At 67.5% G+C, this 56,565-nt stretch carries 53 protein-coding genes, 1 tRNA gene and 1 pseudogene (1 of these 55 only partly in view); 19 read left to right on the forward strand and 36 right to left on the reverse strand.

The features are described 5' to 3' along the window. Positions 1-88: 88 nt before the first annotated feature. The 3 genes from ABD793_RS42645 to ABD793_RS07730 all read right to left on the reverse strand — a co-directional run bounded on the left by ABD793_RS42645 (position 89) and on the right by ABD793_RS07730 (position 3,014). Positions 89-250 carry a transposase gene (locus ABD793_RS42645; RefSeq protein ID WP_425548668.1) on the reverse strand — a complete coding sequence of 54 codons (162 nt, stop codon included), beginning with the start codon at positions 248-250 and terminating at the stop codon, positions 89-91. Between the two features lie 164 nt (positions 251-414). Beyond that, positions 415-2,496 carry an MFS transporter gene (locus ABD793_RS07725; RefSeq protein WP_344856937.1) on the reverse strand — a complete coding sequence of 694 codons (2,082 nt, stop codon included), beginning with the start codon at positions 2,494-2,496 and terminating at the stop codon, positions 415-417. Positions 2,497-2,534: 38 nt separating this feature from the next. After that, the gene (locus ABD793_RS07730; RefSeq protein ID WP_344856941.1) at positions 2,535-3,014 is read right to left on the reverse strand and encodes a MarR family winged helix-turn-helix transcriptional regulator; all 480 of its coding nucleotides are present in this window, start codon (positions 3,012-3,014) and stop codon (positions 2,535-2,537) included. Positions 3,015-3,351: 337 nt separating this feature from the next. On the opposite strand from ABD793_RS07730, the gene ABD793_RS07735 reads away from it, so the two are divergent. Then, positions 3,352-4,524, forward strand: a complete 1,173-nt coding sequence (locus ABD793_RS07735) for a globin domain-containing protein (protein ID WP_344856945.1) — start codon at positions 3,352-3,354, stop codon at positions 4,522-4,524. Between the two features lie 107 nt (positions 4,525-4,631). Here the strand turns inward: ABD793_RS07735 and ABD793_RS07740 are convergent, their stop codons facing one another. From ABD793_RS07740 to ABD793_RS07765, 6 genes are all read right to left on the reverse strand, one after another. After that, positions 4,632-5,066 (reverse strand): heat shock protein transcriptional repressor HspR, encoded by a 435-nt coding sequence (locus ABD793_RS07740; protein ID WP_344856949.1) that lies wholly within the window; start codon positions 5,064-5,066, stop codon positions 4,632-4,634. 6 nt (positions 5,067-5,072) lie between these two features. Next, positions 5,073-6,257 (reverse strand): molecular chaperone DnaJ, encoded by a 1,185-nt coding sequence (gene dnaJ / locus ABD793_RS07745; RefSeq protein WP_344856953.1) that lies wholly within the window; start codon positions 6,255-6,257, stop codon positions 5,073-5,075. A gap of 33 nt (positions 6,258-6,290) precedes the next feature. Beyond that, the gene (grpE, locus tag ABD793_RS07750; protein ID WP_344856956.1) at positions 6,291-7,010 is read right to left on the reverse strand and encodes a nucleotide exchange factor GrpE; all 720 of its coding nucleotides are present in this window, start codon (positions 7,008-7,010) and stop codon (positions 6,291-6,293) included. Next, positions 7,007-8,866, reverse strand: a complete 1,860-nt coding sequence (gene dnaK, locus ABD793_RS07755) for a molecular chaperone DnaK (protein WP_344856959.1) — start codon at positions 8,864-8,866, stop codon at positions 7,007-7,009. The genes grpE and dnaK overlap by 4 nt, the downstream gene beginning before the upstream one ends. 238 nt (positions 8,867-9,104) lie before the next feature. Then, positions 9,105-9,335 carry a hypothetical protein gene (locus tag ABD793_RS07760; RefSeq protein WP_344856962.1) on the reverse strand — a complete coding sequence of 77 codons (231 nt, stop codon included), beginning with the start codon at positions 9,333-9,335 and terminating at the stop codon, positions 9,105-9,107. A 24-nt stretch (positions 9,336-9,359) separates the two neighbouring features. Beyond that, positions 9,360-10,133 carry a DUF4097 family beta strand repeat-containing protein gene (locus ABD793_RS07765; protein ID WP_344856965.1) on the reverse strand — a complete coding sequence of 258 codons (774 nt, stop codon included), beginning with the start codon at positions 10,131-10,133 and terminating at the stop codon, positions 9,360-9,362. 160 nt (positions 10,134-10,293) lie between these two features. Between ABD793_RS07765 and ABD793_RS07770 the strand changes: the two genes are divergently transcribed. Then, complete coding sequence (locus ABD793_RS07770) at positions 10,294-10,833, forward strand: YbhB/YbcL family Raf kinase inhibitor-like protein (RefSeq protein ID WP_344856967.1); 540 nt, start codon at positions 10,294-10,296, stop codon at positions 10,831-10,833. 44 nt (positions 10,834-10,877) lie between these two features. Here ABD793_RS07770 and ABD793_RS07775 read toward each other — a convergent pair whose 3' ends face one another. From ABD793_RS07775 to ABD793_RS07785, 3 genes are read right to left on the reverse strand one after another with little or no spacing between them, the layout of a single operon-like run. Further along, a complete protein-coding gene (locus ABD793_RS07775) occupies positions 10,878-11,318 on the reverse strand; it encodes a GNAT family N-acetyltransferase (RefSeq protein WP_344856970.1) in 441 nt (146 codons plus the stop codon). A gap of 46 nt (positions 11,319-11,364) precedes the next feature. Further along, the gene (locus ABD793_RS07780; RefSeq protein ID WP_344856973.1) at positions 11,365-11,925 is read right to left on the reverse strand and encodes a TetR/AcrR family transcriptional regulator; all 561 of its coding nucleotides are present in this window, start codon (positions 11,923-11,925) and stop codon (positions 11,365-11,367) included. Then, on the reverse strand, positions 11,922-12,248 hold the full coding sequence (locus ABD793_RS07785; RefSeq protein ID WP_344856975.1) for a DMT family transporter: 327 nt from the start codon (positions 12,246-12,248) through the stop codon (positions 11,922-11,924). Before ABD793_RS07785 ends, ABD793_RS07780 begins: the two co-directional genes overlap by 4 nt. 167 nt (positions 12,249-12,415) lie before the next feature. On the opposite strand from ABD793_RS07785, the gene ABD793_RS07790 reads away from it, so the two are divergent. The 4 genes from ABD793_RS07790 to ABD793_RS07805 all read left to right on the forward strand — a co-directional run bounded on the left by ABD793_RS07790 (position 12,416) and on the right by ABD793_RS07805 (position 17,720). Then, positions 12,416-14,761 carry a (Fe-S)-binding protein gene (locus tag ABD793_RS07790; protein WP_344856977.1) on the forward strand — a complete coding sequence of 782 codons (2,346 nt, stop codon included), beginning with the start codon at positions 12,416-12,418 and terminating at the stop codon, positions 14,759-14,761. Between the two features lie 133 nt (positions 14,762-14,894). After that, on the forward strand, positions 14,895-15,845 hold the full coding sequence (locus tag ABD793_RS07795; RefSeq protein ID WP_344856979.1) for a hypothetical protein: 951 nt from the start codon (positions 14,895-14,897) through the stop codon (positions 15,843-15,845). A 524-nt stretch (positions 15,846-16,369) separates the two neighbouring features. Then, entirely contained in the window at positions 16,370-16,684 is a 315-nt protein-coding gene (locus ABD793_RS42650) for a DUF742 domain-containing protein (RefSeq protein ID WP_425548669.1), read from the forward strand. Positions 16,685-16,712: 28 nt separating this feature from the next. Then, on the forward strand, positions 16,713-17,720 hold the full coding sequence (locus ABD793_RS07805) for a cation diffusion facilitator family transporter (protein ID WP_344856983.1): 1,008 nt from the start codon (positions 16,713-16,715) through the stop codon (positions 17,718-17,720). Between the two features lie 7 nt (positions 17,721-17,727). Here ABD793_RS07805 and ABD793_RS07810 read toward each other — a convergent pair whose 3' ends face one another. The 3 genes and pseudogenes from ABD793_RS07810 to ABD793_RS07830 all read right to left on the reverse strand — a co-directional run. Next, positions 17,728-19,152 (reverse strand): sugar porter family MFS transporter, encoded by a 1,425-nt coding sequence (locus ABD793_RS07810; protein ID WP_344856985.1) that lies wholly within the window; start codon positions 19,150-19,152, stop codon positions 17,728-17,730. Positions 19,153-19,901: 749 nt separating this feature from the next. Next, on the reverse strand, positions 19,902-20,123 hold the full coding sequence (locus ABD793_RS07815; protein ID WP_344858132.1) for a hypothetical protein: 222 nt from the start codon (positions 20,121-20,123) through the stop codon (positions 19,902-19,904). 655 nt (positions 20,124-20,778) lie between these two features. Then, positions 20,779-24,816 (reverse strand): annotated as a pseudogene (locus ABD793_RS07830) (DUF7507 domain-containing protein); the annotation flags it as partial. 138 nt (positions 24,817-24,954) lie between these two features. Between ABD793_RS07830 and ABD793_RS07835 the strand changes: the two are divergent. After that, on the forward strand, positions 24,955-25,578 hold the full coding sequence (locus ABD793_RS07835; protein WP_344858136.1) for a hypothetical protein: 624 nt from the start codon (positions 24,955-24,957) through the stop codon (positions 25,576-25,578). A gap of 955 nt (positions 25,579-26,533) precedes the next feature. Here ABD793_RS07835 and dcd read toward each other — a convergent pair. Then, a complete protein-coding gene (gene dcd, locus ABD793_RS07840; RefSeq protein ID WP_344856986.1) occupies positions 26,534-27,115 on the reverse strand; it encodes a dCTP deaminase in 582 nt (193 codons plus the stop codon). Between the two features lie 172 nt (positions 27,116-27,287). Further along, positions 27,288-28,469 (reverse strand): oxygenase MpaB family protein, encoded by a 1,182-nt coding sequence (locus tag ABD793_RS07845; RefSeq protein WP_344856987.1) that lies wholly within the window; start codon positions 28,467-28,469, stop codon positions 27,288-27,290. Between the two features lie 110 nt (positions 28,470-28,579). On the opposite strand from ABD793_RS07845, the gene ABD793_RS07850 reads away from it, so the two are divergent. After that, positions 28,580-28,650: transfer RNA gene (locus ABD793_RS07850), tRNA-Gly, on the forward strand. Positions 28,651-28,744: 94 nt separating this feature from the next. On the opposite strand, the gene ABD793_RS07855 is transcribed toward ABD793_RS07850, so the two are convergent. From ABD793_RS07855 to ABD793_RS07890, 8 genes are all read right to left on the reverse strand, one after another. Next, entirely contained in the window at positions 28,745-29,923 is a 1,179-nt protein-coding gene (locus ABD793_RS07855; protein WP_344856988.1) for a tyrosine-type recombinase/integrase, read from the reverse strand. 1 nt (position 29,924) lies between these two features. After that, a complete protein-coding gene (locus ABD793_RS07860; RefSeq protein ID WP_344856989.1) occupies positions 29,925-30,143 on the reverse strand; it encodes an excisionase family DNA-binding protein in 219 nt (72 codons plus the stop codon). An 18-nt stretch (positions 30,144-30,161) separates the two neighbouring features. Continuing rightward, complete coding sequence (locus tag ABD793_RS07865) at positions 30,162-31,754, reverse strand: replication initiator (protein WP_344856990.1); 1,593 nt, start codon at positions 31,752-31,754, stop codon at positions 30,162-30,164. Next, positions 31,754-32,140 (reverse strand): hypothetical protein, encoded by a 387-nt coding sequence (locus ABD793_RS07870; protein WP_344856991.1) that lies wholly within the window; start codon positions 32,138-32,140, stop codon positions 31,754-31,756. The genes ABD793_RS07865 and ABD793_RS07870 overlap by 1 nt, the downstream gene beginning before the upstream one ends. Beyond that, entirely contained in the window at positions 32,137-33,681 is a 1,545-nt protein-coding gene (locus ABD793_RS07875) for an FtsK/SpoIIIE domain-containing protein (RefSeq protein WP_344856992.1), read from the reverse strand. The genes ABD793_RS07870 and ABD793_RS07875 overlap by 4 nt, the downstream gene beginning before the upstream one ends. A gap of 330 nt (positions 33,682-34,011) precedes the next feature. Then, positions 34,012-34,260, reverse strand: coding sequence for an AMED_5909 family protein (locus tag ABD793_RS07880; RefSeq protein ID WP_344856993.1), 249 nt, complete (start codon positions 34,258-34,260; stop codon positions 34,012-34,014). Further along, positions 34,244-34,492, reverse strand: a complete 249-nt coding sequence (locus ABD793_RS07885; protein ID WP_344856996.1) for a hypothetical protein — start codon at positions 34,490-34,492, stop codon at positions 34,244-34,246. Before ABD793_RS07885 ends, ABD793_RS07880 begins: the two co-directional genes overlap by 17 nt. Positions 34,493-34,768: 276 nt before the next feature. Next, positions 34,769-35,221: a hypothetical protein gene (locus ABD793_RS07890; RefSeq protein ID WP_344856998.1), complete on the reverse strand. Its 453-nt coding sequence runs from the start codon at positions 35,219-35,221 to the stop codon at positions 34,769-34,771. Between the two features lie 183 nt (positions 35,222-35,404). Here ABD793_RS07890 and ABD793_RS07895 point away from each other — a divergent pair, with 183 nt between their 5' ends. Both ABD793_RS07895 and ABD793_RS07900 read left to right on the forward strand, forming a co-directional pair. Beyond that, positions 35,405-36,172, forward strand: coding sequence for a GntR family transcriptional regulator (locus ABD793_RS07895; protein WP_344857001.1), 768 nt, complete (start codon positions 35,405-35,407; stop codon positions 36,170-36,172). A 14-nt stretch (positions 36,173-36,186) separates the two neighbouring features. After that, entirely contained in the window at positions 36,187-36,849 is a 663-nt protein-coding gene (locus ABD793_RS07900) for a YdcF family protein (RefSeq protein ID WP_344857004.1), read from the forward strand. A 32-nt stretch (positions 36,850-36,881) separates the two neighbouring features. Here ABD793_RS07900 and ABD793_RS07905 read toward each other — a convergent pair whose 3' ends face one another. Together ABD793_RS07905 and ABD793_RS07910 are read right to left on the reverse strand one after the other, a co-directional pair. Further along, positions 36,882-38,363, reverse strand: coding sequence for a hypothetical protein (locus tag ABD793_RS07905; RefSeq protein ID WP_344857008.1), 1,482 nt, complete (start codon positions 38,361-38,363; stop codon positions 36,882-36,884). Between the two features lie 824 nt (positions 38,364-39,187). Further along, a complete protein-coding gene (locus ABD793_RS07910; protein ID WP_344857010.1) occupies positions 39,188-39,316 on the reverse strand; it encodes a hypothetical protein in 129 nt (42 codons plus the stop codon). Between the two features lie 889 nt (positions 39,317-40,205). Here ABD793_RS07910 and ABD793_RS07915 point away from each other — a divergent pair. Beyond that, a complete protein-coding gene (locus ABD793_RS07915; RefSeq protein WP_344857014.1) occupies positions 40,206-40,793 on the forward strand; it encodes a hypothetical protein in 588 nt (195 codons plus the stop codon). Between the two features lie 33 nt (positions 40,794-40,826). Here the strand turns inward: ABD793_RS07915 and ABD793_RS07920 are convergent, their stop codons facing one another. Further along, positions 40,827-41,477, reverse strand: a complete 651-nt coding sequence (locus ABD793_RS07920; protein ID WP_344857017.1) for a hypothetical protein — start codon at positions 41,475-41,477, stop codon at positions 40,827-40,829. Between the two features lie 111 nt (positions 41,478-41,588). Between ABD793_RS07920 and ABD793_RS07925 the strand changes: the two genes are divergently transcribed. Both ABD793_RS07925 and ABD793_RS07930 read left to right on the forward strand, forming a co-directional pair. Next, positions 41,589-41,966: a nitroreductase family deazaflavin-dependent oxidoreductase gene (locus ABD793_RS07925; protein WP_344857019.1), complete on the forward strand. Its 378-nt coding sequence runs from the start codon at positions 41,589-41,591 to the stop codon at positions 41,964-41,966. A 10-nt stretch (positions 41,967-41,976) separates the two neighbouring features. After that, positions 41,977-42,507, forward strand: a complete 531-nt coding sequence (locus ABD793_RS07930; RefSeq protein ID WP_344857023.1) for a GNAT family N-acetyltransferase — start codon at positions 41,977-41,979, stop codon at positions 42,505-42,507. Between the two features lie 48 nt (positions 42,508-42,555). On the opposite strand, the gene ABD793_RS07935 is transcribed toward ABD793_RS07930, so the two are convergent. After that, positions 42,556-42,834 (reverse strand): GlsB/YeaQ/YmgE family stress response membrane protein, encoded by a 279-nt coding sequence (locus ABD793_RS07935; RefSeq protein ID WP_344857025.1) that lies wholly within the window; start codon positions 42,832-42,834, stop codon positions 42,556-42,558. A 900-nt stretch (positions 42,835-43,734) separates the two neighbouring features. Between ABD793_RS07935 and ABD793_RS07940 the strand changes: the two genes are divergently transcribed. The 4 genes from ABD793_RS07940 (at position 43,735) to ABD793_RS07955 (ending at position 48,553) form a co-directional block, all read left to right on the forward strand. Continuing rightward, positions 43,735-45,177: an amidohydrolase family protein gene (locus tag ABD793_RS07940; RefSeq protein ID WP_344857027.1), complete on the forward strand. Its 1,443-nt coding sequence runs from the start codon at positions 43,735-43,737 to the stop codon at positions 45,175-45,177. 70 nt (positions 45,178-45,247) lie between these two features. Then, a complete protein-coding gene (locus ABD793_RS07945; protein ID WP_344857029.1) occupies positions 45,248-46,615 on the forward strand; it encodes an MFS transporter in 1,368 nt (455 codons plus the stop codon). 34 nt (positions 46,616-46,649) lie between these two features. Continuing rightward, on the forward strand, positions 46,650-47,582 hold the full coding sequence (locus ABD793_RS07950; protein ID WP_344857031.1) for a fumarylacetoacetate hydrolase family protein: 933 nt from the start codon (positions 46,650-46,652) through the stop codon (positions 47,580-47,582). A 38-nt stretch (positions 47,583-47,620) separates the two neighbouring features. Then, positions 47,621-48,553 (forward strand): MBL fold metallo-hydrolase, encoded by a 933-nt coding sequence (locus ABD793_RS07955; RefSeq protein WP_344857033.1) that lies wholly within the window; start codon positions 47,621-47,623, stop codon positions 48,551-48,553. Here the strand turns inward: ABD793_RS07955 and ABD793_RS07960 are convergent. From ABD793_RS07960 to ABD793_RS07970, 3 genes are read right to left on the reverse strand one after another with little or no spacing between them, the layout of a single operon-like run. Further along, positions 48,472-49,488, reverse strand: coding sequence for a LysR family transcriptional regulator (locus ABD793_RS07960; protein ID WP_344857035.1), 1,017 nt, complete (start codon positions 49,486-49,488; stop codon positions 48,472-48,474). The two genes, ABD793_RS07955 and ABD793_RS07960, sit on opposite strands and share 82 nt — an antisense overlap. Before the next feature lie 60 nt (positions 49,489-49,548). Further along, positions 49,549-50,523: an MBL fold metallo-hydrolase gene (locus tag ABD793_RS07965; protein WP_344857037.1), complete on the reverse strand. Its 975-nt coding sequence runs from the start codon at positions 50,521-50,523 to the stop codon at positions 49,549-49,551. Continuing rightward, complete coding sequence (locus ABD793_RS07970) at positions 50,520-51,722, reverse strand: cytochrome P450 (protein WP_344857039.1); 1,203 nt, start codon at positions 51,720-51,722, stop codon at positions 50,520-50,522. The genes ABD793_RS07965 and ABD793_RS07970 overlap by 4 nt, the downstream gene beginning before the upstream one ends. Before the next feature lie 110 nt (positions 51,723-51,832). Here ABD793_RS07970 and ABD793_RS07975 point away from each other — a divergent pair, with 110 nt between their 5' ends. Continuing rightward, a complete protein-coding gene (locus ABD793_RS07975; RefSeq protein WP_344858061.1) occupies positions 51,833-52,447 on the forward strand; it encodes a TetR/AcrR family transcriptional regulator in 615 nt (204 codons plus the stop codon). Positions 52,448-52,513: 66 nt separating this feature from the next. On the opposite strand, the gene ABD793_RS07980 is transcribed toward ABD793_RS07975, so the two are convergent. The 3 genes from ABD793_RS07980 to mug form a co-directional block, all read right to left on the reverse strand. After that, entirely contained in the window at positions 52,514-54,358 is a 1,845-nt protein-coding gene (locus ABD793_RS07980; protein WP_344857041.1) for an acyl-CoA dehydrogenase, read from the reverse strand. A 159-nt stretch (positions 54,359-54,517) separates the two neighbouring features. Next, positions 54,518-55,306 carry a response regulator transcription factor gene (locus ABD793_RS07985; protein ID WP_344857043.1) on the reverse strand — a complete coding sequence of 263 codons (789 nt, stop codon included), beginning with the start codon at positions 55,304-55,306 and terminating at the stop codon, positions 54,518-54,520. Between the two features lie 281 nt (positions 55,307-55,587). Then, a complete protein-coding gene (mug, locus tag ABD793_RS07990) occupies positions 55,588-56,148 on the reverse strand; it encodes a G/U mismatch-specific DNA glycosylase (protein WP_344857045.1) in 561 nt (186 codons plus the stop codon). 114 nt (positions 56,149-56,262) lie between these two features. Between mug and ABD793_RS07995 the strand changes: the two genes are divergently transcribed. Beyond that, on the forward strand, positions 56,263-56,439 hold the full coding sequence (locus ABD793_RS07995; protein ID WP_344857049.1) for a hypothetical protein: 177 nt from the start codon (positions 56,263-56,265) through the stop codon (positions 56,437-56,439). On the opposite strand, the gene ABD793_RS08000 is transcribed toward ABD793_RS07995, so the two are convergent. Then, on the reverse strand, positions 56,380-56,565 hold the 3' portion of the coding sequence (locus ABD793_RS08000; protein WP_344857053.1) for a VanZ family protein. The gene runs 456 nt beyond the window's last position; only the last 186 of its 642 coding nucleotides appear in the window; its start codon lies beyond the right edge, outside the window; its stop codon occupies positions 56,380-56,382. The genes ABD793_RS07995 and ABD793_RS08000 overlap by 60 nt on opposite strands.

A 56,565-nucleotide genomic window follows, 5' to 3' on the forward strand; every position in this document is an offset into this window, starting at 1 on the left:
GCACGGTGTCCCCGGTTCCGTCGCCGGCCATCCGCCGGTGCCAGGTCCAGATCGTCTGCCACGGACCGAATACCGCCGGCACGTCCCGTCAGGCGATCCCGCATCGATACCGGTAGATGATCCCTTCGACCATCGATCGGGCATCGGAGAACGGTCGGCCTTGTTTACCGGTGCGGACCGGCAGCAGGTCTTCGATCAAGGCCCACCGATCGTCTGACAGCAACTGAAACCGAGACACACCCGGCAGCATCTCAACCGCCAGCAGAAACCTTTGCCAGCCACGCCTTAGAGGAGGCCGGCGAGCATCGGCTTCGGCCCGCCGGCCTCCTCAACCATGATCAATACAACAACCGACGACCACGCAGGACACGGTCTGAGTCCTTCCGGCAATCACCGGATGGCGCGGAGTTCCGGTCAGTCCAGCGTTCCGTGGTGGGCGGCGTACTCCTCTTCAAGAACTACATCGTGCCGCAAGGAAGCTTCAACGCCGACGGCAAGCGGTTCCGCGTGCGGCGTGTGGCCGTACGCAGTCACGGTGAGCGTGTACGCGCCGGGCGGGATGCTGTTGAAGCTGTACGCGCCGTCGCCACCTGCGATGTGTGAAGCGGTGACCGCACCGGCGCTGTCGGTCAACGTCAGCACCGCACCTCCGACGGCGGCGTGCCGACCGGCAGTGCGCACCCGGCCCGCGACAGAGCTGTGGCTGTCGAGCAGGAGGTCGTGCCACAGCGGCGTGCCGCCGAGCCGCACCGTGGACACGGCCGGCCGAGAAGAACCGGCTGTCGCCAGAAGGACGTGCTCGCCCTCCGCATTCGCTGCCAGTTCGTACTCGCCGGTGCGGCCCGTACGGCCGACGTCGACCTGACGGCCGGCCATGTCGGTGAGCGTGAGCACGACACCGGAAACTGCGCGACCGCTTGCGTCGAGGATTCGCCCACGCAGCACCGTCGTCATCTCCGCAGGTGCTTCCGCGACGGTGGTGGCCGCGGCGGCCGGGGCGTCCGCGTCGAGCGTCCGGCGCAGCGGCACCTCCTTCATGAACAGCACCGCGAAGAACGTGACCACCGCGATCACCGCAGCGAACAGGAAAACCGTGCCGGTCGAGTCACCGAAGGCGGCCCGCACCACCGGCTGCAATGCCGGCGGCAGCGAAGCGATGTCGAGCGTGCCGCCTCCGCCTTGTACTGCGCCCCCGGCCGGAACTCCCAGGTGCGTCAACGACTTCGTGATGTTCGTGGCGACCTGCGCGGACAGCACCGCGCCCAGTGCGGACACCCCCGCCGCACCACCGAGCGACCGGAAGAAAGTGACGACCGACGACGCGGAACCCATGTCCTTCATCGCCACGGTGTTCTGCACCACCAGCACGAGGTTCTGCATCAGGAAGCCAAGCCCGAGGCCGACCAGTGCGAGGTAGCCGCCCATCATCGTGAGGTTCGTGCTGTGGTCCACCGTGCTGAGCAGGAACAGCCCGGCCACCAGCAGGGTCCCGCCGGCAACCATGAACGGCTTCGTCCGGCCGGTCCGCGAGATCACCTGGCCCGCTCCGGTCGAGGCGATCGCAAGGCCGAGCACCATCGGCAGGGTCATCAGTCCCGCGTGCGTCGGCGAGAAGCCGCGGGAAATCTGGTAGTACTGCCCGAGGAACACCGAACCGCCGAACATCGCGGTGCCGACCGCGAGTGAACCGAGCACGGACAGCGTGAACGTGCGGTTGCGGAACAGCCGCAGCGGCACCACCGGCTCCGCGGCACGCGATTCGACGAACACCGCCAGCGCCAGCGCCACCACCGCGCCGCCGACGTAACCGACGCTCGACCACGAGGCCCAGCCGAAGCTCTGGCCGGCAAGCGAAACCCAGATCAGCAGCAGCGCAACGCCGCCGACCAGCAGGGTCGCGCCAAGCCAGTCGATGCGCACCTTCCGCTTGAGCACCGGCAGTTTCAGCGTCCGGCCGAGTACCACGAACGCGATCACCGCGATCGGCACGCACACCCAGAAGCACCAGCGCCAGCCGAGCGGCGAGTCCACGATCAGACCGCCGATCAACGGCCCGGAAACGGTCGCCACGGCGAACACCGCACCGGTGTAACCGGAGTAGCGGCCACGCTCGCGCGGCGCGATCATCGCCGCGATCACGACCTGGATCAGCGCCTGCAACCCGCCGAGCCCGATGCCCTGCACCGCGCGGAAGGCGATCAGCTCCGGCATCGACTGCGAAATACCGCCGAGCACGGAACCGGCGGTGAAGATGACGATGGCCAGCTGGTACAGCAGTTTTTTGCTGAACAGGTCCGAAAGCTTGCCCCAGATCGGGGTGGTCGCGGTGGAGGTCAACAACGTCGCGGTGACGACCCAGGTGTACTGACTCTGCGAACCGTGCAGGTCGGCGAGGATCGTCGGCAGTGCGTTGGACACGATCGTCGACGACAGCAACGCCACCAGCAGGGCCAGCAACAGGCCGGTGAAGGCCTTCATGATTTCCCGGTGGGTCATCGGCTCACCGGTTGCTGTGTTATCCACTTCTCGTTACTTCACTTTCCCACGTGCACGGTGCAATTCTCCGGTGCGCCGATCGTCGCCCGCAGATCGGCGTTGAGGTCGGCGAGCCTGCTCGTCAGGTCCGCCAGCCGCCCCTCGTCCCAGCCGCCGAGTGCCTTCTCGAAGAACGCGAGATACCCCACCCGCCAGCGCTCCAGCTCGGCGTGCCCCTTCTCCGACGCACTGATCAGCGAGGCCCGCCCGTCCTCGGGAGCGGGGCGCCGGTCGATCAGGCCGGCCGCCTGCAGCTGGGTGATCTGCCTGCTGATCACCGACAGGTCGACGAGCCTGCGCTTGGCCAGCTCCGAGGGCCGGGCCTCGCCGTGCTTGGCAAGATCGGACAGCAGCATTCCGGCGGCGGGGTGCAACCCGGGTTCCTCCTGCCAGGCCTGCATGACCCACAGGTGCTGGAGCTGGGCCGAGCTCCGCAGCTCACGCAACAGCTCGAGCCTGACGTCGTCGGCAGAGCTCATCGGTTCCTCCCGGGCGCTCACCCAATTGCTTGTACGTTACAAGTTTACGGTCGGAAGGTTGCGTAGGGCAACTATCTATCCCGTGAGCTGCCCCACGTCGACGTCCGGGTCGGTAACCCGACCGGAGCAACGTTGCGAGCAAGTGGCCGGACTACGGCTACTCTGCGGACGAGCCGCGCCGAGCCGACGCGGTGGAGGCCTTCCGAACAACGAGGAGCCGGAGTGGTGCATTCCCGCGGGAAGTCCGCGAGACGGCGCGAGCCGAAGCCGCCGGACCTGGCGGCAGACCATCCGTGACCACCCGTTCCCGTCCCTGCGTACCGGTGAAGAACACCCCATGACAGCCGACTCGATCAGCCCGATCCCGCGTTCCGCGGCACACCGCGAGGCGCCGGCCGCGGTCACCGCCATGGTGCGGTTGATCCGGGACACCTGGGCCAAGTCGGAGCCCTATCTCCCGGAGATCTCGCAGTTCTTCTACGGGATGCTGTTCACGCTCGCACCGGCCACCCGCGATTTCTTCCCGATCAACATGGAAGTGCAGCGCGGCCGTCTGGTGCGCGCACTGGTCCGCATCGTGCAGATGGTGGACCGGCCGGACGACCTGGTCCCGTTCCTGCGCCAGCTCGGGCGGGACCACCGCAAGTTCGGCGTGATCCCGAAGCACTACGAGGCGGTCGGCACGGCGCTGCTCGCCGCGCTCAAGAGCCACCTCGGCCCGGAGTGGACGCCGAAGGTGGAACGGGCCTGGGCCGAGGCGTTCACCATCGTCGCGCGCGCAATGCAGGAGGCGGCCGCGGCGGACGCGAACCCGCCGTCCTGGCACGCCACCGTGGTCGAGCACCGGCGGCTGACCTGGGACCTCGCCTTGGTCCGGCTGGTCCCGGAGCAGCCGGTGCCCTACAGCCCCGGGCAGTACATGAGCGTGGAGGTGCCGCAGCGGCCACGGTTGTGGCGCTACCTTTCGCCTGCCAACGCACCCCGTGAGGACGGCGGGATCGAGTTCCACGTGCGCGCGGTGGACGGCGGATGGGTTTCGCGGGCCGTCGTCAGCCACACCCAGCCAGGAGACGTGTGGCGGCTCGGCCCGCCGATCGGCCGGATGGCGGTGGACCGCGAACGGTCCAAGGGCGTGCTGATGGTGGCGGGCGGCACCGGGCTGGCCCCGCTGCGCTCGATCCTCGACCACCTCGCACTGTGGGGCGAGAACCCGAAGACGCGGCTGTTCTACGGCGGTTCGACCCGCGAGGAGCTCTACGACCTCGAGGAGCTGCGTGCGCTCGCCGCGACGAACCCGTGGCTGTCCATCACCCCGGTCGTCGAACGCGACCACCTGCCGGGCTGTGAACAGGGCACCCTCGCCGAGGCGGTGACCCGCTACGGCGCCTGGCCGGACCACGACATCCTGGTGTCCGGCTCGCCGGCGATGATCCGCGCGACGGTGTCCCGCATGCTCGTCGCGGGCAGCGCACTCGGGCAGATCCAGTACGACCCGTTCACCGTGGACTGAGCCCGGTCGACGGCGATGGGGGCGAGCCGCCTTGCGCCAGACCGGTGCGCCCGCGGAAAAACCGATGGCCCTCTCCCCGAACGGAAGAGGGCCATCGGCGCAACGCCTCAGCGCTTCTTGGGTTTCCACACCACCAAGGCGGTCTGCTGCCGCAACGGCACCAGGTCCTTGCGGTAGGAAGCGTGCACTGCCGCGGCGGCGTGTTCGGCGGCCGCGTGCGCGGCGGCCAGTTCCTCGGTGAGCTCGTGGACCCGCGAGCGCAGCGCGTCGACCTGGTTCTCCAGCTCGATGATGCGCTTGACCCCCGCGAGGTTCACGCCCGCCTCCTGCGAGAGGCGCTGGACCTCACGCAGCAGTGCGATGTCACGCATGGAGTACCGGCGGCCACCTCCGGAGGTGCGCCCGGGGGACACCAGGCCCTGCCGGTCGTACGAACGCAGTGTCTGGGCGTGCAGCCCGGACAGCTGGGCCGCCACCGAGATCACGAACACCGGAGTGTCCTCGTCCGCGCCGAACGGGAGTCCCGGAGTACCGCCGAACATCTCGCGTCACCTGCCTTCGAGCAACTCGGAGATCTCAGGCCGCGGGTCGTGGCCCTTCATCGCCTCGGCGTAGCTCTCCAGCGCCGAGCGTGCTTCGTCGTCGAGCTTCGCCGGAACGGCCGCGGCCAAGGTGACCAGCAGGTCGCCCTGCGCACCGTCCCGCTTCTGAATGCCCTTTCCGCGCACGCGCAACACTCGGCCACTCGCGGTACCGGCAGGCACCTTGAGTGAGACCTTCCCCTCCAGGGTCGGCACCGTGATGGTGGTGCCGAGCGCCAGTTCGGTGAAGTCCACCGGCACGGTGAGCGTGAGGTCCAGGTCCTGGCGCCCGAACAGCTGGTGCGGCGCCACGTGCACCCGTACGTACAGGTCACCGGCCTGCGCACCGCCGCGGCCCGGTTCACCCTGTCCACCGAGCCGGATCCGCTGGTCGTCCTTCACGCCCGGCGGGATGCGCACGGTGAGCGTGCGGGTGCGGGTGCTGATGCCCTCGCCACCGCACTCCGGGCACGGGTCGTCGATGATCTGGCCGCGGCCGCGGCAGTCCCGGCACGGTTCGGAGAACGCGAACGCGCCCTGGCTGCGGCTCACCAGACCGGATCCGCCACAGGTCGAGCAGGCCCGTGGTGCCGTGCCCGGCTTCGCCCCGTTGCCACCGCAGGTGGCACAGGTCGCCGGGCTGGACAGCCGCAACGGCAGCGTGGCGCCCTTGACCGACTCGAGGAAGTCGATCCGCACGTCGGTCTCCACATCGGCGCCGCGCTGCGGCCGGTTGGCCGCACCTGCCGCGCCGCCCCGGCCGCCACGGCCGAAAATGCCGCCAAGGATGTCGCCGAGCCCACCGAAGCCGCCCTGCTGCTGCGCACCGGCCTGGCCGAACAGGTCGCTCATGTCGAACCCGCCCGCACCGGTGCCACCGCCGGGGAAACCGCCGAAGCCACCGGCCCCGCCGGAGCCGAACATGCTGCGTGCCTCGTCGTACTCCTTGCGCTTGGCCGGATCGGAGAGCACCCCGTATGCCTCGGACACGGCCTTGAACTTGTTCTCCGCCTTGGTGTTGCCCGCGTTGGCGTCCGGGTGGTTTTCCTTGGCCAGCTTGCGATAGGCCTTCTTGACCTCGTCCGCGGTCGCGTCGGAGGAGACACCCAGCTCTTGGTAGAAGTCCTTGCCGATCCACTCCCGAGCACTCATCGGGTGTCTCCTCCTTTCGCTGCGAAACGCCGGTTACTGCTGCTCGGACTCATCGAACGACCCGTCGAGCGGCAGCTCGCCGCCGACCGGCGGGTCGACCGGGCCTGCCTCGACCGGCTCGTGGTCGGTGACCCCGACCAGCGCCGCCCGCAGGACCCGGTCCCCGAAGCGGTACCCGCGGCGCATGACCACGGTGACCGTCGGGCCCGACACGTCCGGCGAGGTGTTGTGCTGGACCGCCTCGTGCACGCTCGGATCGAAGTCCTCGCCCTCGGTGCCGAACGATTCGAGGCCTGCCCGCTGCAGACCGCTGACCAGCTTGTCGCCGACCGCCTTGAACGCGCCGGTGAGGTCGCCGTGCTGCTCCGCGCGCTCGAGGTCGTCGAGCAGCGGCAGCAGCTCGCCGACCACGGACGCCTTGGCGCCCTGCACCACGGCCTCGCGGTCGCGGTCCACCCGCTTGCGGTAGTTGGCGTACTCCGCCTGCAGCCGCTGCAGATCGGCGGTGCGCTCGGACAGCTGCTTCTCGACGTCCGACCCGGCCGCGACCGCGTCGTCCGCCGAGTCACCGAGCGAGGGGCCCGCGTGCACCGCGGGCTCCTCCTCGGCGGCCGCTGGCTCTGCGTCGGCGGCCGCGGTCTCCGGCTCGGGCTCCCGGACCTCTCCGGTCTGCGGGTCGACCCGCCGCCGGTCCCGCACGACCACCGGTTCCTCGGGGCCTTGGCCCTCGGGTTCGGAGTGGCGTGGGGTCACTTCTTCTCGTCCTCTTCCACGATCTCGGCGTCAACGACGTCGTCCTCGGCCTTGGCCTGCTGCTGGGCTCCGTCCGCGGCACCGGCGTCGGCACCGGGGGCACCCTCGGCACCGCCCGCGTTCGCGTACAGCGCGCTGCCCAGCTCCTGCGAAGCGGTGTTCAGCTTCTCGATGGACTCGCGGATCTTGGCCGAGTCGGTGCCCTTGAGCGCCTCGTTCGCCTCGTCGATCGCCGAGTTCACCTTGCCCTTGAGGTCGTCGGGCAGCTTGTCCTCGTTGTCCTTGACGAACTTCTCGGTCTGGTAGACCAGCGTCTCCGCCTGGTTGCGGGTCTCGGCCTCTTCGCGGCGGGTCTTGTCCTCCTCGGCGTGCGCCTCGGCGTCCTTGACCATCCGCTCGATGTCGTCCTTCGGCAGCGCGGAGCCGCCGGTGATCGTCATCGACTGCTCCTTGTTCGTGCCGAGGTCCTTCGCGAGGACGTGCACGATGCCGTTGGCGTCGATGTCGAAGGTGACCTCGATCTGCGGCACGCCACGCGGGGCAGGCGGCAGGCCGGTCAGCTCGAACATGCCGAGCTTCTTGTTGTGCGCGGCGATCTCCCGCTCACCCTGGAACACCTGGATCTGCACCGAGGGCTGGTTGTCGTCCGCGGTGGAGAAGATCTCGCTGCGCTTGGTCGGGATCGTGGTGTTGCGCTCGATCAGCTTGGTGAACACCCCGCCCTTGGTCTCGATGCCCAGCGACAGCGGGGTCACGTCGAGCAGCAGGACGTCCTTGACCTCGCCCTTGAGCACACCGGCCTGCAGCGCCGCGCCGACCGCGACGACCTCGTCCGGGTTCACGCCCTTGTTCGGCTCCCGTCCGCCGGTCAGCTCCTTGACCAGGTCGGCAACCGCGGGCATCCGGGTGGAACCACCCACGAGCACCACGTGGTCGATGTCGCCGACCGAGATGCCCGCATCGCGGATCACGTTGTTGAACGGCGATTTGGTGCGGTCGAGCAGGTCCGAGGTGATCTTCTGGAACTCGGCGCGGGAGAGCGTCTCGTCGAGGAACAGCGGGTTCTTGTCCCCGTCGACGGTGATGTAGGGCAGGTTGATGCTGGCGGAGTTGGAGCTGGACAGCTCGATCTTCGCCTTCTCCGCCGCCTCCCGGATGCGCTGCAGCGCCATCTTGTCCTTGGTCAGGTCGATGCCGTTGGCAGACTTGAACTTGTCGACCAGCCAGGTGACGATGCGCTCGTCCCAGTCGTCACCACCGAGGTGGTTGTCACCGGAGGTCGCGCGGACCTCGACGACGCCCTCGCCGATCTCCAGCAGCGACACGTCGAACGTACCGCCACCGAGGTCGAAGACCAGGATGGTCTGTTCCTTCTCGCCCTTGTCGAGGCCGTAGGCCAGCGCCGCCGCGGTCGGCTCGTTGACGATGCGCAGCACGTTCAGGCCGGCGATCTGGCCGGCCTCCTTGGTGGCCTGCCGCTGGGCGTCCTCGAAGTACGCCGGAACGGTGATCACCGCGTCGGTGATCTCCTCGCCGAGGTAGGACTCCGCGTCGCGCTTGAGCTTCATCAGCACGCGCGCGCTGATCTCCTGCGGCGTGTAGCCCTTGCCGTCGATCTCGGTCTTCCAGTCGGTGCCGATGTGCCGCTTGACCGACCGGATGGTCCGGTCGACGTTCGTCACGGCCTGGTTCTTCGCCGGCTGACCGGTCAGCACTTCGCCGTTCTTGGCGAAGGCGACGATCGACGGGGTGGTCCGGGAGCCTTCCGAGTTGGCGATGACCGTCGGCTCGCCGCCCTCCAGGACGGCGACGACCGAGTTGGTCGTGCCGAGGTCGATGCCGACCGCTCGCGCCATGGTGCTTCCTCTCGTGTTGGCAGTTCTCCTGCTATGTTCGTGACCTGCGCCTTCGGGGCGGCCTTGAGCGACCCCTTGGCAGGTTCTACCGGTCCCGCGCTCGGCTCGTCAACCAGACTTGAGCCGAACGCGCTCAACCTTCGTACCAGAGTAACGGGCAAGCCTCGGCTCTTGTTCCCGGGACCAGCTGCGGAGCACCCCTACTCCGATGTGAGGGTGCTCACCAGCGCGGCAAGGCTCACACGGGTCGCGCGGAGGCGGGCAGCCGAGCGGCCCGGTGGTCCACGTCGCTGCGGATCACCACGGTGTCGGCCAGCCGGACGTCGCCCGGTGGCACGGCGACCCGCACCACGGCCACCTCGGTGGCGGGTGCGGGGGCGGACTGGTGCCCGAACGCAGCGGTCACCACGAACGCGGCCACCGCGCCGGTCAGTACGGCCGCGAGCAGCCTCGTTTCGATCTTGCGCATGGAGCGGTTCCCCCCTGTGGGAAGTCAGGCGGCCTTGACGGTGACGCTGCCGCTGGAGGTGTTCAGGTCGAGCGTCTTCGGGTCGGGTCCGGGGTTCTGCGGAATGTCCACGGAACGGTGACCGCTGTCGCTGTCTCCGATGACGCGGTAAGAGCCGTCGGCGGGCACGCGCAGCTCGACGCTGCCGGAATCGGCCTTGACCTTGACGTTCGCGGGTTGTGCGAGCCCGAGCTCCACCCGGCCGCTGTCGGCCGAGATGTCGACCGGTCCGCGCACGCCGTCCGCTGTCACGCGACCGGAGTCGCTGTGCAGCTTGACGTCACCGGCGTTGTGCACGTCGATCGAACCGCTGTCGAGGCGAAGGGTCACCGGACCGGCGACGTCGGCGACCTCCGCGCGGCCGCTGTCCGCGGTGACGTCGACACTGCCCACGCCCGCGATGTCCAGCGACCCCGAGTCGGACTTGCCGGTGACCGGCACGCCGGCCGGGACCACGACGTCGAAGTCGGCGTCGCAGTTGTCGCCGCAGTCGGCCAGCACCAGCTGATCGCCCTCCACGTGGAAGGCGTCGCCGGGCTCGCCGCGGAAGTAGTAGTCGATCTTCTGGTGCACCCGGACCGGACCGGTGCCGGTGCGGATGTGCACGTCGCCCGAATCGCTCGCCAGCTGCACCCCGCGGATCTGCCGGCTGACGGTGGCGTCCCTGGTGACCGAGGAGCCGACGTCCCAGCCGAACGCGATCGCCACCCCCACGCCGATCACGACGATGCCACCCAGAGCCAGAAGCGGGCGTGCCATGGTTTCTTCCCCTCGTGCCGCTCGTTCGTCCCCGGAGACGTTAGAAGCAGCGAGGCCCCGGTGACATCCGGTAAACCCCCCGAAACATCCCTGAGAGGGCGCCCGGCGGGCCGGGGCCATAACCTGGCGGCGGACGGACTTTCCGTGATCAGGAGGATCGATGCCTCAGCGACCCAACCCGTACGACTTCCTGCCTTCGGTGCCCTCGTTCACCCTGCGCAGCACCGACATCGCCGAAGGCGAAACGCTCGCGACGCCGCACCTTTCGGGCATCTTCGGAGCAGGCGGCGAGGACCGGTCGCCGCAGCTGTCCTGGGAGGGCTTCCCCGAGGACACCCGCAGTTTCGCGGTGACCGTGTACGACCCGGACGCACCCACCGCCAGCGGCTTCTGGCACTGGGCGGTGTTCAACATCCCGGCTTCGGTCACCGAACTGGCCTCCGGTGCGGGCGACGCGACCGGCTCCGGCCTGCCCGACGCCGCCGTCACTCTGAAGGGCGACGGCGGCGTGAAGCAGTTCCTCGGCGCCGCCCCGCCGCCGGGCCACGGCCCGCACCGCTACTACGTCGTGGTGCACGCGCTCGACGTGGACACCCTCGAAGTGGGCGCCGACGCGTCGCCGGCGTTCCTCGGCTTCACCATATTCGGCCACACCCTCGCCAGGGCGACGATCACCGCGCTCTACGAGAACAAGGGCTGAGCCGTTCCTGCGCCGGGGGCGTCCACCGCCGGTCTGCTGTGGACCTACCGCAGCGACTCGCGGTTGACGCCCTCGCGTTCGAGGTAGCGGCCCCTGGTGTGCTCGGCGAAGCCGAACTGCCGGTACAGGCCGTGCGCGTCGGCGGTGTGCAGCATCCACCGGAATCCCGCACCAGGGCCGTTGTCGATCATCTCGCGCACGATTTCCTTGCCAAGCCCGGCACCGCGGGCGTCCTCGACCACGAAGACGTCGCCGAGGTAGGCCGAGCTCACCCCGTCGGAAAAGGCTCGGGCGAACGCGACCTGGCGGCCGGTCGCGCGCTCGTACGCGCCGACCACCCGCCACGATCCGGCCACCGCCGCCTCGACCTGCTCGCGCGTGCGCCAGCGGCCCCAGTAGGCCTCGGTGGAGAGGAACTTCCACAACACGTCGAGATCCAGCCGCTCCCGGCTGTCGTCCACTTCGTACTCACCAACCACCCGCATGCCCGGCAAGCTAGCCGAGCGCGGCAGCTGTGCTCCACCGAATTCGTCAGCGCGGTTTGAGCAGGTAGTCCACCACCGGGCGAAGTTCTTCCGCGGACGGCGGTTCATCGTCGATCAGGCCCTGGATGAGCAGCCCGTCGATGCCGGCGAGGAACACCCGGAAGGCGACCTCGTCGTCGTGCCGGACCATCGAGGTCAGCACGTCGAGCCAGCGCCGGGCAGCCGGACGCAGTTCGGGCTTGCGGGCAGCGAGCAGGTACAGCTCGTACTCCGCCATCGTGCGGCCACGCCGTGGCCCGAGTGCTTCGGCGAGCAGCCCGGCCACCTCCTCGGCCCCGCGGCTGCCGCGCGAGCGGGCCCGGTCGATCATCCAGTACACCTCGGTCGCCATGTCCCGCGCGCACGAGATGAGCGTGGCCACGAGCAGGTCGTCCAGCGAGCTGAAGTGGTAGGTGGTGGACGTGGTGGGCACGCCGGCCTCGGTGGCGACGGTGCGGTGGGTGACCCCGGCGACGCCGTCCCGTTCGATCACCCGCAGGGTGGCCTCGATGATTTCCGCGCGCCGCTTCTCGCCACGCACCTTGCGTCCGTCGGTCTGGATCTTCACGCGTTGCTCCCGACCTCGATCAGCACCACACCGCCGACCACCAGTACCAGCCCGGAAAGCATGGCGAGATTGACCGGCTCCTTGAGAAACAGCACCCCCACCAGCGCGACCAGCGCAACCCCGGCGGCGGCCCAGATCGCGTACGCCACGCCGATCGGCAACCCCAGCTTCAGTACCTGCGAGAGCGCGAAGAACGCCACGCCGTAGCCGACGACCACGAGCACCGACGGCAGCAGCCGCGAGAACCCGTCGGACAGCTTGAGCGAAACGGTGCCGGTCACTTCTGCGGCGATCGCCAGAGCGAGGTACAAGTAAGCACCCATGAGGAAAAACTACCTGAACGATGGTCCCATTAGCTAGCGAGGCGTGCACCACATCGGTGGGACTTGGGCCCGGCCAACCGGTTACCCATCAGTAAGAAGCGTTACCCTGCTCCGCAGCCGGCGCTCGCGCACCGGCTACCACCACACCGGACGAAAGGCACCCGACGATGGGCGCGGTACAGCTGACGCTCGGGGGGATCTCGGTCCTCCTGGGCATCATCGCCTGGGGAATGTTCATCGCGACCGTGGCCCGCTTCGTGCGGGTGATCCGGCTCGGCCAGCCCGATGGCACCCGCAACGGGCCCTTCACGGCCCGGCTGGTGACCATGGTCAAGGAGTTCGCGGTCCACACCCGGATGGCGAAGTTCCGCCAGGTCGCGCCGTGGCACTGGATGGTGATGTGGGGCTTCCTGATCGGGTCGCTCGCGCTGTTCGAGGCCTACGGTGAGGTGTTCGTCCCGACCTGGGGCTGGCCGGTGCTCGAGGACTGGGCGCCGTGGAGCCTGCTGATGGAGCTGCTCGGCGTCGGCACCGTGGTCGGCGGGGTCGCGCTGGCGATCATCCGCCAGCTCAACCACCCGCGCCGCGCCGACCGGCAGTCACGCTTCGCCGGATCGAACTTCAAGTGGGCGTACTTCGTCGAGGCCGTGGTGATCGTCGAGGGCGTCGGCATCATCGGCGTCCGCGCCGCGAAGGCCGCGATGCACGTCCACGAGACGCCGACCTGGGCCGCCTTCGTGTCCAACCCGGTCGGCTGGGCACTGCCGTCGAGTGCCGCGCTGGTATCGGTCTTCGCCTTCATCAAGCTGATGAGCGCCACGGTGTGGCTGATCGTCGTCGCGCGCACCATGACCATGGGCGTGGCGTGGCACCGGTTCAGCGCGTTCTTCAACATCTACTTCAAGCGCGAAGCCGACGGCGGCGTCGCGCTCGGCAAGCTCAAGCCGATGATGAGCAAGGGTAAGGTGCTCGACCTCGAGGAGGCCGACCCGGACGAGGACACCTTCGGCGCCGGCGCGATCGAGGACTTCAGCTGGAAGGGTTGGCTCGACTTCTCCACCTGCACCGAATGCGGCCGTTGCCAGTCGCAGTGCCCGGCGTGGAACACCGGCAAGCCGTTGTCGCCGAAGCTGCTCATCACGCAGCTTCGCGACCACGCCTACGCGAAGGCGCCGTACCTGATGGCCGGCGGCAAGCGTGACATGGCGGGCGACGAAGTCGGGTTGTCCGGTAAAGACGACACAGCGGCGCACGGCGCCTCCGTTGAGGGCGGTGGCGGGGCGGGGTCCGGGATGTACGCGGGCATCGACGTCCTCGCGATCGCGGAGTCGCAGAAGGCTTTGGTCGGCGACGACGGTGGCGTCATCGATCCGGACGTGCTGTGGTCGTGCACCTCCTGCGGCGCCTGCGTGGAACAGTGCCCGGTGGACATCGAGCACGTGGACCACATCGTGGACATGCGGCGTTACCAGGTGATGATCGAATCCTCGTTCCCCACCGAACTGAACGGCATGTTCAAGAACCTGGAGAACAAGGGCAACCCGTGGGGTCAGAACGCCAAGGACCGTCTGCAGTGGACGGAGGATCTGGACTTCGAGGTGCCGGTGTTCGACGGCGACCTCGGCGACGCGGAGTACCTGTTCTGGGTCGGCTGCGCCGGTGCGTTCGAGGACCGCGCGAAGAAGACCACCCGTGCAGTGGCGGAGCTGCTGCACATCGCGGGCGTGAAGTACACCGTGCTGGGTTCCGAGGAGTCCTGCACCGGTGACCCGGCCCGTCGCGCGGGCAACGAGTTCCTGTTCCAGATGCTCGCGCAGCAGAACGTCGAGGTGCTGAACTCGGTGTTCGAAGGCCGGGAACGCAAGGCGCGCAAGGTCGTCGTGACCTGTGCGCACTGCTTCAACACGCTCGCCAACGAATACCCCGAGCTCGGCGGCCAGTTCGACGTCGTGCACCACACGCAGCTGCTGAACCGGCTGGTGCGCGAGAAGTACCTGACGCCGGTGGCGCCCGTCGCCGAGGACGTCACCTACCACGACCCGTGCTACCTGGGCAGGCACAACAAGGTCTACGACGCGCCGCGTGAGCTCGTCGGGGCGTCCGGGGCGAAGCTGCGCGAGATGCCGCGGCACGGCGACCGGTCGATGTGCTGCGGCGCCGGTGGTGCGCGGATGTGGATGGAAGAGAAGATCGGCAAGCGGATCAACGTGGAGCGCGTGGACGAGGCGCTCGGCACGGCACCGTCGAAGATCGCCACCGGCTGCCCGTTCTGCCGCGTGATGCTCACCGACGGCGTGACCTCGCGCCAGAGCGACGGCGTGGCGAGCGAGAAGGTCGAGGTCGTGGACGTGGCGCAGCTGCTGCTCACCGCGGTGAAGCGGAAGCCGGAGCCGACGCTGGTCGCGGCAGGTGCACCGGCGCTCGGCGATTCGGACGCCGAGCTTTCCGAACAGCCGGACGTGCCGACGGACGAGAAGCCGACCGGCACCCCGCTGCCGGAGGGCGACGACTGAGAAGTTCCCCGTCGACGGCCCTCCCCGGTGCGTGAGCGCAGGGGAGGGCCGTTCTCGTGCCGGGACATTTGTCATGGCCGGATCGTGATACGCGGCCCGGATCCGCGGCCGGACCGGACGGGACCATCACGACATGCCGTTCCGGAAGACTGCCGTCGCGTCGTTGGCCGTACTCTCGCCGTTCTTCGCCGAGTTCCTGCTCGGCGACCAGTACCTGGCGGGCCCGCCAGAAGTCGGGCGGCAGCTGGTCACGTTCGCGATCTTCGTGGCGTTCTACGGCGCCGGGGCGGTGTTGATCCGTGAAGTCGCGCGGCGACTCGGCCGTGGCTGGCCGACGATCCTGGTGCTCGCGCTCGCGTACGGCGTCGTCGAGGAAGGGCTGCTCACACAGACGCTGTTCAACCAGCACTACCTCGGTGGCGACCTGTTGAGCGCCGCGTACATACCTTGGCTCGGCATTGGCGGGCGGTGGACCGTGTACGTGCTGACGCTGCACACGGTGTGGAGCATCGCCACACCTATCGCAATCGCAGAGGCTTTCTCCGGCCGTACGCCGTGGTTGCGGCGCCCCGGTATGTGGGTGTGGAGCTGTGTCCTGCTAGTTGGCTGTGCGGCGACGTTCGTCGTGAACTACCGGATAGGGCACTTCCTCGCTTCGCCGGTGCAGCTGGTCGGCGCGCTCGTGGTCGTTGCAGCGCTCGTAGTCGTAAGCCTTCGCTTCACCGGCGTCACAAGGCAAGCGCACGGCAACGGCTGGGTGGGGTTCGCTGTGGGGCTTGTCGCGAGCACCGCGTTCCAAGTCGTGATGAAGATGTCTCCGCTGCCTTCGTGGCCGGCTGTTGGCATAGCACTGGCGTTAGAAGCAGCTGTGGTCACGTACGCGGTGCGTGCACGTCCTCCGGCCATCTCGCTCGCGGCGGGCGCCACCATCACGTACGGCTGGCTAGGGCTGCTTACCGCACTCGACGCCGGCTTCGCGGCAACCGTCGAACAGTCTGTGCTCGCTGCGGTGGCAATCGGCGTCGCGATGACCGCACTTCGACGCCGTACGTCGATTCGTCAAATAAGCGAAACACGCCGTTAACAATTCCTGCCGGTATTTCTGGTCCTGCCGCACGACATTTCATCCCCCTGGACAAGCGGCGTATTCTGGCTCTCCTCGCGATCGCCGTGGGCCCGTGAGGCGGTATTCGTCAACCGTAAACCGGGAGCGGAGCAATGGGCGGAAAGCGGCAACCGAGGCCGACAGGTCGCACCGGCGCACGTTTTCCGAGCGCGAAAACCCTTTCCCGATTCGACGGCGAAGAACCGCCGTCGGTACCGCCGCCACTCTCACCGGTCGGCCGGGTCGGCACCCGATTCCCCAGTGCGGCGCTCGCCGAGCGCCTGACCGGCGAACCGGACCAGGCAACCCCGGAACCGGCGCACGAGCCGGCATCCGCCGCCGCACATCCCGAACCAGAACCTGCGGCTGCCGCACATCCCGAACCAGAATCCACTGGCCCTGCGCATTCCGAGCCGGACGCCGCACATCCCGAGCCGAGTTCTGCTGCCGAAGCCGAGACTGCCGTCCCCCCGTCGTCGCCGAGCACGATCGTCCGCCCCTATGTGCTCACCCGCGGCCGGACGCAGGCGCGGCGGTACCTCGCCGTCGAGACGCTGGTGTCCGCCGTCCCGGAGGATCCGCGGTGGACCGCGGCGCAGGTGCCTGCCGAGTCGATCCCGGTGCGGTCGCTGTGCCGGCACCCCCGTTCGGTCGCGGAGGTCGCGGCCACGCTCGAGGTGCCGCTGGGCGTCGTCCGCGTACTGCTCGACGACCTGGCCGACCTGGGGCTCGTGACGGTGCACGACAGCCACGCCGGCGACGGTCAGCCCTCGCTCGAGGTGCTGCACCGTGTGCTTGCGGGACTTCACCGCCTGTGAAGGCCGCCGGACGGCTAGTCTGCTGCGGGTGAGCGAGCAGGACGAATCCTCCGGCGGCGAAAGCACCCTCACCGTCGTGCTGGCGGGCGGGGTGAACCTGGCCATCGCGGTGCTGAAGCTGATCGCGGGCATCATCACCGGATCGGGTGCGATGTTGTCCGAGGCCGCGCATTCGGTCGCCGACACGATCACCGAGGTTCTGCTGCTGACCGCACTCAAACGGTCCGAACGCCCGGCCGACCGCGTCCACCCGTTCGGCTACGGCAAGGAGCGCTACTTCTGGGCGCTGCTCGCCGCGGTCTCGATCTTCGCGTCCGGTGCGGTTTTCGCGCTGTACGAAGGGTTCACCACGGTGTTCGGGCAGTCCGAGGACCAGACGAACCCAATCGTCGGCTACGTGGTGCTTGCGGTGGGCTTCGCGCTGGAAGGGGTTTCCTGGCTGCAGGCGGTCCGGCAGGTGCGCCGGGACGCGAAGGCCGAGGGCCGGTCGTTCTTCGGCTACCTGCGGTTGATCGACGACCCGGCACCCAAGACCGTGCTCTTCGAGGACTCCGCCGCGCTGATCGGCCTGCTGCTCGCGTTCGCCGGCATCGGGCTGCACCAGCTCACCGGCTCGTCGGTCTGGGACGGCCTCGCCTCGATCCTGATCGGCCTGCTGCTCGCCTGCGTGGCCTACCTGCTCGGGCGCACCAACCGCGGTCTGCTCGTGGGCAGGCAGGCCGATCCGCGGCTCGTGCGCGGGGTGCGCGACCACCTCGCCGCGGCGCCCGAGATCGAGGCGCTGGTCGACCTGCAGACCATGCTGATGGGTACCGACCACGTCCTGGTCTGCGCCCGCGTGGACTTCGACGACGCATTGGGCGCAGCCGATGTCGAACGGGCCTGCGTACGCCTCGCCGACGAGCTGGACGAGCAGTTCGGCGACGTGCGCGAGGTCTTCATCGAGCCGGTGCCACGCACTGATCCGAAGCTGCGCGCGACCGTGCTGGCTCGCTACGGCGACCTTCGCGGGCGGGCGATCGGCGAAGCTCAGTAGCCCGGCGTCAGGACACGTCCTCGATCGCGGTCCCCTTCGTTTCCCGCACGAACTTGAGCGCGAACGGGATCGACAACAGCGCGAAGGCCGCGTAGATCCAGTAGGTGGCGCTGAGGTTCCAATCGGACATGCTCGGGAAGCTGACCGTGACCAGCCAGTTCGCCACCCAGTTGGCCGCGGTGCCGATGGCGAGCGCGGCACTGCGGATGCGCAGCGGGAAGATCTCGCCGAGCAGCACCCACAGGATCACCCCCCAGGACAGCGCGAAGGAGAGCACGAAGACGTTGGCGAACACCAGCGCGACCGGTCCCCATGCACCGGGCAGGCTCAGCTCGCCGTGCACGGTCTGCGCGTGGCCGAACGCCACGGCGGCGGCCCCGAGCCCGATCGCCATGCCGACCGACCCGATGAGCAGCAGCGGTTTGCGCCCCACCCGGTCGATGAAGGCGATCGCGATGAACGTGCCGAGGATGTTGATCACCGGGCTGACCATGGAGATCAGCAGGGAGTCGGTGTTTTGGCCGACCGAGTGCCACAGCGTGTCGGAGTAGTAGAAGATCACGTTGATCCCGACGAACTGCTGGAACACCGCGAGCGCGATGCCGACCCACACGATCGGCAACAGCCCGAACCGCCCGCCGAGCAGGTCCCGCACCTTCGGCCGCCGCTCGGTACGCAGACCACGCTGGATGTCGGCCAGCTTGGCCTCGACGACGTCCTCGCCCTCGACTTCGGCGAGCACCTTGCGCGCCTTCTCGGTCTTGCCGATCGACAGCAGGTAGTGCGGCGATTCCGGGATGATCGAGGCGAGCACGAAGTAGAGCACCGCGGGGACCGCCGCGGCGCCGAGCATCCACTGCCAGGGCTCGAGGCCGCCGAGGCTGCCGTTGAGGTCGTGCGAACCGTCCGCGGCGGTCGGGGAGACATCCTTGATCACCCAGTTGACCAGCGCGGACACCCCGATGCCGAGCACGATCGCAAGCTGCTGCAGGCTGGCCAGCCGTCCCCGGTACGCGGGCGGTGCGACCTCGGCGATGTAGGCGGGCCCGATCACCGACGCGACGCCGATCGCGATCCCGCCGACCACCCGCCAGAGCGCGAGATCCACGATGCCGAACGGGAACATCGCGCCGAACGCGCTGATGAAGAACAACACCGCGGCCAGCTGCATGGTCCGGATCCGGCCGATCCGATCGGACAGCAGACCACCGAACCACGCGCCGACGGCCGAGCCGATGAGCGCGCTGGACACCGTGAGTCCGGTGGCAGCGGCCCCGACGTCGAAGTGGTTCTGGATGCCGAGCACGGCACCGTTGATGTTGGAACTGTCGTAGCCGAACAGAAAGCCGCCGACCGCCGCCGCGCCCGCGATGAACACGACGTGTGCGAGATGCTGCTGGCCTGCCCGTTCGCCGGACGCGAGGTCGGACATGCCGCCCGCCTTTCCCTGGGAAATTTTCCTACCTACTTCCAGCCAACCAGTACCCGGTCACCGGCGGTGTAACCCAGTACAGTGAGATCCGGCACTCCGTTCGATCTTGGTCCGCCGGGTGACCCGGACCAGCAAGGCTCCACAGCCGAGAAGAATCAGGCTGGTCAGGGCATATGTCCGGACGTCCGGGTCGGAGTCCTCGGCGGGCCGCGGCGTGAGCGCAGCAGCGCCGGCCCCGGACCGCACTTGCCCTCGCGCGCCCGCCCGCACGGTGAACGGCTCCGCACCACTCACCTCGGGAACCGCCTCGACTTTCGCAGAGTCCGTGAATGTCCCACCACCGGGCGCGACCGCGGTCCGGGTCCAGAGCAGCCGCTCCCCAGGCAAGAGCCGCCGCCCGTCGACGATGAGCACAGCGGACCCGGTGTTGACCGCAGTGACCACAAAGGTGACCGTCGAGCCGGGAGCAGCAGCCGGATCACCACGCTCGATCAACCGAAGCCCCGGACGCACGACAACAGGCCGGACAGACGCACGAACCTCGACTTCGGTGACATGCTCCCCAGCCCGGCCAGCATCAGCCCCAGCCCCGACGTTTCCAGCGACGGCTCGGACCGTGTCAACCCCGGCGCTGGGGGTACCAGCCCCGGCGCTGCGGGCGCCAACCACTGCCCGAGCCACACCAGCCCCGGCGCTGCGGGCACCAGCCACTGCCCGAACCGTGTCAGCCCCGGCACCACGGGCGCCAACTACAGCCCGAACCGCGTCAGCCCCAGCACCGCGAGCGCCAACCACAGCCCGAACCGCGTCAGCCCCAGCACCGCGGGTGCCAACCACAGCCCGAACCGTGGCAGCCCCGGCACCAGGCACCTCAACCCCACCCCGCGCCACACCAGCCCCAGCCCGAGCGATGTCGTCCCTGGCAGTGTCGGCTCGCTGGCCTGCTTGACTTCCTTCGCTGGTGTCAGCACCGTGCGCAGCCCTGCCCCCGTGCCCCGCGGCGACACCCTGCACGGCGTCGGAGCCAGCACCTTCGCTTACGCCAGCACCCTGTGTCGACTTGACTCCGTGCCCCGCAGCAACACCTCGCGCGGCCTCGGCACCTCGACCGGCGTTGGCACCCGGACCGGCACCGGCACCTCGATCAGCTCCAGCACCCGGACCGGCACCTCGGCTTGCGTCGGCACCTCGACCGGCGTTGGCACTCCGCCCGGCACCGACGCCCCGGTCCGCACCGGCTCCTTCGCCCACGTCAGGACCTCGACCCGCGCTGGCGCCCTGACCGGTACCGGCACCCGGACCGGCACCGGCGCTCCGGCCGGCGTTGGCACTTTGCGCGGCGGCCACACCCTGCACTGCGCTCGGTGCGTCCTGGTCTGTACGTCCGCGGGCCGTGATCGTGCCCGGGGCGGTGATCTCGCACGTCAACTTCGGGGTTGCGGCGCCCGGTGCGAGAGCGACCGGCCCGCTCGCGCACCCCGGGCCGGCCAGGCGGACGTCGGCGAGTGGTACGTCGCCGGTGTTCGTGGCGGTGGCGGTGACCGTGGTCGGGTGCCCAGGCAGGACTGGTCGTGACGGGCCGGCCGTGGTGATGGTGAGGCCTGGCCCGGTTACCTCGGTGGTCGTGGTGGTCCCGTTCGTGACGGAGTGACCGGTCTCGTCGGTCGCAGTGACCGTGGTCGGCGTGGTGGTGTCCGCCCGAACCGTCTGAGTGCAGGCGCGGGTCGTGTGCGCACCGGGTGCGAGTGCACGCAGTGTGAACGAGCAGCTGCCGTCGACGTCATGAACGGTCACCTCGTGCAGCGCTGAGTCACCGGTGTTGCGCACGGTAGTCAGGTACGTGACCGGGTCACCAGGCCGGATCGGTTGCGCCAAGTGATCACGCTGCAGCTCCACGGCCGGGCGAAGCACGTCGAAGCTCGTCTTGTCCACGGCCGTGACCGGCGCACCCCGCGGTGGCGTGGCGGTCACCTTGACCGGCGAATCGCCGTCACCAGCCGTTATCACGCACGGGTAGCGTTGAATCCCGTTGACCGGCAGCTTCGCGAACCGCCGAGCGCATCCTGGTGCGAGATCGTCTGAAACGGTGACGTCGCGTAGCTCTTGATCACCGGTGTTGGTGACGACGACCTCGAAAGGAATCGAGTCACCCGCCCGGAACGGCCCACCGGACGCCCCCTTGGTCACCGCGACGCTCGGCTTCTTCACCACGAACGACGCCTGCGCCGAAGCGTTCACCGTGCGTTCCGTCGGATCGGTTCCGGTGACGCCCGCGGTGTTGGTGAAACCGGCCGTCCCCGCGACAGCCGTGCACTGGTATGTCTCCTCACCGTCCGGCGCCAGCCGCGCCACCTGATGCGCACAGGACGGCGTGCGATCGTCCACAACGGACACGTCGGTCAGCGGAACGTCGCCGACATTCTTCACCAGCAACGAGAACGTGACCGTCTCACCGGCGCGAACCTCGTACGGCTGGGCTTCCTTCATGAGCGCGACCTCGGGATGAATCACGTCGACCTTGGCCCCGGCCGAATCGGTGACCGGCCGGCTCGTCGGATCGTTGCCGGTGACCGCGGCGGTGGAGGTGAAATCGTCCGGTCCGGCCTTCACCGAGCACTGGTACGTCTCCGCACCGTGGACGTCGATCCAGTCGAAAGTCTTGGCACAGCCCGGTTCCTTCACCGCAACGGAGGTCAGCGGCACGTCGCCGGTGTTGGTGACCACGACCGTCACCGCGAGGTCATCGCCTGTTCGTGCAGTCGCCGGGCTCACGGCGGGACGCACAGTGACCGCTGGGTGGATCACGTCGACCTTCGCGTCCGCTGTGGCGGTGAGCGGTGACCCGGCTGGCGGAGCCGCGGTCACACTCGCCGTACTGACGGTGTCGTCGGCGGGCGCGGGCACCGTGCAGTCGTACGTCTGCTTCGCACCGGCAGCCAACGTCTCGAACGTCTTCGCGCACGCGCCCTCATCGGCGATTTTGACGCCGTTGAGTGACGAGTCCCCGGTGTTGGTGACCGTGAGGGTGAACGTGACCGGATCACCGGCACGGAAGGGACCGTCGTGCACCGTTTTCAGGAGCGAAAGTCCGGGATGAACCACCGTGAACGCAGCGTCGGCCGAAGCAGCCACGGAACCACCGAGCGGATCAACCGCGGTGACTTTGGCGCTGTTCGTGTAACCGTCGTGGCCGGCTTTCGTGGTACAGCTGTACTCACGCACCGCGCCGACCGCCAGTTCCGAACCGTTTCCGGCGCACCCCGGTGTCCGATCATCCACAACGGACAACTTCGACAGGGGAACGTCGCCGCTGTTGCGCACCGTGACCTTGAAGGACACTTGGTCCCCTTCACGCACCTGATCCGGCGTGGCGGTCTGCGTCACGGCGACCGCCGGGTGAATCACGTCGACGTGCGCGCTCGCGGCAGCGGCGACCGCACGATCGGAGGGATCCACACCGGTCACCGTCGCCGAGTTGGTGAGGTCATCACCGACCGGATGCGTGCACGTGTAGGTCTGTTTCGCTTGGGGTGCAAGGGTTCCCATCCGTTTCGCGCATTCCGGCACGGACGCATCGGCCACCTCGGAATCACGGAGTTCCACGTCGCCGGTGTTGGTGGCGGTAACCGTGAACGTGGCAGTCTCACCCGCGCGGACCGCGGACGGCGCGGCACTCTGCGTGATCGTCACCGCCGGATGGATCACGTCGACAGCAGCCTCCGCCGCAGCGGTCACCGGCGCCCCCACGGGCACCCCGGCACTGACCCGCAACCCCTCGACCACGTCGTCACCGGGCGCGGTCACACCGCAGTCGAACGCCCAACTCTCCCCAGGAGCAAGCGAACCGTGCTGCTGCACACAACCGTCCACCCGCGGCTCGGCAACCCCACCGGCGCCCGCCGCGGGGGAGCCGCCGGACCCGACCATGGCAGCGTCCCCTGCCGATCGCTCGGCGGATGCACCCGCACGTGGCTCACCGGAGCCACCCATCCGAGACCCAGCGGCGCCACTCACCCGGGGCCCACCAGACCCGTCCACCTGCCCCGGCCCGGAGTTACGGCCAGTCGGCCCGGGAAGACCACCCGCCGACCCGGAGCCAGGACTGCTGCTTCTCGTCCGGGCGGAACCGCCCGCCTGCCCAGAGCCAGGACTGCCACCCCTCACCCCAGCAGAACCACCCACCTGCCCAGAGCCAGGACTGCCACCCCTCACCCCAGCAGAACCACCCACCTGCCCAGAGCCAGGACTGCCACCCCTCACCCCAGCAGAACCACCCACCTGCCCAGAGTCAGGACTGCCACCACCCACCCCAGCGGAACCGCCTTCCTGCGCTGTCTTAGGGCTATTGCCTCTCGATCCCGTGGGAGGGCTGGCCTGCCTCGAGCCGGGGTGACCACTCATCGCCCCAGGGGAACCACCCACCCGGGGCGCGGCGGTTATGGCCGGGCCGTTGAGCGGTACGTCACCCGTATTCTTCACTGTCACGTGGATTCGCACGCTGTCGTGCTCGCGGAATGGTCCACCTTGGACACTCGCGGTCAGGCTCACCGACGGGTGCTGGACCGTGAACGCCGCACTCGTCGTCGCGTTGACCGGCTGTCCGGTCGGATCATTTCCGGTCACTGCGATTTCGTTCGCGAATCCGTTCGTCCCGGCCACTGTGGTACAGGTGTAGGTCTGCTTTCCTTGTGCCGCAATGATTCCCAGCTTCCGAGCGCAGGAGGGCAGCTGTTTGTCGGTCACGTCGACATCGTGGAGATCAGCATCGCCGGAGTTACGGACGGTGATCGTGAACGTCAGTTGGTCCCCTTCGCGCACCGCGGCCGGCGTGGCCACCGCGGTGACTTCGGCGGCCGGGTGGATCACGTCGACCCGCGCGTCAGCGGTCACGCGTAGTACCCGTCCGAGCTGATCCTTGCCGGTCGCGACCACGGTATTCGTCAGGTCGTCGGCCGGCGCGAGCTGTTCGCACTGGTAGGTTTGCACGTCTTTTGGTGACAACGTGTCGAACTTGCGAACGCAGCCGGACACCCCGTCGTCGGCCACCGCCAGCTCGTTGAGCGGCGAGTCACCGGTGTTGCGCACCGTGACGGTATAAGTGATTCGGTCCCCTTCGCGCACGGCCAGCGGCTCGGGCGTGACCGTGACCGCCAATGCCGGGTGGAGCACCTGCACGGTGGCCGAATCCGTCGCGGTGACCGGCGCTCCGGACAGGTCGGTCCCGGTTGCCGTGACGGTGTTCGTGATGGTCGCCGTTGGTTTCGCCTTGCACGAGTAGGTCTGCTCGGAGCCAGGTGCCAGCGCACCGAACGTCCGGGCACACGCTGGCTCGGTTTCGTCTGCGACTGCGACCGGATCGAGCGGACTGTCGCCGACATTGCGCACGGTGACCGTCCAGGTCACCTGGTCCCCGTCGTGCGCCATCGGCGGGGCCGCAGTCTTCGTGACGGACAACGCGGGCGCGATGACGGGGACCTTCACGTCAGCCGCAGCCGTCACCACCTTGCCGAGCGGATCAGTGCCGCGGACCTCCACCCGGCCACCACCACCCGGCAACGGTGCGGTACCGGAACAAGTCGCAGTGGCCGACCGCCCAGGCGCGAGAGTCCCCACGGTGCGCACACACAAGGGCGGCTTCTCACCGACAACATCACGCGACGGCACACCGCCAACCTCTGGCTGCAGCTTTCCGTCGGCGGCGCCGCTCGGCGATCGGCTGCCGGGCGTAACCGGTGGCCCTGGCTCAGTCGCGGCGTCTTGGGGTGGGGTGGTGGCTGGGTTGGGCAGGGTCAGCGTGACGTCGTGGAGTGGTACGTCGCCGGGGTTGGTTGTGGTCAAGGTGATTGTGACCGGGTCGTCGGCGTGATAGGCCGGTTTGTCCAGGTGCTGAGTCAAGGTGATCGCCGGGTGTGCGACGTCGACGCGACTGGTCGTGCTGGTCTCGATCGCGTCACCGAACGTGCTGGTGCCGGTGAGCTTCGTGGTAGCGGTGAAGTCGTCGTCGGGAGCGGTCACCGTGCACTGGTAGCTGGTCACGGCGCCTGCCGCGAGGGTGCCGATTTTCTTGTCACAAGAAGGGAAATCGCCGTCGGTGGCGGTGACGTCGCGGGCCTCCAGGCCGGTCGGGTTCGTGACCGCCACGGTGAACGCGACCTGCTCTCCCGCGTGCGCGCGTGCCGGTTCGGCGTGTGTTGCGACGCGCAGGTCCGGTACCGGTGCGGAAAAGGCCAGGTTCGCGGCCACGAAATCGTCCCCTCTGCTACGAAAGGACAGTTTCGCGTCATCCGCGCCGACAGCTACCGCAGCACTGTTGAAAGATTTCGCGTCCACCCCGAAATTGTTGGTCAAAGCCGGTCTTTTCGAGTTTTCCGCATTGGCCACGAAGAAGTTTTCCTGCGCACCAGTCGCGGGTTCGGCCACTGGTGAACCGTCGAGCAGAAATTGATCACCTTTCGTACCCCAGTCGCCGCCGTAAGCAGTCACGCCCACGTGTGCATCCGCCGACGCCGCGCGGAAGCCGGTGATTGTGGTCGTCGCGTCAGGGTCCGTCGAACGTTGGTGGAGATGGCCGTCATAGACGTAAACAGCACGCTTCTCCGGTGCATACTGCGGATCCCGTTGCGGGTAGGCGTACACGAGCGCCACCGACCACCCGCCACTGCAGCCTCGGCCGACCTTGGTCCAGATGTTCGCGGCGCCGAGATCCACCGGTTTTCCGGTAGCCACACCGGCAAATTTGCTCGTCACGTCGGCGTAGGCAGAATAGAACTCGTCGTCCTCGGCATATGAAGCAGGAGGGACAGTTGTCGAGGCGGCACCGCCGACCGAGAACCGCACAGCCTGTTTCGCCGGTTCCCCGGGCGGCTGAGCACAGCCCGGCGCCACCGAACCGCCCCAGCTCAACCGGGCGAATGCGATCTTCGCACCGGGCGGAACGGTCACCTGTGAAGTCGAGGAGTCGAACGTCGTGGGATCGGAGTCCACATCGGACCATTGCAGCGGAAAGTCACCGGCGGGTTGTTTCGTCGTGCGAGCGACGGCTTTGGCGCATTCGGCGTCACCCTCCGCGCACTGCACCACGCCGTTGCCCGCGTACAGGAAATCCCCGTACACCTCTTGGTGCCAATTCTGAACGAGGGACTTGACAACGTCGGCGTGTGCATTCGGCGTAAGCAGGCTGACCATCAGGCCGAGTACCAGCAGCAGACGTTTCCCGGCCGAGACCATGCCCGCGAGCTTTTCACGAGCCGGTGACGCCGGCGTCCTTTCCTACCCGGCCGGGTAAGCAACTCACTCCGCAGAGCGATCGAGGTACGCCGCAGTTGACTCGTGGGTGACCAACCCGGCCCGATCGGGCCCTTCGCTCACCGCGGCGAACCCCCTACCGCCAGGTGTCGACCCGGTGGAAGTTCTGGTATGCCCGGCTCGGCGTGGGACCGCGCTGGCCCTGGTAACGCGAGCCGGCCTGCTTCGAGCCGTACGGGAATTCGGCGGTGCTGGAGAGCCGGAAGATGCACAGCTGACCGATCTTCATCCCCGGCCACAGCGTGATCGGCAGGTTCGCGACGTTCGACAGCTCGAGCGTGATGTGCCCGGAGAAGCCGGGGTCGATGAAGCCCGCGGTGGAATGCGTGAGCAGCCCGAGCCGCCCGAGTGACGACTTGCCCTCGAGCCTGCCCGCGAGGTCGTCGGCCAGCCCGACCAGCTCGAACGTGGAGCCGAGCACGAACTCACCCGGGTGCAGCACGAACGGCTCGTCGCCCTCCTTCTCCACCAGCGAGGTCAGCTCGTCCTGCTGCAGCTGCGGGTCGATGTGGGTGTACTTGCTGTTGTCGAAGACCCGGAAGAACCGATCGAGCCGGACGTCGATGCTGGACGGCTGGACCATGGCGGGATCGAACGGATCGATGCCGAGCCGGCCGGCATCGAGCTCTATGCGGAGGTCACGGTCACTGAGCAGCACAGACGAAGCGTATCGGGCGGCCGGAACACCGCGGGTATCCCCTCTCCCGGCGAACCCGGCGAACCCGCCGAACCCAACCCCAACCGAAACCCGGAGCAGCTGGGCAGTGGCATTCGCGGGTGTGCGCCCGGTCGAGCGGCCAGGCTGCGACTCACCCGCGGACGTCCGCGGGTCAGGCCGTCCGGGGGTGGCGGTCGAGAAGCTGGTCCACGCGGTGGCGGTAGTGGCGCCGGCCCAGGCCGCCGAGCAGCTCCTGCACCGTCGTCGCGCCGGGGACGAACGGGCGCAGTGTCTCGGCCACGAAGTTCGTTCCGGCCCCGACCAGTACGGCGGCCTGCGCGATCAGGTCGTCCGGCAGTCCCAGGTAGTCGGCGTTGTCGCGGCCCAGTACGAGACGGCTGACCGAGGCGTGCACCCGGACGTTCACGTGCGCCAGCACCTTCCCCGCCACGCCGCGGTCGGCACCGATCGCCTCGTGGCTCGTCACGAGTGCTTTGGCCAGGCGTTTCGAATCGTCGTCCGGGATGAACTCGGTGGCGGCGAGCAGCCACAACAGCCGCCATGCGTCGTCCTCGTTCGCAGGCAGCAGTTCCTCCGGCACGCCCATCAGCCAGCCGAGATAACGCCACAGGTGCAGGACGTCGGCCTTCTCGCGCGCCGAATAGCGCAAGCCCAGCAGCTGCGTGCCGGAGACGTAGACCAGGGAGAACAGCAGGAGCGTGCCGGCCGTCTGGACGTGGTTGACCGGTCGGTCCCAGCTTTCGTAGTCCCAGTCGGCACGGTTGTTCATGGCGTGCCGGACGTGCGCGTGCACCAGCCGGATGCGCAACGCGGCCTGATAACCGCTGCCACGCTGCGCCAACGCGCCGGGCGTGGTCACGTCGATCCACCACGCCGCCGTCTCGATCAGCCGACGGGCCGTGCTGTGCTCGATCTCGCCGGTGCCGACCAGCGATTTCGTCGCGCGCGATGCGAAGTAGCCGCCCATCAGTGACAGGTCACCCAGCGGGAAGAGACCGAGCAGCCCGGCGCGGGTAATCGCGCGGGCGCCGCGCTCGAGCCGCTCCGCGTCGACCCAGTACGGCGTGGACTCGGCTCGCGCGAAGAACGCGCGCAGCTCCTCAGGCGCACCTTCGACACTGTCGATTCCTTCGGCCAGCGCTCGATCCACCAGCTGCTGCCCACGGCCGTCCCGGTGCAGCCAGTCGACCACCGCGTCGGCAAGCTCGTCCTGCTGCTGCGCGAACTCCCGGAGCCGCGCGACCTGCGCCTCGTCCACGCGCAGCCCGGCAAGCCCGCGCGACCTGGCCACCAGCCCGAACCCGCCCTGCCGGAACAGCACCTGCTCGTCCATCGCCAGCCCACCTCCTGACCGACAACAAGTGTTGTCACTTCACAGGGACACCGTCAACCCAAGCCCACTGGACACAGCGGTTCCCGGGTTGTGTATGCTGACGAGGCATTGCGGATGTAGTTCAATGGTAGAACATCAGCTTCCCAAGCTGAATACGCGGGTTCGATTCCCGTCATCCGCTCTCATGCGAAAGCCCCAGGTCACAGGTTGTCTACTGTGGACCTGGGGCTTTGGTTTTGTCGCTCTGCTATTTCTCGTGTGCCATTAATGTGCCATTAGCCGACCGGAACCGGTTGGCCGTCCTCACCCTCGTCGTCCTCCGGCGTGGCGCCCTTCCGATGCCGGTCGACGAGCTTGGACAGCCGGTCCGCGATCTGCTGGTCGGCGTCGCTGGTCGCCCGCTGGTAGATCAGGGCCGCCCGCATGTCGTCGTGCCCCATGCGCGCCATCAGGTCCTTGGTCGAGGTGCCGGCCTTGGACGCCCAGATGTTCCCGGCGTGCCGCAGGTCGTGGAAGTGCAGCCCCTTCAGGCCCATCTTCTCCACCACCTCCGTCCACCGGGTCCGCTGGCTGAAGTTCGGCCGGCGGACCGCATGACCAGCCCGTTCACCGGTGAAGAGCAGTGCGTCCTGCGGCGGCTTGACCCAGGTCTTCAGGTGCTGAACCAGGTCAGGCCGGACGGCCGCCGGAATGATCACCGTGCGCACACCCGCCCTCGACTTGGGCGGACCGACGACCAACCCACGGCCGGGAACTTCGACCATCGCCCGCGACACTCGGACCCAAGCCGCATCCTCGGCGACGTCGCACCGACGCAGGGCAGTCACCTCACCCCAGCGCAACGACCCGAACGCGGCGAGTAGCACCAGCGCACGGAACCGCTCCGGCATGCGACTGGCCAAGTCGAACACCTGCGGCACCGTGAGCACCGGCCGCTCGTCTGGGTTCTCCCGATCAGCGCCTCGAACGCGGCATGGGTTGCGCATGAGGATCTTGTCTTCGTCGACCGCCGTGTTCAGGATTGCCCGCAGCAGGCGGTACGACTTGGCCGTCACCGACTCCGAAACGCCCGCCGCCAACCGGTCCGACCGCCACTGCCTGACCAGTGCTGGGGAGAGCTTACCCAGCTCGACCCCACCCAGACCCGGGTCAATGTGCTTGCGCAGCAGCCACTTGTACAGCTCGACCGTGCGCGGACGCAGTCCTGGCCGCTCGGTGATCCACTGGTCGGCGTAGTCGCGGAGCTTGCGCTTTGCCCGTTCCGGGTCGATCCACTCGCCGTGCGCGATCTGCGTTTCGACCTCGGACAGCCAACGTTCCGCCGTCCGCTTCGTGTCGAAGGTGTTGGGCGCCGTCCTCGTGATGCCGTCGGGCCCGGGATATCGGGCCTGCCAGCGACCCGACGGCAGTTGCCGAACGCTTCCGAACCCTCGGTGCCCATGCTTGTTCGCCATTTCAGGCCGCCCTTCCGAGATCTCGACGAACCGAAGCGCGGGTGATCGGCTCGACGCGTCCCAATTGCATGAATTCCTCCAGATCGGCCACCGCCAGCCGTACGTGCGCGCCGGCCTTGTGGAAGGCGATCCGTCGTTCCGCGATGAGCCGCCGCACGAAGCGGACGCCGGTGTTCAGGTACTCGGCCGCCTCGTCGACCGTCAGGTACTTCGTCTCCATCCGTTCCCCCTTCCGGAATCAGGCCGCGAGCTGATTTGCCGAAGTTTCTGGCGGTCCCGCCGCGAGTAGCGCCCGGTCGTACTCGGCCTTCCACGTGATCCGTTCGGCGATGGCACGCATGACGAGGTGGTCGCGCGGCGGGACGTGGGTGTCGGTGGACTCGACCTTGCGCCAGACGAGCCGGGCCGGATCGGGTTCCGGCTTCTCGATCCCGACGACCGCGAGCGCCTGCTTCACGAATGCCTTGCGGTCGGCTTTGTGGTCCACGAGCGTCTTGCCCGACCACTTCCGCGACACGAGCACCCGCCGCCCCGGAAGCCCGAGGGTGGTCCGGCGGTGTGCGCGTCCCTTGCAGTGCCCGGGTGTCATCTTGCTGTTGGCGCCCTTGGGCTGGATCCCGTAGAGCAGCCAGATCCCGCAGCGCGGCGAGCAGGGCGTGATGGCCAGCTCCGCATGAAGCCGGTCGTGATGAGCGACCTGAGCCGTACCGGTGGCCTCGACGACCTCACCAGTCGACTTGGTGAGGTACTTCGTCAGGTAGCCAATGTGGCGGCCGGCCTCTTCGGTGCCGCCGAGGATGCCCTTGGAGTGCACCTGACGGCCGAACGTCACCACGTGCGCCGGTTCCTCGACCTCGTCCACGGCGTCGTCCCAGGTGGTCAGCGGTCGCCGTGTCTCCGGGTCGACAAAGCCACGTTCCGGCCCGTCCCAGGAGGGCAGGCGGTCGGTGTAGACGAGCTGGTCGTGGTTGGGCCACCAGACCTGGTGATACGTCGCCTCCGTGACCATGCGGATGGTCTCGTGCGAGATCGAACCGCGGAGCGCGGTGTGCAGGTGCGGCGTCGTCCGCTTCTGCGGCTCGACCGTCGCGAAGTACTGCACGTCCCAGCCCACGACCCGGCGAAGGTTCTGCCACCACCGATCCACCAGCGCGGAGAAGTGCACGGCGTCCCGAGCTGCCCGGCGGTAGTCGTACGTCGATGGGTCAACCGGTGTGCCGTCCGAGCGCACCCGGCCGTAGGTGTCGCACGTGAGCGTGATGAACATCGACGGCCGGAACTTGCCCGCAAACTCCCTGCCCACTGTCGTCTTGGTGACCTTCTTCCGAGGCAGGTTGGGCGTGTCCTGGCGACGCTTCGTCGAGCGCTTCACCGGCTTCTTCGCGGGCAGGTCGAGCGACGGCAGCCGGCCCCGGACTCCGAGTTGCCGAAGTTCTTCATCCACCCCGGCGACCTCCGCGCGCAACTCCTCGGCCTCGGCCGGATCGTGGTCCGCCACCTCCCGGTAGGCCGCGACGAGATCAGCGCGGTAGGTCAGTAGCTCCTTCTGGTCCTCGGTGGGTTCCTCGGGGGTGAGGTCGGGTTCTTCCGTCATGTGCCAGCCCTCGCGGCACTGAACCTGCCGAAGCGCCTTGGCCTTTCGTGCGCATGGCAGGCACACCGATTCCACAGTGGATCCACAGGGGATAGGAACGTATTGCAGCTCCCCGGTTTCCTTGTCGCCGACTTCCATCGTGAAGGGTCGAACGCAGACGCCGTGTTTCTCCGCCGTCGCCTTGATGACGTCAGCCGCGAGGGGCTGGCGCATCCGTTCAGCGCGAGTCTCGGCCATCAGGCAGCCACCTCCCCGGCATCGGCCCAGCCCCGAAGGACGAAGACGGGCATGTCTTGGCGAACGCCTTCCGGCAGATCCGGGAACGTCACCTCGTCGAACCGCACCCCGCCGTAGACCTGCACCGGGACGCCGCACGGAGTCCGACCGTTGATGACGAGGTGGACCCGGCCGCTTGAACGAGGTCGCCAGATCGTGGCCGCCACCTCGTCGAGCGTCGAGACCCACCGCAGGAGACCGGCCGCGACCGCCGACAGCTCGGTCACGTCGAGCTGCACCACGAGCGGCTCGGACCAGGCGGTGACGGTCACCGACGCCGCCGGCGGCAAATGGTGCAAGTCCAAGTGATCGCGGACCGCATCGAGGAAAACCATCAGCCGGTTCACGCAGCCACCCCCATCCCACGGGCGCCCAAATCAGCGCGCCCGCCGTTGGTGACGTACTGCTCCAGTGCCTTGACCGTCTCGTCCGACACCCAGCCAGCACGGACCCGCAGGGGTTCGCGGATGCCCTCGCCCCAGACGTAGCCGACGCCGGCCTCGGAATCCCCGATGCGGTTGGCCCAGGCACCCCGCTCGTACGCGCCGTCTCCGAGGACCATCCCGACGTGCGTTTTCGAGGTGACCCGCAGACACACCCGCCGCGTGAACAGCTCCCGGACCGGCACGGTGTCCTTGGTGGGTTCCTGGACGTAGCCGCGGACCGACATGCCCAAAGCCCGACCTTGCGTGGTCAGCAGCGCCACGCGCTCCACGATGGCGTCCCGGGTCTTGCGGTCGGTGTACTTCGTCAACGCCCCGATCTCGTCGAACTCCAGCAGCTCCAACGGGTACTCCGTCGACACCGGGATAGTGCGAACCCGTCCAGCGAAGGCACGCTTACGTGACTCCATCTCGTCCACCAGGCCGTCCAGGACTGCCAAGGCGTCCGTGCCGCTCACGGCGTAGCGCGAGAAGATCCCGCGCCCGTAGGCCAGCTCCATCCCCTTCGGGTCGATCCCCGACATGCGAACCACGCCGGAACGGATCGCCGAGGCGGCCGCGACCAGCGGACACCACATGACCGAGTTCTTGCCCGCGCCCGAGGCACCGGCCGTGAGCGTGTGCGCGCCCGAGCCGAGCAGCGGGATCCGCCAGTCCTTCCCGTACTCGGTGCGCCCGGCCCACACGTTGCGCAGATCAACCCCGCCGGCCTCGACACCCTCAGGCAGCGGCGGGCAGTGCACGAGCGACGAGAGCCGGTCGTGACGTTGGAAGTCGATGGAGACGACGTTCGGCGCGACCTCCCGCACCTGACACCGCGCGACCTTCCGAGCCACCGCCAACGCCCGGGCAGCCTCGTCGAAGTCCTCCGGCTTCTGGCCGGCGACGAGCTCCACACGTACCTCATCCCACGAGGCACCCGACCGAACCTTGCGGACCTTGGGAATCCGCGTTGCGGCCGGAGACGTCGAGCGACTGGCCTTACGTCCGAAGAGGTTCACATCCACCACGACCGGCAACGAGCCGTCACGTACCGACAGGCTGCAGGCGTGCAGCCAGGCCGGAAGCTTGCGGTTGTACATCCACCACCGCGCCCACCACGAGCGCAGGAACCGCCAGCACCACTGATCGAACGACACCGCGTCGATCAACCACCAGGCGCCGAGCACAAGCGTGACACCACCGAGCACCGCAGCAAGAGAGATCCAACCCAACAGCGCACACCACGCGACCACTGCCACTACGGCGAGGCTGGTCCGCCACCGTGTCACGAGCTGCACGAGTGCCCAGACGATGGCCTTGCACACCCACCAGAGCGCGATGAAGACCACCGCAGCCGCCGCCAGGGCTTCCGCCACCGACGCCAGCGCACGGCCGACCTTGTGCAACACCCACACACCGACGCCGAGCGCCGCCATTGCCACGACCACGAATCCGGCCGACATCAGCGACCACCTCGCGACGTGAGGTTCAAGGGGAGCATTCCCGAGCACGTTGCACACTTCGTCTCGCCGGGAAGCAGCTTCGCGAATCGCTTGCAGGAGCAGCAACGCGTCCGGGTGACCCCCGTTGACACGCGCCGATTACCATCGTTTAGCGTTGTCATTGTTCACTTCCGCTGGTTGTGGACAGCGCAGGAGCGGCATGGTTGGTAGCCGGTTTCCGCTTCTGCGCCTTACGTTTCTCGTCCGCCGCATGAGGGCGTGATTGATCGCCGCACGTCATCGCGTGCGTTTTTCGCTGAAACTGTTGACTTATGGTTTGTCTACTTGGGATTACTCGGCCCGCGGCTTCTCCGCCTGGATCCGAGCCGACACCTCACCCGCCTTTCGTTCCTCGTACCCGACCCAGTACATGGCCTCGTGGTGATGCCACCGATCGGCGTCCGCGACGGCGCGGTACATCCGGGCATTGCTCTGGTGGAACGTCACCCACGCGGTGAGATTCGCGTTGGATGGCGGACGTCGCTCAGTTGCGGCGTTGTGGGCGGCCTGGAGGGTCGTGGGCTCAGTCGTCGTCGCCATCACGCACCACCCCTGCCCGGGCCTCGACCACTATCGCCAACTGTTCCGCCCCGTCGCGGAGTTGGCGAAGGAACTCCGCGAACCTCGGCCACAGCGCCGGATCCGCCGGCGGGGCGATCGCCAGACTGTCCGGATCGAGATACAGCACCAGACCCGGGAGCGACGTCGAACCAAGCTGGTGCATCCCGGCGACCGCCTCCGCGCCCGGGGTCCAGGTCGCATTGAACGCCACCCTCGTGTCCTTCCTGTTGCTGCCAATACCGTGCTTGGTCCTCGAACGCCTCAGCGGCCGACTCCACTGCTGCGAGGAGCCACCACTCCAAGTCGTCCCGGTTGTTCGCGAGCGCCCGCCAAGCCGAAGCGACCGACCACGACGCGTCCGCCATCGCGGAAGCCCCACCGTGGTCTCCCCGGCCCACCCGAGCCGCGAACTCCGACGCAGCGCCGTATCGGCGGTAGGCGTGCTCCCACGCCCGCACCAAGTCGACCCCGGCGGAAACCCGCTTCATCACGCCGCCTTCTGCGCCGACTCAGTCGAGGCGTTGCGGGCCGGCTTCGCCAAGCTGACAGAGGCCTTGAAGCCCGTCGCGCGGAAGGCGTAGGACTGGTACTTGAACTCCCCGTTCCCGGCCACGCGTGGTTCAGCGGTGAGCCCTTCCAGCTCGATCGGTCGCATGCCGGGCAGAGCCTCGGACGTCGTCGGCACCGGCTGAACGTCGGCCAGGAACGTCACGTCGAACGACGCACGCTTGGAGTTGGTCTCGTTCGGGTCGGTGACCGTCGCCTTCCACTGCCGCTTGCCCGTGGTCTCGTCCACGCGCTGGCGAGCAGGCCGACCCGCCGCCCGATCCTCACGCGACTGGTACTCGTTGTCCGGCGCGACCTCGCCGACCAGCACCAGGCCGAGCGGGAAAGCCTCGTCAAAGTCGATCGCGAACCGGTGCCCCTTGCTGATCGCCATGGTGGTTGCCCCTTCTGTCGTCACATCTGGTCTCTGGGGTCCCTGTGGGACCACTCACCTCGTTAGAGGTAGTTCTATTAGAGGCTGCGACGATCAACTTGTCAATAGAACTATCTCTAACGCGCTCAGTAGACCATGATGAGCCGATACCGCTAGCGTTATCGACCGACAGAGGAGGACCACGTGGGCACTGGGTACCGCGAGCTGGCCGCCAGCCTGCGCGACGCGATCCAGCGGGGCGACTACGCCCCGGACTCGACGCTGCCGAAGCAAGAGGAGCTGGCCGAGGAGTACAGCGTCAACGTCAACACGGTCCGCAAAGCCGTCGGCGTCCTGGAGGCCGAAGGGCTGGTCACGCCGATCCGCAGACGCGGCACCGTCGTTCGCGCGCGCCCGCCGATGAAGCGCCTCGGCACCGACCGCTACGCCAAGAGCAAGTGGAAGTACGGCGACACGGTGGCGTTCATTGCCGACCGCGAGGCGTCCGGCCGCGAGTGGAAACCCACCGACCAGACGCAGACCGTCTCAAAGGTCGAGGCCGACAAGGAGGTCGCCGAGGCCCTGGGCGTCAACGTCGGGTCACTCGTCTACGAGCGTGCGCGCCTGGTCAAGGACGCCGGCCACCCCACGCACACCCTCTCCAGCTACTACCGCCCCGAAGACGTCGAGGGCACTCGCCTCGTCGATGACACCCCGGGGCCGGCCGGTCGAGGTGGCGGCTTCCTGGTCCTGACGTTGCAGGGCCTCGAACCCGACACGATCAACGAGACCTTCTACTCACGCATGCCCACGCCCGACGAGATCGAGACGCTGGAGCTCCCTGCCGGCGAGCCCGTCATGGTCCTGCAACGCCGTACGTTCACCGCAGACGGCCGGGTCGTCGAGTTCGCGCGTGGCGTCCACGCCGCAAGCCGGTTCTCCTGGTCCTATACGTTCAAGCTCCCCGACTGATCCGGAGTCTCTGCATGCCCGAGCGCTCGACCACCCTGCCGGACAACCTCCGCGCCGACGTCCAAACGCTCTGGGACTACCACGACATGCACCACGAACTCCGGCCCACGGACGTCGGGATCGGCCTGGGGAGCCACGATCTCGGCGTCGCCACGTACGCGGCGGAGCTGTACCAGCAGGGCTACTTCCCGCGGATTGTCTTCACTGGGGCCAACGCGCCGACGACCGTCGAGCGGTTCCCGCGCGGAGAGGCTGTGCACTACCGGGAGCATGCGTTGGAACTGGGGATTCCCGATGACGCGATCCTGGTCGAGCCGGAGGCGCGGAACACTGGGGACAACATCACACTCAGCCGGCAGCTGCTAGAGGCGCGGGGGATCGAGGTCAAGTCGGTCATGCTGATCTCGCGCCCGTACCAGCAGCGCCGAGCGTTTGCGACATGCAAGAAGCTCTGGCCCGACGTCGCCGTCATTTGCGCGTCACGGCCGTTGCCCCTGGATAAGTACATCGTGAGCATCGGCGATGTAGACCGAGTGATTAACATGCTCGTGGGCGACACTCAGCGCATCAAAATCTACGCGAAACGCGGGTTCGCCATAGCGCAAGAGGTTCCATTGGTCGTCCGAAAATCCTATCAAAATCTTGTTCAAGCTGGGTTTAATTCGAGGCTACTGTGAGGCCGTCAAATGGGTAATCAGAATGTCCGGAACTACTCGTCTTCAAACTCTGGGTCAAAGTTGACGGGCTGCACTCCTTCGGTCTTCTCCGTAAGATTGCTTGCTGAATCTTTTCGGCGGGCGTCTACCCAGGTACTGCGGATGACGAAGCCTGTTTGGTGGGCAGCATGGGATGTACGCGCAGGGAGCTTCGCAGTTCGCTCTCTCTGGTTTTTTGTGTCGCCAAACCTCACAGCAAGAAACCATCCGCTTGAGCACTGGGCACTCTCCATGTATGAAACGAGCTGATTTTCAAGTCCGTTCCAAAACTTCCCGTTGCTCATCTTCTTAATCTCAAGAAGAACTCGAACGCGTGAATCCTTGCTTACAATAAAGTCGACGGGTCCTCGGCCAAGCTCGACCTCACGGTCTAGGCCGATCCCGTGTGCTCGACAGTAAGACTGAACAACCCCCTTGAACAGTAGCTGAATCGAAGTCTCGCGCTTAGGGTGACCGGTATCGTCATTGTAGAGAAGCGACCAGAGACCTTCCTCTTCGATTTGATGTTTAAACTCGGTGATGATCTTTTCTACGAATCTGAGTAAGTCGTCCTTGGTGGCGATGGTTGAGATATCTATGGGGTGCTCGTTGGCGAACTCCCGAGTTCGAGCCTGCCAGTTATGTAGCCCTACCGGGTCTCGGTCGACGGGGTACGGGTCGGCTGGCCTTTCTTCGCTTGTGCTGCTCCATTGTCTGACTAGATCAGTATTAGAGCGAGCCCGTCGAATTACTTCAGACTTGTTGATGTGCTGGTTGAGGCTCAGGTTGAGGTCCATCCTGAGGTCTGGTTCGACAAAGTTCCACCAGTCTGTCGAATCCAGGGCTGGAAGTTCGCGAAGGAATCGACTAGGAATCAGGAGAATGGGTCCGTTAGTGAAAGGGTTCTTCGGCAGGGAAAGGCGCTCGGTACACCACCTCATTCGATGGGAGTCAAAACTGGCATGCTTCACCGGAAATTGTTCGGTAGAAACCGCGAGGTCCCTACAAACATCCTGTGTATACTGTATGAACTGAGGCTTTAGAATGTTACAGGTGATATCAGATATCCGATCGCGACCAATCTTCTCGACGAGGAGCCCGAGCTCCTCGAAGTGGGTGAGATCTTGAAGTCCAAGCTCGATCGCGTCGCGCATGGCGACGACCATAAGTTTCGCGAACCCTTTTCCCGTTCCAGATCCATTTCTGCCCTTCCGGGTTAAGCCTAAACCAAATTCCTCCGGCTCAGGGAATTCCATTAATGAGAGCGTCTTCTGATATTGTAAGCTACCGCCATTATTATGATGTCCAGCTAGTAGATTAAATGTCATTTGGAAGTAGTCGGTGATAACCTTGTGAGAACTTCCCCAAGGGCTTGTTTCCGGCTCCTTGAAAATTTGGAAGGGATCAGCAAATAGTTGAGTGTCATCTTCCAGGAGTTGATCAAACCAATCATATTGCTCCGGATTGCTTATTGAAAATTGCTCGGAAAAGTACAACTGGCCCTCCCGTGGTGACGCCTAGTCAAGTAGTAACATAACTTGAGTCATAAGTGTTACTATTTGCCAGACAATTCGCTCTTCTGGCCTAACTAAAGCCCCTACTCGGATGTGTGCCATAGCTGCTGCCAGACTTTTTTGGCAGGCATTGGTAGCCACATCTCTCCTTGGTGGTGGGCCCTAGTCATGCCCTAGGCAGCTTGATTTGCTGCCGAACTTAGCTCTATGGGATCAAGGGCGCACCGCCGGCGGGCGGCGCGCCGGTGCGGTACCGAGCCGCTCACCTGGGCGTCCGCCGCCGCTCCGGCACGGCGGGCTGCCGCTCCGCTTCGCCCACCGGCCGGGCGGCGCGGCCGCCAGCGGGGTCGGTACGTAGCGCCCCTCACCGGCGGCACGCATGCGCCGAGGAGTCAGGGCCAGAGCCTCCCCATCGAGAGCCATGACGTCATGGTCGCTCTCCGGGCCGCGAGCGTTACGCACGGAGGTCACCAGGCTCCACCCCGAAGCCGGATCGTGACAACGGCCGGCGACACCGCGTCAAGGCGGGAAAGCGTGCCTTGACCCGGCGACACCGGCCGCGTGCGGGCTTCGGATCGGGGTGAAGGGAGGGGAGTGGGTCAGGCCAACTCGCCCACGCACCCCAGCAGCCTGCACCGGGTCACAAACAGGGGTAGCCACCGCTGGCAGCACACCGAAGCCAAGAGACAGCCTGGCTGGTCCAGGCCATGGCGATCGCCAAGGGGGCCGACGCGGTCAAGCTGCGCACGACAGTCAGCCCTTCGCGCCACAGACAACCGGGGGCTTGGTGCGCGACAGGCTGCCGTCTACTCGATCCCCAGCAGCCTCCGGAGACGCATCGCCATGTCCAGGCACGCCAATGACTCCGTCTCGAACTCGCGCAGGTCGTAGTCCTTGCCGCGCTCTCGGTACCAGACGGCCCACCTGCGACCCACCGGAGCGATCATCACAACGTCGTCGACCAGCGTGCTGCCGGCACCGACCCGGAGTGGATCCAACTCATATGCGTTGGTCGGTACTCCCCACCGATCGAGCAGACGCTGCAGTGCTGCTCGATCACGCACGTAGTCGGGTATCGACACGAAGACCATCCTGGGCCGTGCGGTCTGCGAGGGCCAGAGCTGCGCCTTGGCCTGGCGGCGCTCCGAGGATGCGGGGACGGTGGCAGCCCGGGGACCTCCTCACCGAAAGGTGCGGGCCGGAGACGGCCCCACCGTGCCATTGCCGTGCCATTCAGGCCGGTCAACCACGGTCAACGGCGGCCGACCGCAGGTAGCCGGGTCCGCAGGTCAGGACCGTCTTCGGCCATGATCGCCCTGGTTCCCAAGCTGAATACGCGGGTTCGATTCCCGTCATCCGCTCTCCTGCGAAAGCCCCAGGTCACAGGTTGTCGATTGTGGACCTGGGGCTTTTTCGTTGGTAGCTCGATCTTCTCGGCGGGCGATTAACCGGCCGTCGCGCCAACGCCGTGTCAGGCAAGCCGCAGCCCCCGGCCTGTGCACGTCACCGGGGGCTGCGGGCCAGCTGGCAACACAAGCGATCGTCACGTCAAATGCCTCCCCCGGCCGGACGCGACCACCAAGCCGCAGAGCCTACTGATCCCGAGGGACCGCACAAGACCTAACTATCCCGTTGCCCCACCATTGTCTACGAACAGGACATCGCGATCAAGCCCGGCGCCGGCACCGGTGGCTGCTCGTTCGCGGGCGATCGTTCAACGACGGGCAGACCGGGGCCATTTTCCGGCATGCGCACCCCTGATTCCCGAGGCAGCGCAAGCGAATTCGTTTCCGGCATCCGCGCTCATCGCAGTAGTGTGCAACCGTGGCTTTTCAGTACCAGCCGGACACCAGTGTCGCGGAGTGGGTGGTGCGTTCTGGGACTCCGGATATACAGCTGATCCTTTTCGGCCCCGCGGTGTACGACGGCTATGCGCGGCTTCGCTTCATTCCCGATCCCGACGAACCCGGGCAGCGCGAGGCGGACGTGCGGCTTCCCTACGACCATCCGGCTGAGATCGAGCAGACCCGCCGGGCGCTGCGCACGTTGAGCCGGTTCACCTCGACGCCGGAGGACTGCTACTTCTGCCTGTGGGACGGGTATTCCGATGTCAACCTGCCACCACAGGCACCCGGAGACGGGCTGTTCACGCTGCCCTACCGTCGGTACGCGATTGTGCGCGGGGCAGTGGCGGACCTCGCCGAATGGGAGGCCACCTTCGGCTCCGGGGGACCAATCGCGCCGCCGGCATTCGTCTGGCCTGCTGATCACAGCTGGTGTTTCGCTTCCGACGTCGATCCGCATTGGGCCGGAATCGGAGCCACCCCGGCGGCCGTCGACGCGCTCGTCGACGATCCGGAAATCGACGTCGTCCGCGCGCAGCCGGCCGAAACCCAGCCCACATACCGGTGACGAGCGCCGTCGGCGGCGCTCAACCGTTGCCGGTCAGCCCTCGACCAGCTCCCACTCCGCACCCGGTTCGGCGCGGTCGAAAACCTGTCCGGGGGCGGCCTGCAGCACCGCCGTGACCTCCGGGTACAGCCGGACCGCGTGTTCCAGCTCCAGGCTCTCGACCTCGAAATCCTGCTCCTCCGGGACCTCGAAACCGACGAACAGCCACGAGCCGTCGGGTTCGCGGACCACCTGCCGGACGGCACGCGAAGGGGCGTCCTTTCCGGTGCCGATCTCGGTGAGGCCGGTGCTGAGCTGCACCTCGTCCACCGGCGAACCCGGATGTGGCCACGCGGCGACGCGGGCCTCGCGGATCGCGCGGTCCTCCACGGCGTCGTCGGAGTCGGCGACCGAGCTCAGCAGCCAGGTGGCGCGCCCGGCGTCCCAGTCCGCGGCCACCCCGGTCGGCACCGAGGCCAGCGCCGTCAGCTGGGGCAGCAACTCGACCGCCTCGCGCAGGCTCATCGCACCGAACAGCCGCCGGTTCACCTCCATGTCCTCGTCGAACTCGGCGCCGTCGCTGACGAACCAGTCGTCGTCATCGTCGAGCACCACGAAGGCCAGCCGCCCCGGCTCCTCGACCAGCGCGTGCGCGATGATCACCGGCGACTCCGGATCCTGCCGCAGCAGCCACTTGTCGGACATGCTCACTCCCCGCGTCGGTTCCGTGTCCGAACCCATCCCATCAGACCGGCCGGACGGCACGGTACGCGCCGTCGGACAGTAATTCCACGCTTGTTGGATTATGCTGCCTCCATGGTTCTGTCAGCGCGGGTCGCCCGCTTCAACCGCGTGGTCACCAACCGGGCCACGAAACCCTTCGTCGGAGTCCTGCCCGGCTTCGGCCTGCTCGTGCACCGGGGCCGCCGCTCCGGCCGCGAGTTCCGCACACCGCTGAACATCTTCCGCACCGATGACGGCTTCGTCGTCGCGCTCACCTACGGACCGGACGCCGACTGGGTGCGCAACGTCTTCGCGGCCGGCGGCGCGGAGGTGATCACCCGCGGGCACAAATACCGCGTGCGTGACCCGGAACTCGTGCATGATGAGACGCGCCGGCCGATGCCACCGGGCGTACGACAAGTCCTCGGCCTGGTCGGGGTCACGGATTTCCTGGTGCTGAAACGGGAGTGAGGGGGAGCGGATGCTCACGGGGGAGCTGGTGCGGCTGCGCGCACTCGAACCGTCGGACGCTGAATCGCTGTACCGGTGGGTGCACGACGACGAGGTCGGCCAGTGGATGAACAACGACCATCCACTTTCGCTCGACCAGCTGCGCAAGCGCGGCGAGGACCGCAAGACCAACACTTACGGACTGGTCGTACTCGGTATCGAAGCGGTCGCCGATGACAAGCTGATCGGCGTGATCGACCTGCGCGACGCCCGTCCCGAGGAGGGGCGCGCGGAGCTGGACATCTACCTCGGCGAGAAGGACTACTGGGACGGCGGTTACGGCACCGAAGCGTTGAAGCTGATGTGCCGCTACGGGTTCAACGTGATGCGCCTGCACCTGATCGCGCTGTGGGTGGTCGCGGAAAACGAACGCGCGCGGCACGTGTACCGCAAGGTCGGCTTCGTGGAGGACGGCAGACACCGCGAATGCTTCCGCGGCAACGACGGGAAGTACCACGATATGTACCTGATGAGCCTGCTCGAGGGCGAGCTGAAGGACTGACAGTCCACTCCGGATACTCCGGAGTGGACTGTCGCAACGGGACCCCGGCTACCGCTCGGCGTGGCGGCGCCTGCCGTAGAGGCCCGCCACCAGGCTGACCCCGATCGCGGCTAGCACCACCTGGGTGATGATCTCGAGCCAGTCGATCCCCTTGGTGTCGGCATAGCCGATCCCGCGCGCGATCGCGGTGCCCACGAATGCGGCGACGATACCCACCACGATGGTGAGCCAGATCGGAATGGCCTGTTTGCCAGGTGCGACCAGCCGACCGACAAGACCGAGGATCAACCCGATCACGATGGCACTGATAATGCCGGAAACAGTCATCGAAACTCCTCTGCCGGATGGTTCCGCGGCTACGCGGCCCTGGATGCCCCGGCCCAAGCCGGGCAAAACGCACCGGAGCCAGAATCCACCCGGGCAACCACCACCGCCAGTCGCCGACCAGCGCATCGGGTCCTTCGCCCGGCACACGGCGGCAACGGCCGGGAGCCGGGGCGAGGGACGGGTGGGTAGCCCATTCGGATGACAGCCTCGGTCGGAGGGGCCGGCCTGGTCGGCGACCCGGGCCGAGGTCAGCCTCCCGCCACGTGCGAGGCCCATCACCCGAGGTGGCAAAGGCGTCCGCAGGCGGTAGCAGCGGGACGGTGGCGACCGCGGTAGCCGCGGCGGAGCGGCGGTCTCGGTGGAGCGGCAGTCGCGGCGGTCGCGGCGGAGCGGCAGTCGCGGCGGAGCGGCAGTCGCGGCGGAGCGGCAGCCGCGGTGGGACGAAGACGGGACGGCACGGGCACGCTCCGCGTACAAGACACAGCACAGCACCGCACAGCACGACGACACGACGCGGGCACGGGTGCACAGCACGGGGACACGACGCAGGCACGGCACGGCACGGCACGGCACGGCACGGCACGGCACGGCACGGAGCAGCAACGGCCATGGTGCCCGCAGGTAGCAACAGCGGTGGGCGGAGCACCGAAGGTGTCCGGCGGAAGACCGTCGTCCGTGACGGAGAATTTCCGACCCGCAGGAAACCTGGGGGATCGACCCCAGCCCATGGAATCCGTAAACCATGCGACCATTCCTTCGGGGAATACACCGCATGTCCGATTGGCATTTTACCCGCCTTTCCGCTGGTGCTAGCGTCAGCACTGCCGCCGCACCGGCCATTCGGGAAATGGGTGGCAATGCTCAGGCATCGGTGCCTGAATCTGTCGGAATCGGGGTTTCATGAGCACTGACGCGAATGCTCGACCGGATCCTTCTTCGGACCGTGGGCTCCGGGAGCTGCTCGACCGGCACGCCGCGGGCAGCCCGGCGGCGGGGGCGGGGGCGGCTCAGCAGATCCTCCTGCGGGGCGGGTCGGTCCTGTCGATGGACCGCGCGGTGGGGGACTTCGCGGTGGGCGATGTACTGATCGTCGGCGATCGCGTTGCCGAGGTCGGGCCCTCGATCTCGGCGCCGGAGGCAGTGGTCGTCGACGCGCGCGGGCACATCGTCCTGCCCGGTTTCTGCGACCCGCACATCCACTGCTGGGAGGGCTCGCTGGGACGGATCATCCCGGAAAACGTCCCGCAGACCACCGCGGACCCGGTCGCCGGAGCACCGGCGTCCGGTCGCAGCTACATGTACGCCGCACATCGCCTGTTCGGACCGGCCTGCCGACCGGCGGACATCTACGCCGGAACCCTGAACACCCTGCTCACCGCACTCGACGCCGGGATCACCACGGTCGTCGACAACATGCACAACGCCCGCACCCCCGAGCATTCAGATGCCGCGGTCGAGGCACTTTTCGCCGCCGGACTGCGCGGTGTGCACGCGATGGGAAAGCCCCGTTCCGGAAAATGGGCGGAAACATTCCCGGAAGACGCACACCGGCTACGCGCACAATACTTCCACGGCGATGACCAACTGTGCACGATGCGCCTGTACGCCGCCGGGAGTGACGAGCTCACCGAGCTGCTGCCCATCCGCAAGGAACTCGATCTCTGGTTCTCGTTCGACAGCGGAATCGAACGCCAGGATCTGCCCGGACTCTACGCGTCGGGGGCGTTCGACGGACGGGAGGCGATCAACCACGCCAACTTCCTCTCCCGGCAACAACGGCAAGTCGTGGTGGACAACGGTGCACAGGTCAACGTGTGTCCCCGAATCGAGTCGCAGTTCCGGTACGGCCGGATTCCCTACGGCGAGTGGGTCGAGCAGGGGCTGCGGCCGGGACTCAGCAACGACAATCCGATGACCTACGGGATCGACATGTTCGCCGAGATGCGGGCGCTGTACCTGACGCAGCGGGTCGACCAGCACCGCTCCGGGGAAAAATCGGCGTCACTGCGGGAGATCGTGCAATCCGCCACGCAACAGGGTGCGAACAACTGCGGAGTCGGCGACCTCGTGGGCTCGCTGACTCCCGGCAAGAAGGCGGACATCGTTCTCCTCGACGCCAGGAAGCCGCAGCTTTTTCCCCGGAACAACGTTCTCTGTTCCGTGGTGCAAGGAGCCGACGTGGGATGCGTTTCCGCAGTGCTGGTGAACGGTCGCATCGTGAAATGGGACGGCCGGCTGCTCGCTGTCGATCTGGCGAAGGTACAGGGACTCGTCCAGGAGTCCCACGACTATCTGCTCGACACGGTGCACTGGCCGCACGCGAGCGTCGACTTCGACGACTGACGACGCCCGCCACCGGAGCGGTTCCGGCCGAACTTCCTCGTATCCGCGCAGTCCAAAGGATACCTTTGCCATGACGCAATCATCTTCGACCGGTCGAGACCGGGCAGCAAGACGGAACATCCGCCTCGGCTCACTCGGTGCGGCACTGGAGTACTACGATTTCGTCGCTTACCTCTACGTGGCAACGCTGATCGGACAGGCCTTCTTCCCGGCCGGCACGTCGGCGATGGTGCGGCTGGTCGAGACCCTCGCGATCTATTCGATCGGTCTCGTGATCAGGCCGGTGGCCGGCATCCTCATCGCCAGGGTCGCCGACCGTGTGGGACGAAAGCAGCTCTTCATCCTGACCGTCGCGGTGATGGCGGCGGCCACGTTGATCATCGGATTGCTGCCGACCTACGCCCAGATCGGCTGGCCGGCGCCGGTGTTGCTGATGCTCATGCGGGTCGCCCAAGGATGCGCGGTCGGTGGTGAGCTCCCCGCCGCCGCGGTCTTCGTCACCGAACACGCACGACAGGATGGCGTCGCGCGGGCGGGCGCATTTCAGCAGATGACAGCGTACAGCGGATTTCTTCTCGGTGCCGGGGCAGCGTTTCTGTCCGGTCTCGTCGTGACGCACCTGGCACCGGGGATGCCCTCACTCGCGTGGCGGCTGCCGTTCATCGCGGGAGGACTGCTGGGAATCGTGTCCAGCTACCTCCGCCGCAGGCTCGACGAGACTCCGGCATTCGTCCGCGCCACCGGCACGCAGGAGCATCGGCCGTCCGCCCCGGTCCGCGAAGTGCTCGGCAAACATCGCGGTCCGGTCCAATTCGCGGTTCTCGTCACCGTCGCACTGACACTGGTGAACATCACCTACTTCAACTTCTGGCCCACCTACCTCCAGACGTCGCTCGGCTACACCGCGAACACGGCGCTGGTCGCCAGTCTCGTCGCGATCGTCGGCGCGATGGCGGCCATGCCGTTGTGGGGCCTCCTCGGCGACCGACGCGGCTGGCGCACGATGTTGTTCTGGTCCGGGGGCTCGACCGCGGTGACCACCGTGCTGCTGCTGGTCCTCCTGCCGGTGCTGCCTTCCGGATCGGTCCTCGCCATCGTGATCCAGCTGCCCGCGGCCATGTCGGCGGGCGGAATCGCCGCCGTCGTCCCGGGTCTCGTCTCGGCGATTTTCCCGACCGAAGTGCGGCAGACCGGATATTCGGTGCCTTACAACCTCGTCGCCGCGCTGCTGGGCGGATTCCTGAACCTGATCCTGGTGTGGCTCGTGGCGAGTGTCGGTATCGGTGCGCCGATGTACGTGGTGCTCTTCGCCAGCGTTCTCACCCTGGTCGCCGGGTTCCTGATGATCCGGATCCGCACCTACCTCGGCCGGGGAGCCCGGCAGTTCGCCCGCAGCGGCAATCCGGAAAATGCCGGTGACGCGACAGTGACCGGCTGAGCCGGCGCCCCGATCCGAAGGAAGTTCCCGAACGATGCGTTTTGTCACCTACTCCGACGGCCCCGCTGACCGGGTCGGAGTGCTCAGCGGAGAGCAGATCCACGCCCTCGCCCCCGGAGTGACCCTGCGCGGGCTGCTGGGGGACGACGGGGAACGCCTGCACCAGGCCGGCGAACGAGCGCTGCGCGATCCACACGACGTCGTGGCGCTCGCCGGAGCACCGCTGCGTGCGCCGATCCCCGATCCACCCACGGTGCGCGACTTCATGACCTTCCAACAGCATGTCGAAGGCACCCTCGGGCTCGCCGGTGGCAACGCCGGGATTCCGCCGCGCTGGTTCGATGCCCCGGCGTTCTACTTCACCAACCCGTATGCGGTACTCGGGCCGCACGACGACGTTCCGGTTCCGCCGGGGTGCACCCTGTTCGACTTCGAACTGGAGGTCGCCGCGGTCATCGGGCTCGGCGGACGGGACGTGCCCGCGTCCGAAGCCGAGCGGCACATCGTCGGGTATTGCCTGCTCAACGACTGGTCGGCGCGCGATCTGCAGTTCGCGGAAATGGCGGTCCGGTTGGGGCCTGCCAAGGGAAAAGACACTTCACTCACCCTCGGGCCGGTGCTCGTCACCGCCGACGAACTCGCCCCGCACCGCTCGGGCACGGCATTCGACCTCGGGATGACGGCCGCGGTCAACGATGCAGTGATCGGCACCGATCGCTGGGATGCCATGCATTTCTCGTACGCCGAAATGATCGAGTACGCGAGTCGCGGCACGCAGGTGCGCCCCGGCGACGTGCTCGGCTCCGGCACGTGCGGTGGTGGCTGCCTCGCCGAGCTGTGGGGACGCAAGGGCTGGGACGCGCATCCGCCGCTGCGACCCGGGGACACGGTGACGATTTCGGTCGACGTGCTCGGCGAAATCACCTCGAAGATCGTCGCCTACCCAAGCGCGGGGCACGGCGAATGACAGCGCGAACACGAGAAAGAGCACGGACGGAGACCTGAATGGCAGTGCAATATTCACGAGGGCTGCACGAGGTGGCGGAGGGCTGTTGGGCGTGGTTCGAACCGCCCGGCAGCTGGGGGCTGAGCAATTCGGGCCTGGTGAAAATCGGTGCCGAACTGCTCGTCATCGACACCCAGAATGACGTGGGACGTGCTCGCGACCTGCGCGGCGCTGCCGTGGAAATCGGCGGAGAAGATGCGATCACCACGGTGGTCAACACACACAACGACGGCGATCACTGGTTCGGGAACATGTTCTTCGAGGACGCCCGGATCATCGCGACCACGGCGGCGGCGAACGCCATGCGGACGCTGCCGATCGACCCTCGCCGGCTGGCCGAGGTCGGCCGGGCGGGAACCGCACTGCAGCGGTGGTCCCATTGGCGCGCGGAAATCTTCGACTACGAGTGCTGGCGTCCGGTGTTCCCGGCCGAAACATTCGACGGCACGCTCAAGCTGGCCGACGGCGCGGTCACGCTGCACGAGGTCGGGCCCGCGCACACCCTCGGTGACGCGATCGTGCACGTGCCGGACGCGAACGTCGTGTTCAGCGGCGACATCCTGTTCCACCGGGCGACGCCCATCGTATGGGCCGGACCGGTGTCGAACTACGTCGCGGCCTGCGACGCCGTGCTCGCACTCGAACCCGCGGTCGTGGTGCCCGGCCACGGACCGGTGGCCACCGCGGACGGCGTCCGCGAGACCCGCAACTACCTGGTCCACCTGCTGGAGCACACGACCCGGTGCGTGGCCGCCGGGGTTCCGCCGGAACAGGCGTACCGCCGCTTCGACCCCGGCGAGTACCGCCTCTGGCCGCATGCCTCCCGCGCGTTCCAGAGCATCCTCGCGATCTACGCCGAGTTCCGGCCAGAACTCGTTTCCCTTTCCTGGGAGGAGTCGATGGAGATTGTGCTGGCCGACGACGCGAGCTGAACGGCCGCAGACGCCGCCCTGCGATCGGCGGCGAGCTCACCCAACCGGATCCGGACCATCTCGGTGACGGCCTCGGCAGCCGGCGAAGGGTGCCGTCCGGCACGGGTGACCGCCACGAGTTCCCGTTTCAGCACGGGCGCGAACCCGATTGCGGTGAGGACGCCGCTGTCCAGGTCGTCCCGGACGAACGTGTAGGGCAGCACCGAACAGTATTCGCCGCGCACGACGAGATCCCGGACCAGGTGCAGGGAGTCGATCCCGGAACCGATGCCGTCGGTCATGCGATCCAGGTCCAGGCTGGTGCGCAGAACCTCGCGAAACCCCGGGGTCAACGCGAGCCGCAGCGACCGGAGCGTGTCCGGGGTGGCGGGTCCGCCCACGCCGGAGAGCAGTTCGCCCGCGGCGACCAGCAGCATTTCGTCGGATCCGACGTCGGTGAAGGAAATGCGGGTGGTCCGGTAATCCGCGCGGGTGAACACGCCGAGGTCCAGCCGTCCGCCTTCCAGCCATTCCGCGAGGAACATGGGCAGTGCTTCGACGATCCGGATCCGCACCCCGGGATGGTCCGCGGCAAGTCTTTCTTCCAGATATCCGGCCAGCGCGGGAATCAACGACGGCGAGAGACCGAGCGTGACAGTTCCGGACAGCGATGCGGCGCTGCCGCGGACCTCCGACCTGATGTCGTCCAGGTAGCCGAGCAGGGTGCGCGACATCTCGTCGAGACGAGCACCCGAGGCCGTCGGCCGGACCCCTTCCGGCGCCCTGATCAGGAGATCGACGCCCAATTCCCGTTCCAGTGCCTGAATTTGCTTGCTCAGCGCAGGCTGACCGATGTGCAGCCTGCGTGCCGCCGCGCTGAAACTGCCCTCGCGAACGATCGCCGTGAAGTACTGGATCTGCCGGATCTCCATCTCCACCACCCGCTCTCGAGCCATCGGCAAGGAAGGTCCGCCCAGACTGCCACTTCGCGGGCAGTGGCGGCGGGACACGCGGTCTCAGCGGCCCCCTTCGTCCGCGAGCGCGTCGGTGAACCCCTCGAGTGCGCCGATCCGGCCCAGCACGTCGAACCGCGGCGGGCGGGGCACCGTCGGGTCGAGCTCCTGGTAGACGTTGAGCACGTTCTGCGCGAGCCGGCCGTGTTCGGGCAGCTTCGCGTACCGGCCGAGGTCGATGGACTCGACGGCACGCTGGACGTCGAGCCCGTCCTGGTAGCGCTTGGTCGCCTCCTGCTGGACGAAGCTCAGGTAGTCCCGGACCGGACCGACACCGCTCTTGTCGGTGACCGGACCGTGGCCGGGCACGATGGTCGTGACGTCCATGTCCAGGATCAGGTCACACGCGGCGATCCAGCGTGACGTGGGGCCTGCCCAGACCACCGGGGTGCCGCCGACGAACAGGATGTCGCCCGCGTAGAGCAGCTTGGCGTCCGGGACGTGCACGAGCGTGTCGCCGGGGGTGTGCGCCGGGCCGACCTGGATCAGCCGGACCTCCCGCCCGCCGACGTCGAGGCTCTCCTCGCCGGCGAAGGTCCGGTCCGGTCCGGTGGACACGATCCCGGAAAAGTCGAAGGGACCGAAGATGTGCCGGGTGAACTCGCCGAGCGCGCCGTCCCGCTCCTTCACCGAGGCGAGCGCGGTGACCTGGTCCTGGGTCATCAGTGCCGCGGCGGCCTCCGAGGCGACGATCTCGACGCCGCGTTCGGCGAGCAGCTGGTTGCCGAACACGTGGTCGCCGTCGGAATGGGTGTTGACGAGCGTACCGAGCGGATGCCGGTCGGTGACCGGGCGGATGCCCTCGAGCATCTCGCGGGTGAGCGCGAGGTCGAACAGAGTGTCGATCATCAGCGAGGTGCCGGAGCCGGTGATCAGCCCGGAGTTGCTCCAGCCCCAGCTCCCGTCGGGCAGCAGCCACGCGTGGCAGCCGTCGCCGAGATCGTGCAGGCCTTTGCGATACAGCGGTGCGGTGGTCACATCTGGTCCTTGATCAGTCGAATCGGCAACGAGGTGAAATTCCGGATCTCCCGGTTCGGGTTGCGCACCGGCGGCCCGGCGATCTCGAACCGGCGGACCCGCGCGGCGAGCGCGGTCAGCAGCTCCACCCCCTCCAGCCGGGCGACCGGCGCCCCGATGCAGAGGTGGATGGATGCACCGAACGCGACGTGGTGGCGTGCGTCGGGACGGGTGACGTCGAGGGTGTCCGGATCGGCGAACCGCTGCGGATCCCGATTGGCGGCAGGCAGGATCGCACAGACGTCGGCGTCCGCGGGGAGTGCCACGCCGCCGATCTCGACCTCGGTGCAGGTGCGGCGGAAGAACTGCTTGAACGGTGAGTCCCAGCGCAGCACCTCCTCGACGGCGTTTCCGATCAGGCCCGGATCGGCGCGCACCGCGTCCCACACGTCCGGGAACAGCGCGAACGCGTGGATTGCGTTGGCCAGCAGGCTGTTGGTCGAGTCGATCCCGGCCAGCCAGATCGAGCCGAGGGTGAGCAGCCGCTCCTGGCCCTCGTGCAACAACCCGGTCTCGCCGCCCTGCTCGGTGATCAGCCTGCCGAGGCAGTGCGCGGGCATCCCGGCCGCTCCGGGGCCCGCCAGCCATTCGAAGGACGCCATGACCCGCGCGGCGTGCACCGGATCCGCGTCCGGCCCGATCATGTGCATCACCGAATCCGCCCATTCGGTGATGGTGGCCGTGTCCGGCGGGGTGATTCCGGTGAGCTGCCGGATCGCCAGGTCCGGCAGGGGCTGGGACAGCGCAGGCACGACGTCGACCTCACCCTCGGCCACCGCGGCCTCGACGAGATGTTCGGTCGCCGCGCGGATACCCGGCCGAAGCTGCTCGACCGGGCCGCGCTGGAACCGCGGCTGCACCGACCGCCGGATCCGGGTGTGCTCCGGCGGATCGTTGTCGATGAACGGGGCACGGAACCCGGTCTCCGCGACGCGCTCGTAGCTCGACCCCAGACCGGACAAGAACCGGCGGTGGTCACGCAGCACCGCGGACACCGATTCGTAGCGGGTCACCACCCACAGATCCCGCTCCGGCAGGTGCACGACCGGCCCCAGTTCGCGCAGCCGCGCGTAGACCGGATACGGATCGGCCACGTGCTCGAGCCGGAACGGGTCAAGTTCGGCAGAGCCGGCGAGGGCGCCGGGCGAACGGGAACTCATCTCGGGATCGCTCCTTTGAGATCCGATTGTGCACTGGGGTGCAAAAAGTGCCGCCCCCCACTTTTGCACTCCAATGCAAGACTGTCCAGAGGACGAGAGGGGCAGTGCGGATGGTGACGGCGGAGACGGTCGACGGGCAGACCCGGCGGCGGCTGGCGACCCGCGAACGGCTGTACGAGGCGGCCGTCGCACTGATCACCGAACGCGGCTACGAGACGACGACGATCGACGAAATCGCGGCACGGGCCGGTACGTCCAGGCGCACGTCGTTCAACCACTTCCCGACAAAGAGCGATATCACGCTCGAGTGGGCCCGGCGCAGGCGCGCGCTGGCCGCCGACGCCGCGAAGGCCGCGAGCCCGCGAGGCGACGTGCTCGAACGCTTGCGCGCCTACTTCGGCGAACTGGCCTCGATCACCGAGGACCGGCCGACCGAGACCCGCGAGATGCTGTTCGGCTACCTGCGCGCCTGCGGTCCGGTGCTGCACCCGTCACCGATGAGCGAGGAGCTCGCCGCCTGGCTCGGCGACGCCGATCTGCCGGGCACCGGCGGGGAAAGCAGGCTCACCGTCGCAGGCGAACTTCTCTACGACGTCTACCTGGGAGCGCTGTGGCGCTGGATGCGTGATCCGGATCCGCGGCCGGGTGCGTTCACGGCGGAGCTGGACGCGGCCGTCGACGTCGCGCTCGGCGGTATCGCCGCATCCATCGGGGCCGGCCACTGACGAAAAACCGACGGCGGACCCGGCCGGGACGACCCCGCCGAATCCGCCGTCGGAAAGAGAAACCGGTCAGAAGGCCGCTTCGTCGACCTCCATCAGGGCGTTGTCCGCGGCTTCCACGATCGCCCGGCGAGCGGTCAGCTCGGGCAGCACCGTCTTGGCGAAGAACGACGCCACCGCGAGCTTGCCCTCGTAGAACGGCTTGTCCTTCGCCGAGGCACCGCTGTCCAGCTTGGCGGTGGCGATGCCTGCCTGCTTGAGCAGCTGCCAGCCGATCAGCAGGTCACCCACCGACAGCAGCAGCCGCACGGTGTGCTGGCCCGCCTTGTTGATGTTCTGCGGATCCTCCTGCGACGCGGTGAGGTAACCGATCAACGCGCCCAGCATGCTCTGGGTGTCCTCGAGCGCCTGCTTGAGCAACGCGCGCTCGTTCTTGAGCCTGCCGTTGCCCTCGTCCGACTCGACGAACTTCGTGATCTCCCCTGCGACGAACGAGAGCGCCTGGCCCTTGTCCCGGACAATCTTGCGGAAGAAGAAGTCCAGCGACTGGATCGCGGTGGTGCCCTCGTACAGCGAGTCGATCTTCGCGTCGCGGATGTACTGCTCGATGGGGTAGTCCTGCAGGAAGCCCGAGCCGCCCAGGGTCTGCAACGACTGCACCAGCTGCTCGGTCGCCCGCTCCGAACCGACGCCCTTCACGATGGGCAGCAGCAGGTCGTTGACGCCGTGCGCGAGCTTCAGCGAAGCCTCGTCACCCTCGCCCGTCCACAGCTGGTCCTGGAACGACGCGGTGTACAGGTAGACCGCACGCAGCCCCTCCGCGTACGCCTTCTGCAGCATCAGCGAACGGCGCACGTCCGGGTGGTGCGTGATGGTGACGCGCGGCGCGGTCTTGTTGAGCATGTTCGGCAGGTCGGCGCCCTGCACGCGCTCCTTGGCGTACTCCAGCGCGTTCAGGTAGCCGGTGGAGAGCGTGGCGATCGCCTTGGTGCCGACCATCATCCGCGCGTACTCGATGACCTGGAACATCTGCGCGATGCCGTTGTGCACCTCGCCGAGCAGCCAGCCCTTGGCCGGCGTGCCGTGCTGGCCGAAGGTCAGCTCGCAGGTGGTGGACGCCTTGATGCCCATCTTGTGCTCGACGTTCGTGACGAAGGCACCGTTGCGCTCGCCGGGCTCACCGGTTTCGGAGTCGAAGTGGTACTTCGGCACGAGGAACAGCGACAGGCCCTTGGTACCGGGCTTGGTCTCGATCCCGGGACCCTCCGGACGCGCCAGCACGAGGTGCATGATGTTTTCGCTCATGTCGTGCTCGGCGGAGGTGATGAACCGCTTCACGCCGTCGATGTGCCAGGAGCCGTCCTCCTGTTTGACGGCCTTGGTGCGACCCGCGCCGACATCGGATCCCGCGTCCGGCTCGGTGAGCACCATCGTCGCGCCCCATGCGCGATCGATCATGATCTGCGCCCAGCGCTTCTGCTCTTCGGTGCCGTTCTTGTTCACGATCATCGCGAAGTTGGGACCCGCGAGGTACATGAACAACGGGGCGTTCGCACCGAGGATCAGCTCGGAAGCGGCCCACTGCACCGTCGGGGGGAGACCGAAGCCGCCGAGGTCGTTGGTGAGGCCGAGACGCCACCACTCACCGTCGAGCAGCTGCCGGTAGCTCTTCTTGAACGACTCGGGGATGGTGACGCTGAACGTCTTCGGGTCGTAGACCGGCGGGTTCCGGTCCGCGTCGGCGTAGGACTCGGCCAGCGGGCCGGTGGCGAGCTTGTTCAGCTCGGCCAGCACCCCGCGGGCGGTCTCTTCGTCCGACTCGGCGAGCACGCCCTTGCCGAGGCGTTCCTGTACGCCGAGCACCTCGAAGAGGTTGAACTCCAGGTCTCGGACGTTGCTCTTGTAGTGGCCCATGTCGTCACTCCGTGTCGTGTTCGGCTTTCCGGCCGGGCACAGCTTCCCTTACTCGCCGGTAACATCAGGGTATTACCTACGAGTAACCAGAGCAAGCACAAGCACAGTTCCAGTGTGGTGAATTTCGCCGAAAAGCGGGGCTCGACCAGGAGATCGAGATCAGCGGGTGCTGCGCGCCACGGCGTTCTGCGCAGGCAGCACGGCGGCGTGGTCGTCGAGCTGGGCGACCAGGATGCCGCCACGGAAGGCAATGGTCACTGCGTGTGTCCGATCGCGGGCGGAGAGCTTGCGGAGAATGCTCTTCACGTGGGTGCGCACGGTTTCCACGGAGAGGAAGAGCAGTTTGGCGATCGCCGAGTTCTCCAGCCCTTCGGCCACGAGCTGCAGGACCTGGTATTCACGGCGGGACAGCGGCATCGCACCCTTGGGCTGTCCGAGCGGCCCGTCACCTGGGGCCGCTCTCGCTGCCGACTGCCGCTTCGGACGTGCGGTCAGCGCGGACAGCGCCGGGTCGATGTAGCGCCGGTCGGTGTGCGCGCGGCGCAGCGCCTCGGACAGCCGCCGGGAGTCCACCGCCCGCGGCACGATCGCGTGCGCACCCGCGCCGATCGCCATCGCCAGGTACTGCTGGGTACGGCTGACGTCACGGACCAGCACCACGAGCACCAGCGCCGGATCGCCGCCGTTGAGCAGCTTCACGAGGTGGCAGTTCGGATCGAGTGCCGAATCGAGGATCACCACGTCCGGCCGCGCCTGTTCGCACAACTGCATGGCCGCGTGGTGACTGGCCGCCTGTCCCGACCAGTGCAGACCGAGCGTGCGGTGCACCATCGACGCGACCCCCTCGCGGAAGATCGGAATCGGATCGACCACTGCGACCCCCAGGCTGCGGCCGCCTGCCGGCTGTCCCGGTGCGATGGGCGTTCGGTGTGGCTCGATACCACGCATCTCGGGGTTCTCCGTCCTCCAGGCCGCTCCCGCGACCGGCATACCCCCTCGGCATGCCTTTCAGTCCCCCCTGCCGGGACCGAACGGGAACGACACCTTGTCCTGATTCGACTCCGAGCGGCGCGGCTTGTGACGCAGTTTCCCCCTCATAGCCGTATCGGACGGTTGCAGCAAACTCTCCGTAGAAAAGTCCTCCCGAACTGCGAGAATTCGGCGCAGTCGAGCGCCCGAAGGGTTCGGGGTAGCTACTGTGGGTGTCCCCCTGTCAGGCGATTGCCTTATTACGTTCCGTACTCGACAGTCACCGCGCGCCGGAGTTCGCCGAACGCCTCGGCCAGCCGGGGCGCGGTCCAGTGCGCGTTGAGGCCGCTCGGGTTCGGCAGTACCCACACCCGCGTGTGCCCGACCGTCCGATCCTGTCGCCCGACCTGTGCCTTCGGCTCGCCGAAGGCGGTCCGGTACGCGGTGATCCCGACGACGGCCAGCCACCGGGGCCGGTACTCGCGCACCTTGGCGGCCAGCGCCCGGCCACCGGCCCGGAGTTCGTCACCGCTGAGCTCGTCGGCCCGTGCGGTCGTGCGTGCCACGACGTTCGTGATGCCCAGCCCCAGGCCGAGCAGTTCGTGCTGCTCGCTCGGGTCGAGCAGCCGCGGGGTGAAGCCACCGGCATGCAGGGCCGGCCAGAACCGGTTGCCGGGCCGGGCGAAGTGCAGGCCGAGCGCACCCGAGTAGAGCCCGGGATTGATCCCGCAGAACAGCACGTCCAGGTCGGGTTCGAGGACGTCCGGGAGCACCGCGGCGGATGCGGCGGCAAGCTGCGCCTTGGTGGGTTTGGCCGGCATACGGACCAGTCTTGCCCGCTCAGTGGAACCGCACCGCACACGGGGTGGCGCGGCCGTGATCGGGGTGGGTAGCCTGTGTGATCTCTCGCACAACGACGTAGCGGAGGAGGCATCATGCAGCTCTGGCTGGTTCTCGGACTCGTGGCGCTGGTCATCGTTGCCGCCTCCCTCATCGTGCTGGTCGAGGACCGGCGATCCGCCCGCCGGGCGGCGCTGCAGCGGCGTGCCCGGTTAGCGCGTCTTGGCGAGGTCGATCCGCTCGCGCCCGGCCGGCTGCGCGTCGACGGTTGAAGAGGTACTGCGCAGGGCGAGCAGCAGCGCTGCGGCGAGCCAGCCGAGGCCGGCGCCGAAGGTGTTGGCGATGAGGTCGTCCACGTCGAAGATCCGGTAGACGAACGGCGCAGTTCCGAAGTTCGC

This window comes from Amycolatopsis ultiminotia, from assembly GCF_039536925.1.
Lineage (GTDB): Bacteria > Actinomycetota > Actinomycetes > Mycobacteriales > Pseudonocardiaceae > Amycolatopsis > Amycolatopsis ultiminotia.

Coding starts and splice junctions, on each gene's coding strand:
- ABD793_RS07970 (WP_344857039.1), bottom strand. CDS start 51,722: ATGAGTTCCCGTTCGCCCGGCGCCCTCGCCGGCTCTGCCGAACTTGAC.
- ABD793_RS07865 (WP_344856990.1), bottom strand. CDS start 31,754: ATGGCCGAGACTCGCGCTGAACGGATGCGCCAGCCCCTCGCGGCTGAC.
- ABD793_RS07920 (WP_344857017.1), bottom strand. CDS start 41,477: ATGTCCGACAAGTGGCTGCTGCGGCAGGATCCGGAGTCGCCGGTGATC.
- ABD793_RS07960 (WP_344857035.1), bottom strand. CDS start 49,488: ATGGCTCGAGAGCGGGTGGTGGAGATGGAGATCCGGCAGATCCAGTAC.
- ABD793_RS07845 (WP_344856987.1), bottom strand. CDS start 28,469: ATGGACGAGCAGGTGCTGTTCCGGCAGGGCGGGTTCGGGCTGGTGGCC.
- ABD793_RS07925 (WP_344857019.1), top strand. CDS start 41,589: ATGGTTCTGTCAGCGCGGGTCGCCCGCTTCAACCGCGTGGTCACCAAC.
- ABD793_RS07890 (WP_344856998.1), bottom strand. CDS start 35,221: ATGGCGATCAGCAAGGGGCACCGGTTCGCGATCGACTTTGACGAGGCT.
- ABD793_RS07775 (WP_344856970.1), bottom strand. CDS start 11,318: ATGCGGGTGGTTGGTGAGTACGAAGTGGACGACAGCCGGGAGCGGCTG.
- ABD793_RS07770 (WP_344856967.1), top strand. CDS start 10,294: ATGCCTCAGCGACCCAACCCGTACGACTTCCTGCCTTCGGTGCCCTCG.
- ABD793_RS07900 (WP_344857004.1), top strand. CDS start 36,187: ATGCCCGAGCGCTCGACCACCCTGCCGGACAACCTCCGCGCCGACGTC.
- ABD793_RS07980 (WP_344857041.1), bottom strand. CDS start 54,358: ATGGGCCACTACAAGAGCAACGTCCGAGACCTGGAGTTCAACCTCTTC.
- ABD793_RS07795 (WP_344856979.1), top strand. CDS start 14,895: ATGCCGTTCCGGAAGACTGCCGTCGCGTCGTTGGCCGTACTCTCGCCG.
- ABD793_RS07930 (WP_344857023.1), top strand. CDS start 41,977: ATGCTCACGGGGGAGCTGGTGCGGCTGCGCGCACTCGAACCGTCGGAC.
- ABD793_RS42645 (WP_425548668.1), bottom strand. CDS start 250: ATGCTGCCGGGTGTGTCTCGGTTTCAGTTGCTGTCAGACGATCGGTGG.
- ABD793_RS07940 (WP_344857027.1), top strand. CDS start 43,735: ATGAGCACTGACGCGAATGCTCGACCGGATCCTTCTTCGGACCGTGGG.
- ABD793_RS07975 (WP_344858061.1), top strand. CDS start 51,833: ATGGTGACGGCGGAGACGGTCGACGGGCAGACCCGGCGGCGGCTGGCG.
- ABD793_RS07945 (WP_344857029.1), top strand. CDS start 45,248: ATGACGCAATCATCTTCGACCGGTCGAGACCGGGCAGCAAGACGGAAC.
- ABD793_RS07935 (WP_344857025.1), bottom strand. CDS start 42,834: ATGACTGTTTCCGGCATTATCAGTGCCATCGTGATCGGGTTGATCCTC.
- dnaK (WP_344856959.1), bottom strand. CDS start 8,866: ATGGCGCGAGCGGTCGGCATCGACCTCGGCACGACCAACTCGGTCGTC.
- ABD793_RS07785 (WP_344856975.1), bottom strand. CDS start 12,248: ATGGGTGCTTACTTGTACCTCGCTCTGGCGATCGCCGCAGAAGTGACC.
- ABD793_RS07875 (WP_344856992.1), bottom strand. CDS start 33,681: ATGTCGGCCGGATTCGTGGTCGTGGCAATGGCGGCGCTCGGCGTCGGT.
- ABD793_RS07955 (WP_344857033.1), top strand. CDS start 47,621: ATGGCAGTGCAATATTCACGAGGGCTGCACGAGGTGGCGGAGGGCTGT.
- ABD793_RS07855 (WP_344856988.1), bottom strand. CDS start 29,923: ATGGCGAACAAGCATGGGCACCGAGGGTTCGGAAGCGTTCGGCAACTG.
- ABD793_RS07765 (WP_344856965.1), bottom strand. CDS start 10,133: ATGGCACGCCCGCTTCTGGCTCTGGGTGGCATCGTCGTGATCGGCGTG.
- ABD793_RS07880 (WP_344856993.1), bottom strand. CDS start 34,260: ATGGCGACGACGACTGAGCCCACGACCCTCCAGGCCGCCCACAACGCC.
- ABD793_RS07810 (WP_344856985.1), bottom strand. CDS start 19,152: ATGTCCGACCTCGCGTCCGGCGAACGGGCAGGCCAGCAGCATCTCGCA.
- ABD793_RS07730 (WP_344856941.1), bottom strand. CDS start 3,014: ATGAGCTCTGCCGACGACGTCAGGCTCGAGCTGTTGCGTGAGCTGCGG.
- ABD793_RS07985 (WP_344857043.1), bottom strand. CDS start 55,306: ATGCGTGGTATCGAGCCACACCGAACGCCCATCGCACCGGGACAGCCG.
- mug (WP_344857045.1), bottom strand. CDS start 56,148: ATGCCGGCCAAACCCACCAAGGCGCAGCTTGCCGCCGCATCCGCCGCG.
- ABD793_RS07950 (WP_344857031.1), top strand. CDS start 46,650: ATGCGTTTTGTCACCTACTCCGACGGCCCCGCTGACCGGGTCGGAGTG.
- ABD793_RS07760 (WP_344856962.1), bottom strand. CDS start 9,335: ATGCGCAAGATCGAAACGAGGCTGCTCGCGGCCGTACTGACCGGCGCG.
- ABD793_RS07740 (WP_344856949.1), bottom strand. CDS start 5,066: ATGTTCGGCGGTACTCCGGGACTCCCGTTCGGCGCGGACGAGGACACT.
- ABD793_RS07790 (WP_344856977.1), top strand. CDS start 12,416: ATGGGCGCGGTACAGCTGACGCTCGGGGGGATCTCGGTCCTCCTGGGC.
- ABD793_RS07860 (WP_344856989.1), bottom strand. CDS start 30,143: ATGGAGACGAAGTACCTGACGGTCGACGAGGCGGCCGAGTACCTGAAC.
- ABD793_RS07725 (WP_344856937.1), bottom strand. CDS start 2,496: ATGACCCACCGGGAAATCATGAAGGCCTTCACCGGCCTGTTGCTGGCC.
- ABD793_RS07735 (WP_344856945.1), top strand. CDS start 3,352: ATGACAGCCGACTCGATCAGCCCGATCCCGCGTTCCGCGGCACACCGC.
- ABD793_RS07995 (WP_344857049.1), top strand. CDS start 56,263: ATGCAGCTCTGGCTGGTTCTCGGACTCGTGGCGCTGGTCATCGTTGCC.
- dnaJ (WP_344856953.1), bottom strand. CDS start 6,257: ATGAGTGCTCGGGAGTGGATCGGCAAGGACTTCTACCAAGAGCTGGGT.